This window comes from Micromonospora sp. CPCC 206060 (assembly GCF_036906895.1).
GTDB lineage: Bacteria > Actinomycetota > Actinomycetes > Mycobacteriales > Micromonosporaceae > Micromonospora.
In genome coordinates, this window is sequence record NZ_JBAKHU010000035.1 from 1 (window position 1) to 56,543 (window position 56,543).

At 70.0% G+C, this 56,543-nt stretch carries 56 protein-coding genes and 2 pseudogenes (1 of these 58 running past the window's edge); 24 read left to right on the plus strand and 34 right to left on the minus strand.

Annotated features, from left to right (window positions below; genetic code table 11):
• A pseudogene (locus V6U90_RS20835) lies at positions 1–535 on the plus strand (IS630 family transposase); the annotation flags it as partial.
• On the opposite strand, the gene V6U90_RS20840 reads toward V6U90_RS20835, so the two are convergent.
• The 3 genes from V6U90_RS20840 to V6U90_RS20850 form a co-directional block, all read right to left on the minus strand.
• Entirely contained in the window at positions 460–966 is a 507-nt protein-coding gene (locus tag V6U90_RS20840; RefSeq protein ID WP_334439188.1) for a hypothetical protein, read from the minus strand. The pseudogene V6U90_RS20835 and the gene V6U90_RS20840 overlap by 76 nt on opposite strands.
• Positions 967–1,223: 257 nt before the next feature.
• Positions 1,224–1,706: an SRPBCC family protein gene (locus tag V6U90_RS20845; protein WP_334439191.1), complete on the minus strand. Its 483-nt coding sequence runs from the start codon at positions 1,704–1,706 to the stop codon at positions 1,224–1,226.
• A 16-nt stretch (positions 1,707–1,722) separates the two neighbouring features.
• A complete protein-coding gene (locus tag V6U90_RS20850; RefSeq protein WP_334439194.1) occupies positions 1,723–2,556 on the minus strand; it encodes an enoyl-CoA hydratase-related protein in 834 nt (277 codons plus the stop codon).
• Between the two features lie 121 nt (positions 2,557–2,677).
• Here V6U90_RS20850 and V6U90_RS20855 point away from each other — a divergent pair, with 121 nt between their 5' ends.
• From V6U90_RS20855 to V6U90_RS20865, 3 genes are read left to right on the plus strand one after another with little or no spacing between them, the layout of a single operon-like run.
• The gene (locus V6U90_RS20855; RefSeq protein WP_334439197.1) at positions 2,678–3,922 is read left to right on the plus strand and encodes an aspartate aminotransferase family protein; all 1,245 of its coding nucleotides are present in this window, start codon (positions 2,678–2,680) and stop codon (positions 3,920–3,922) included.
• Complete coding sequence (locus tag V6U90_RS20860; protein WP_334439199.1) at positions 3,919–4,944, plus strand: SDR family oxidoreductase; 1,026 nt, start codon at positions 3,919–3,921, stop codon at positions 4,942–4,944. Before V6U90_RS20855 ends, V6U90_RS20860 begins: the two co-directional genes overlap by 4 nt.
• A gap of 27 nt (positions 4,945–4,971) precedes the next feature.
• On the plus strand, positions 4,972–5,442 hold the full coding sequence (locus V6U90_RS20865; protein WP_334439202.1) for a type II toxin-antitoxin system RatA family toxin: 471 nt from the start codon (positions 4,972–4,974) through the stop codon (positions 5,440–5,442).
• A 77-nt stretch (positions 5,443–5,519) separates the two neighbouring features.
• Here the strand turns inward: V6U90_RS20865 and V6U90_RS20870 are convergent, their stop codons facing one another.
• Together V6U90_RS20870 and V6U90_RS20875 are read right to left on the minus strand one after the other, a co-directional pair.
• Positions 5,520–8,126, minus strand: a complete 2,607-nt coding sequence (locus V6U90_RS20870; protein ID WP_334439205.1) for a type I polyketide synthase — start codon at positions 8,124–8,126, stop codon at positions 5,520–5,522.
• On the minus strand, positions 8,110–8,652 hold the full coding sequence (locus V6U90_RS20875) for a hypothetical protein (RefSeq protein ID WP_334439208.1): 543 nt from the start codon (positions 8,650–8,652) through the stop codon (positions 8,110–8,112). The genes V6U90_RS20870 and V6U90_RS20875 overlap by 17 nt, the downstream gene beginning before the upstream one ends.
• Positions 8,653–8,670: 18 nt before the next feature.
• Between V6U90_RS20875 and V6U90_RS20880 the strand changes: the two genes are divergently transcribed.
• Entirely contained in the window at positions 8,671–9,120 is a 450-nt protein-coding gene (locus V6U90_RS20880; RefSeq protein WP_334439210.1) for a hypothetical protein, read from the plus strand.
• A 24-nt stretch (positions 9,121–9,144) separates the two neighbouring features.
• Positions 9,145–11,514 carry an acyl-CoA dehydrogenase family protein gene (locus V6U90_RS20885; RefSeq protein ID WP_334439212.1) on the plus strand — a complete coding sequence of 790 codons (2,370 nt, stop codon included), beginning with the start codon at positions 9,145–9,147 and terminating at the stop codon, positions 11,512–11,514.
• Between the two features lie 162 nt (positions 11,515–11,676).
• Here the strand turns inward: V6U90_RS20885 and V6U90_RS20890 are convergent, their stop codons facing one another.
• From V6U90_RS20890 to V6U90_RS20935, 10 genes are all read right to left on the minus strand, one after another.
• Positions 11,677–13,827: an MMPL family transporter gene (locus tag V6U90_RS20890; protein ID WP_334439214.1), complete on the minus strand. Its 2,151-nt coding sequence runs from the start codon at positions 13,825–13,827 to the stop codon at positions 11,677–11,679.
• A 94-nt stretch (positions 13,828–13,921) separates the two neighbouring features.
• On the minus strand, positions 13,922–15,646 hold the full coding sequence (locus tag V6U90_RS20895) for a class I adenylate-forming enzyme family protein (RefSeq protein ID WP_334439216.1): 1,725 nt from the start codon (positions 15,644–15,646) through the stop codon (positions 13,922–13,924).
• Between the two features lie 412 nt (positions 15,647–16,058).
• Complete coding sequence (locus V6U90_RS20900; RefSeq protein ID WP_334439218.1) at positions 16,059–17,009, minus strand: ribokinase; 951 nt, start codon at positions 17,007–17,009, stop codon at positions 16,059–16,061.
• A complete protein-coding gene (locus tag V6U90_RS20905) occupies positions 17,003–17,944 on the minus strand; it encodes a nucleoside hydrolase (protein ID WP_334439220.1) in 942 nt (313 codons plus the stop codon). Before V6U90_RS20905 ends, V6U90_RS20900 begins: the two co-directional genes overlap by 7 nt.
• The gene (locus tag V6U90_RS20910) at positions 17,937–18,716 is read right to left on the minus strand and encodes an ABC transporter permease (RefSeq protein WP_334439222.1); all 780 of its coding nucleotides are present in this window, start codon (positions 18,714–18,716) and stop codon (positions 17,937–17,939) included. The genes V6U90_RS20905 and V6U90_RS20910 overlap by 8 nt, the downstream gene beginning before the upstream one ends.
• Entirely contained in the window at positions 18,713–19,744 is a 1,032-nt protein-coding gene (locus tag V6U90_RS20915; protein WP_334439224.1) for an ABC transporter substrate-binding protein, read from the minus strand. The genes V6U90_RS20910 and V6U90_RS20915 overlap by 4 nt, the downstream gene beginning before the upstream one ends.
• A 62-nt stretch (positions 19,745–19,806) precedes the next feature.
• The gene (locus tag V6U90_RS20920; protein ID WP_334439227.1) at positions 19,807–20,658 is read right to left on the minus strand and encodes an ABC transporter permease; all 852 of its coding nucleotides are present in this window, start codon (positions 20,656–20,658) and stop codon (positions 19,807–19,809) included.
• Positions 20,655–21,338, minus strand: coding sequence for an ABC transporter ATP-binding protein (locus V6U90_RS20925; RefSeq protein WP_334439230.1), 684 nt, complete (start codon positions 21,336–21,338; stop codon positions 20,655–20,657). Before V6U90_RS20925 ends, V6U90_RS20920 begins: the two co-directional genes overlap by 4 nt.
• Before the next feature lie 119 nt (positions 21,339–21,457).
• Entirely contained in the window at positions 21,458–22,465 is a 1,008-nt protein-coding gene (locus V6U90_RS20930; RefSeq protein WP_334439233.1) for a LacI family DNA-binding transcriptional regulator, read from the minus strand.
• Positions 22,466–22,767: 302 nt separating this feature from the next.
• Positions 22,768–23,058, minus strand: a complete 291-nt coding sequence (locus V6U90_RS20935) for a hypothetical protein (protein ID WP_334439236.1) — start codon at positions 23,056–23,058, stop codon at positions 22,768–22,770.
• On the opposite strand from V6U90_RS20935, the gene V6U90_RS20940 reads away from it, so the two are divergent.
• From V6U90_RS20940 to V6U90_RS20970, 7 genes are all read left to right on the plus strand, one after another.
• On the plus strand, positions 23,057–23,908 hold the full coding sequence (locus V6U90_RS20940) for a dihydroorotate dehydrogenase (RefSeq protein ID WP_334439238.1): 852 nt from the start codon (positions 23,057–23,059) through the stop codon (positions 23,906–23,908). The two genes, V6U90_RS20935 and V6U90_RS20940, sit on opposite strands and share 2 nt — an antisense overlap.
• Before the next feature lie 35 nt (positions 23,909–23,943).
• On the plus strand, positions 23,944–24,777 hold the full coding sequence (locus V6U90_RS20945; RefSeq protein WP_334439240.1) for an IclR family transcriptional regulator: 834 nt from the start codon (positions 23,944–23,946) through the stop codon (positions 24,775–24,777).
• Between the two features lie 17 nt (positions 24,778–24,794).
• A complete protein-coding gene (locus V6U90_RS20950; RefSeq protein WP_334439242.1) occupies positions 24,795–25,394 on the plus strand; it encodes an orotate phosphoribosyltransferase in 600 nt (199 codons plus the stop codon).
• Between the two features lie 69 nt (positions 25,395–25,463).
• Positions 25,464–25,937 carry a hypothetical protein gene (locus V6U90_RS20955; RefSeq protein WP_334439244.1) on the plus strand — a complete coding sequence of 158 codons (474 nt, stop codon included), beginning with the start codon at positions 25,464–25,466 and terminating at the stop codon, positions 25,935–25,937.
• Complete coding sequence (locus V6U90_RS20960; protein WP_334439247.1) at positions 25,934–27,229, plus strand: Zn-dependent hydrolase; 1,296 nt, start codon at positions 25,934–25,936, stop codon at positions 27,227–27,229. Before V6U90_RS20955 ends, V6U90_RS20960 begins: the two co-directional genes overlap by 4 nt.
• A complete protein-coding gene (locus tag V6U90_RS20965; RefSeq protein WP_334439250.1) occupies positions 27,223–28,074 on the plus strand; it encodes an iron-sulfur cluster-binding protein in 852 nt (283 codons plus the stop codon). The genes V6U90_RS20960 and V6U90_RS20965 overlap by 7 nt, the downstream gene beginning before the upstream one ends.
• A complete protein-coding gene (locus V6U90_RS20970) occupies positions 28,067–29,419 on the plus strand; it encodes a dihydroorotase (RefSeq protein WP_334439252.1) in 1,353 nt (450 codons plus the stop codon). Before V6U90_RS20965 ends, V6U90_RS20970 begins: the two co-directional genes overlap by 8 nt.
• A gap of 269 nt (positions 29,420–29,688) precedes the next feature.
• Here the strand turns inward: V6U90_RS20970 and V6U90_RS20975 are convergent.
• Positions 29,689–29,854, minus strand: a pseudogene (locus V6U90_RS20975) (IS630 family transposase); the annotation flags it as partial.
• A gap of 567 nt (positions 29,855–30,421) precedes the next feature.
• Between V6U90_RS20975 and V6U90_RS20980 the strand changes: the two are divergent.
• Positions 30,422–30,631: a hypothetical protein gene (locus V6U90_RS20980; RefSeq protein ID WP_334439254.1), complete on the plus strand. Its 210-nt coding sequence runs from the start codon at positions 30,422–30,424 to the stop codon at positions 30,629–30,631.
• A gap of 103 nt (positions 30,632–30,734) precedes the next feature.
• Here the strand turns inward: V6U90_RS20980 and V6U90_RS20985 are convergent, their stop codons facing one another.
• The 12 genes from V6U90_RS20985 to V6U90_RS21040 all read right to left on the minus strand — a co-directional run bounded on the left by V6U90_RS20985 (position 30,735) and on the right by V6U90_RS21040 (position 41,159).
• Entirely contained in the window at positions 30,735–31,691 is a 957-nt protein-coding gene (locus V6U90_RS20985) for an amidohydrolase family protein (protein ID WP_334439255.1), read from the minus strand.
• A 196-nt stretch (positions 31,692–31,887) separates the two neighbouring features.
• Positions 31,888–32,634, minus strand: coding sequence for a GntR family transcriptional regulator (locus V6U90_RS20990; protein WP_334439257.1), 747 nt, complete (start codon positions 32,632–32,634; stop codon positions 31,888–31,890).
• Between the two features lie 197 nt (positions 32,635–32,831).
• The gene (locus V6U90_RS20995; protein ID WP_334439259.1) at positions 32,832–33,713 is read right to left on the minus strand and encodes a fumarylacetoacetate hydrolase family protein; all 882 of its coding nucleotides are present in this window, start codon (positions 33,711–33,713) and stop codon (positions 32,832–32,834) included.
• Entirely contained in the window at positions 33,710–34,123 is a 414-nt protein-coding gene (locus V6U90_RS21000) for a RidA family protein (protein ID WP_334439261.1), read from the minus strand. Before V6U90_RS21000 ends, V6U90_RS20995 begins: the two co-directional genes overlap by 4 nt.
• Before the next feature lie 26 nt (positions 34,124–34,149).
• Positions 34,150–34,686, minus strand: coding sequence for a cupin domain-containing protein (locus V6U90_RS21005; RefSeq protein WP_334439263.1), 537 nt, complete (start codon positions 34,684–34,686; stop codon positions 34,150–34,152).
• Complete coding sequence (locus tag V6U90_RS21010) at positions 34,683–35,054, minus strand: cupin (protein WP_334439265.1); 372 nt, start codon at positions 35,052–35,054, stop codon at positions 34,683–34,685. Before V6U90_RS21010 ends, V6U90_RS21005 begins: the two co-directional genes overlap by 4 nt.
• Positions 35,055–35,083: 29 nt before the next feature.
• Complete coding sequence (locus V6U90_RS21015; protein ID WP_334439268.1) at positions 35,084–36,688, minus strand: FAD-dependent monooxygenase; 1,605 nt, start codon at positions 36,686–36,688, stop codon at positions 35,084–35,086.
• A complete protein-coding gene (locus tag V6U90_RS21020) occupies positions 36,685–37,419 on the minus strand; it encodes an SDR family NAD(P)-dependent oxidoreductase (protein ID WP_334439270.1) in 735 nt (244 codons plus the stop codon). The genes V6U90_RS21015 and V6U90_RS21020 overlap by 4 nt, the downstream gene beginning before the upstream one ends.
• A gap of 34 nt (positions 37,420–37,453) precedes the next feature.
• Positions 37,454–38,533 (minus strand): Ldh family oxidoreductase, encoded by a 1,080-nt coding sequence (locus V6U90_RS21025; protein ID WP_334439274.1) that lies wholly within the window; start codon positions 38,531–38,533, stop codon positions 37,454–37,456.
• Positions 38,530–39,330 carry an ABC transporter permease gene (locus tag V6U90_RS21030; protein WP_334439277.1) on the minus strand — a complete coding sequence of 267 codons (801 nt, stop codon included), beginning with the start codon at positions 39,328–39,330 and terminating at the stop codon, positions 38,530–38,532. The genes V6U90_RS21025 and V6U90_RS21030 overlap by 4 nt, the downstream gene beginning before the upstream one ends.
• The gene (locus V6U90_RS21035) at positions 39,327–40,094 is read right to left on the minus strand and encodes an ABC transporter ATP-binding protein (RefSeq protein WP_334439280.1); all 768 of its coding nucleotides are present in this window, start codon (positions 40,092–40,094) and stop codon (positions 39,327–39,329) included. The genes V6U90_RS21030 and V6U90_RS21035 overlap by 4 nt, the downstream gene beginning before the upstream one ends.
• Before the next feature lie 60 nt (positions 40,095–40,154).
• Complete coding sequence (locus V6U90_RS21040; protein WP_334439282.1) at positions 40,155–41,159, minus strand: ABC transporter substrate-binding protein; 1,005 nt, start codon at positions 41,157–41,159, stop codon at positions 40,155–40,157.
• A gap of 253 nt (positions 41,160–41,412) precedes the next feature.
• On the opposite strand from V6U90_RS21040, the gene V6U90_RS21045 reads away from it, so the two are divergent.
• Positions 41,413–41,787, plus strand: a complete 375-nt coding sequence (locus V6U90_RS21045) for a PadR family transcriptional regulator (RefSeq protein ID WP_334439285.1) — start codon at positions 41,413–41,415, stop codon at positions 41,785–41,787.
• Positions 41,784–43,154, plus strand: coding sequence for a permease prefix domain 1-containing protein (locus tag V6U90_RS21050; RefSeq protein WP_334439288.1), 1,371 nt, complete (start codon positions 41,784–41,786; stop codon positions 43,152–43,154). The genes V6U90_RS21045 and V6U90_RS21050 overlap by 4 nt, the downstream gene beginning before the upstream one ends.
• 271 nt (positions 43,155–43,425) lie before the next feature.
• Here the strand turns inward: V6U90_RS21050 and V6U90_RS21055 are convergent, their stop codons facing one another.
• Complete coding sequence (locus V6U90_RS21055) at positions 43,426–43,665, minus strand: hypothetical protein (protein WP_334439291.1); 240 nt, start codon at positions 43,663–43,665, stop codon at positions 43,426–43,428.
• A gap of 155 nt (positions 43,666–43,820) precedes the next feature.
• On the opposite strand from V6U90_RS21055, the gene V6U90_RS21060 reads away from it, so the two are divergent.
• The 8 genes from V6U90_RS21060 to V6U90_RS21095 all read left to right on the plus strand — a co-directional run bounded on the left by V6U90_RS21060 (position 43,821) and on the right by V6U90_RS21095 (position 50,756).
• The gene (locus V6U90_RS21060) at positions 43,821–44,390 is read left to right on the plus strand and encodes a GntR family transcriptional regulator (RefSeq protein WP_334439294.1); all 570 of its coding nucleotides are present in this window, start codon (positions 43,821–43,823) and stop codon (positions 44,388–44,390) included.
• 347 nt (positions 44,391–44,737) lie between these two features.
• Positions 44,738–45,661, plus strand: a complete 924-nt coding sequence (locus V6U90_RS21065; RefSeq protein WP_334439296.1) for an ABC transporter substrate-binding protein — start codon at positions 44,738–44,740, stop codon at positions 45,659–45,661.
• Complete coding sequence (locus tag V6U90_RS21070) at positions 45,662–45,811, plus strand: hypothetical protein (RefSeq protein ID WP_334439298.1); 150 nt, start codon at positions 45,662–45,664, stop codon at positions 45,809–45,811.
• Between the two features lie 70 nt (positions 45,812–45,881).
• Positions 45,882–46,790, plus strand: a complete 909-nt coding sequence (locus V6U90_RS21075; protein ID WP_334439300.1) for a carbohydrate ABC transporter permease — start codon at positions 45,882–45,884, stop codon at positions 46,788–46,790.
• On the plus strand, positions 46,787–47,677 hold the full coding sequence (locus V6U90_RS21080; protein ID WP_334439302.1) for a carbohydrate ABC transporter permease: 891 nt from the start codon (positions 46,787–46,789) through the stop codon (positions 47,675–47,677). The genes V6U90_RS21075 and V6U90_RS21080 overlap by 4 nt, the downstream gene beginning before the upstream one ends.
• The gene (locus V6U90_RS21085; protein WP_334439337.1) at positions 47,677–48,687 is read left to right on the plus strand and encodes an alcohol dehydrogenase catalytic domain-containing protein; all 1,011 of its coding nucleotides are present in this window, start codon (positions 47,677–47,679) and stop codon (positions 48,685–48,687) included. Before V6U90_RS21080 ends, V6U90_RS21085 begins: the two co-directional genes overlap by 1 nt.
• Before the next feature lie 14 nt (positions 48,688–48,701).
• Positions 48,702–49,472, plus strand: coding sequence for a class I fructose-bisphosphate aldolase (locus V6U90_RS21090; RefSeq protein ID WP_334439304.1), 771 nt, complete (start codon positions 48,702–48,704; stop codon positions 49,470–49,472).
• Between the two features lie 3 nt (positions 49,473–49,475).
• Complete coding sequence (locus tag V6U90_RS21095; RefSeq protein WP_334439306.1) at positions 49,476–50,756, plus strand: FGGY-family carbohydrate kinase; 1,281 nt, start codon at positions 49,476–49,478, stop codon at positions 50,754–50,756.
• A gap of 164 nt (positions 50,757–50,920) precedes the next feature.
• Here V6U90_RS21095 and V6U90_RS21100 read toward each other — a convergent pair whose 3' ends face one another.
• From V6U90_RS21100 to V6U90_RS21120, 5 genes are all read right to left on the minus strand, one after another.
• Positions 50,921–52,402 (minus strand): ABC transporter substrate-binding protein, encoded by a 1,482-nt coding sequence (locus V6U90_RS21100; protein WP_334439308.1) that lies wholly within the window; start codon positions 52,400–52,402, stop codon positions 50,921–50,923.
• Positions 52,403–52,470: 68 nt separating this feature from the next.
• Positions 52,471–53,367: an ATP-binding cassette domain-containing protein gene (locus V6U90_RS21105; protein ID WP_334439311.1), complete on the minus strand. Its 897-nt coding sequence runs from the start codon at positions 53,365–53,367 to the stop codon at positions 52,471–52,473.
• The gene (locus V6U90_RS21110) at positions 53,364–55,220 is read right to left on the minus strand and encodes a dipeptide/oligopeptide/nickel ABC transporter permease/ATP-binding protein (protein WP_334439314.1); all 1,857 of its coding nucleotides are present in this window, start codon (positions 55,218–55,220) and stop codon (positions 53,364–53,366) included. Before V6U90_RS21110 ends, V6U90_RS21105 begins: the two co-directional genes overlap by 4 nt.
• Positions 55,207–56,271: an ABC transporter permease gene (locus V6U90_RS21115; RefSeq protein WP_334439317.1), complete on the minus strand. Its 1,065-nt coding sequence runs from the start codon at positions 56,269–56,271 to the stop codon at positions 55,207–55,209. Before V6U90_RS21115 ends, V6U90_RS21110 begins: the two co-directional genes overlap by 14 nt.
• Positions 56,241–56,543 carry the 3' end of an ABC transporter substrate-binding protein gene (locus V6U90_RS21120; RefSeq protein ID WP_334439320.1) on the minus strand. 1,182 nt of this gene lie beyond the right edge of the window, so 303 of the gene's 1,485 nt are visible here — the last part of the coding sequence; the start codon falls outside the window, past its right edge — the gene reads right to left on this strand; its stop codon occupies positions 56,241–56,243. The genes V6U90_RS21115 and V6U90_RS21120 overlap by 31 nt, the downstream gene beginning before the upstream one ends.

Below are 56,543 nucleotides of genomic sequence, written 5' to 3' on the forward strand. Positions count from 1 at the left end.
GACTTGGACTCGCCGGGAGGGTACGCCCCCACGGCGCTCATCCACAGGTTTCGAGCATTGCTCACGCGATTGACCAACGTCCCCGATCAGTACACCAAGTGCGCTGTCCAGCTGTGGGGTGTGAACCGCCGCCGCAAGGGCGGCGATCACACCCTGTCCCGCGCTCAAGTCGATCCGCGCCGCTCGTCCAGACGGCGCACCGATCTACCTCATCCTGGGCAACCTGTCGGCGATCAAGACCCCGGCCATCCGGGCCTGGACGGCCCGGAACAGGGTCGAGTGGTGTTTCACCCCGACCAGCGCGTCGTGGGCCAACCCGATCGAGGCCCAGTTCGGGCCACTGCGGACCTTCACGGTGGCCGGCTCGAACCACCCGGACCACACGGTGCTGGCCCGCGAGCTTCAGAAACACCTGCGCTGGCGCAACGCCAACGCCCGTCAGCCCGACGTTCTGGCAGCTCAACCCCGCGAACCCGCCCGAGTCCGCAGCGAACGCCGACAGCCCTGGGGCCGACCTCGCACCAAAGCCGCCTGACCGATCAGACCCGATGAACGTTCATGGACAGCGCACTCGCCAGCGCGCCACGGCCGGTACAGCCAGGGCGCGACCCTGGGCGCCGCCGCGATCAGGGCGATCGCGAGTGCCGTGATCACCGCTTGCCCGATCCGGCCGGACGTGATCCCCGGGGCAGTGTCCAGCACGTAGTTGGCGTACCCGTTCGCCGCCGCGTCGCTGCCGAGCACGGCACAGCCGAGCAGCAGCCCTTCGATCCGGCGCAGCGCTAGCAACAGCGCCGCGAGCGGGTCGAACACGGTCAGCGAGGTGAAGTACAGCATCAGCCAGGTGGGGGTGGACGGGCCTGGACCACCCGGTCGGACACCGAGCAGGTCGCCCAGGTGGACGATCCCGCCGTACGCAAAGACGCAGACGGCGGCGATCACGACGACCCGAGCCCACCGGGGCATGCCGGCCCACCGCCGGAGCGATACCCGTCTCGCCGCGCCCACTGGCCCCCCATTCCGGTCGGGCAGTGGCCCGCCCGCGCCGCATCGATGTCGCCGGGGTGCAGGACCAGGGCACCGTCACCCGCGCCAGACTGCTCGCAGCACTGCCTCCACGTCCGCCGTCGATATGCTGCCTGGCTCGGCAAGCTCAGCGGCGTCTGCCGCTGCGAGGATCGCTCCGCGCGCCCTGATTCGGAAGCCGTACCGGACGCGTCACTTCAGGCCGCTTCCAGCTCCCGCTTCAACCGGCTCAGGGTCTGGCGCATGCCGTCCCGGTTGACCGTCGGGCGGTCGGCGGCGGCCTTGCCGGTGAAGATCCGGCCGAGGACCCGCGACACGCCGTTGCGGTGGTCCCGCCAGTACTCGGTCACCTCGGTGCCGCCGTCGGTTTCGGTGAACCGGTAGCCCCATCGGGCCACCGGCTGGCCGAAGGTGGTGACGTCGAAGGCGAACTCGCGCCCCGGCGTCGCGGTGACGACCCGGCAGGTGGTGAACCAGAGGAACGGGCCCCGGCGGTTCCAGCCGACGAAGTTCCGCGGCCGCCCGCCGTCGCGTCGGGTCACCCAGACCGCGAAGCACTCCGGGCTCCACCGGGCCATCCGACGCACGTCGGCGACGGCCGCGTAGACCTCGTCTGCCGGTGCCGCGATGATGGTCTGTTCAGCGATTTCCGGACCGTGCCCGGCTGCCTGCGGAGTCATGCGCAAACCATAGACGTCATTCGTTGCTCCAGGGGAGGTGGTCGGGCAGATCCGCACTGACCCGGCCAGGGAAGACCGGGGCGCGCCGCTGGCGGAAGGATTCGAATCCCTCCTGGGCGTCCGGGCTGGTCAGGGCGTCGGCGGAGAGTCGGGAGTCCAGCCGGTGCGCCGGATACGGCGAGTCCAGCGCGCTCATCCGGTAGAGCATCTGCCGGATCACCGCCACCGACACCGGCGCGGTGGTCTCGATGATGGTCCGGGCAAGCTGGTAGGCCTTGTCGAGCAGCTGCTCCGGCTCGTACACGCTGTGCACCAGGCCGGCGGTGAGCGCCTCGGCGGCGTCGAAGGCCCGTCCACTGATCATCCAGTCGAGGGCGCAGCCCATCCCGACCAGCCGGGGCAGGAACCACGCGGACGCTCCCTCGGCGTAGATGCCGCGGCGGCTGAAGACGTACCCGAATCGGGCGTCGGTGGCGGCGAGCCGGTAGTCGGCCGGGAGGATGATGGTGGCGCCCGCACCGACGGCCGCGCCCCGGATCGCGGCGATGACCGGCTTGTTCATCGCGAAGATCCGCATCGAGCAGCGGCCCGCCGGCTCCGCCCAGTGGGCCTCCGGGTCGTCGGGAGTGTCGAACTCCGTCACGGACATGTCCAGCCCGGCGCAGAAGTGCTCGCCCGTGCCGGTGAGGACGACGACCCGCACGTCGTCGTCGCGGTCGGCCCGGTCGAACGCGTGCGCAAGTTCGTCGGCCATCCGCAGGGTGTAGCCGTTGCGCTCCTCCGGGCGGTTGAGCGAGACCGTTGCGATCCGGTCGGAAACGGCATAGGTGATCTCGCTGTACGCGTCCACGCCGGCACCTTAGAGCAAGGTCAACGCGACCAGCAATCCTCAACGGGTCCGCTGTTCGGCCACCAAGGGTCATCCTGAGTGGACGCTTGATCCCTTGAAGCCGGTCCGGCAGACTTCCGCCGTGTCCTCCAGTGTCTTCGAGCTCTATCGCAGCCATCTCGGCGAGGGGCTCGGCCGTGTCGCGGCCATGCTCAACACTCCGCTGGAGGTCAGCGCCACGGGCGCTGTCGTGCACACCGCGGATGGTCGCCAACTGCTGAACTGCGCCGGCTACGGGGTGTTCTTCGTCGGCGCCGGCAATCCGACCGTGCTCGGAGCGGTGCGCGACCAGCTCGAACGGCAGGCGCTGTCCACCCGGGTGCTGCTGAACGAGCCCGCGGCCCGGGCCGCCGAGGCGCTCACCTCGGTGGCGCCGGAGGGCCTGGTCAAGGTGCACTTCTCCAACTCGGGTGCGGAGGCGGTGGAGACCGCGATCAAGATCGCCCGGGCGAACGGGCGGTACCGGCTGGTCTCCATGCACAGCGGATACCACGGCAAGACGGTCGGAGCGCTGTCGCTCACCGCGCGGTCGCTCTATCAGGACCCGTTCCGCCCGCTGCTGCCCGAGGTCACCCACGTCAGCTTCGGCGACCTGGACGAGCTGGCGGCCGTCGTCGACCGGGACGTCTGCGTGGTCGTCGAGCCGGTGCAGAGCGAGGGCGGGGTGATCATCCCCGAGTCCGGCTACCTCAAGGCGGTCGAGGCGCTCTGTCGCGAACGGGGCGCGATACTCGTCCTGGACGAGGTGATGACCGGACTGGGACGGCTCGGGACCTGGTGGGGCGCGGACCGCGACGGCGTACGGCCGGACCTCCTGCTGGTCGGCAAGGCGCTCAGCGGCGGGCTGGTGCCGGTCGCGGCGACCCTCGCTACCGAGGAGGCGTTCGCGCCGTTCGACAAGGACCCCTACCTGCACACCTCCACGTTCTCAGCGAACCCGCTCGCGATGGCCGCGGTCCGGGCCACGGTCGAGGTGATCAGCGGAGACGGTCTGGTCGACCGGGCGGCACAGGTGGGCGGCCGGCTGCTCGCGGCGATCCGCGAGGCTGTGCGGCCGATCGAACACCTGGTGGCCGAGGTACGCGGCGCCGGGCTGCTCATCGGCGTGGAGTTCCGCTCCGGGCACCACGCCGCGGAGTTCCTGATGGACCTGCTCGACAACGACGTGGTGGTCAACCACTCGATGAACGCGCACCCGGTGCTGCGGCTGACCCCGCCGGCCACGATGACTCCGGACGAGGAGATGCGGCTGGTCGCCTCGTTCACGCGGGCCGCCGCCGCACTGGCCGCGCGTTTCCCCGCCGCGCGAAGCGGCTCACCCGCATGACGCGGCGCACCGTCCTGGTCACCGGGGCCAGCGGCGTGGTGGGCACCGCCGTGCTGGCCGAACTCTCCGGGTACGACGTGATCGCCGCAGGCTACCGGCGCCTGCCGGCCGGCTCGGACCGGGTGGTCAAGCTCGACCTGCACGCCCCCTCGCTCGGCTTGGGCCGTCGCGCCTACCGCGACCTGTGCGCCCAAGTCGACGCGGTGATCCACTCGGCCGCGATCGTCAACTTCTCCGCCGACCAGGCCGAAGTGGACCGGCTCAACATCGAGGGCCTCGGCCGGGTCATGGAGTTGGCCGCCGAGGCGGACGCCACCCTGGTCCACGTCAGCACCGCCTACGTGTCCCGGTACGGCCAGGCCGGTGGCGGTGGCCGGTTGGGCACGGAGAAGGTGGCCGCCCGGACCGACGAGTACGTGACGTCGAAGTACCTCGGCGAGCAGATGGTCCGCGACAGCGGTCTGGACTCGGTGATCGTCCGACCGGCGATCGTCATCGGCGACTCCCGTACCGGCGTCATCCGGCAGAACCAGGCGGTGCACCTGCTCGCCGAATACCTGCTGACCGGGAAGCTGCCGTTCATCCCGGCGCACCCCGGGACGTTCTTCGACCTCGTGCCGCAGGACATGGTGGCCAGGGGCATCCGCGCGGTGCTCGACGCCGACCTGCGCAAGGGTGAGTACTGGTTGACCGCCGGGCCGGCCGGGATGCCGGTGGAACGCTACCTGGAGCTGGTGACGGAGATCGCCGGCGAGTGCGGGGTGGACATGCCGGCCGGTCGGCTGGCCGATCCATCCATCGTGGAGCGGCTGGTGCGGCCGGCGTTCGAGGACGTCCTGCCGCCCGAGGACCTGGCCCGGCTCGACGGCGTGGTGGCGGTCTGCGGGCTGGTCATCATCCCCGAACTGCTGCCGACGTCGTTCGGGGAGATCCCCGGTGGACCGGACGCGATGACCCGGGAGCAGCTGGAGGACGCGTGGCGGGTCTGCCTGCGACACCTGATCCGGGGCTTGAAGCTGTGACCGTCGACCCTAGTTGAGGAGGCCACCTTGGAGTGCTCCGTCATCGTGCACGCCCTGTTGCCCACGGCAGACGCCAAGGAGTCGTTCGACCGGTTGGCCGACTTCGCCGCGTACCCGGAGTTCACCGACACGGTACGGACGGTCGGGGTGACCCGGATCAGCCCGAACCAGGTGGAGTCGAAGTGGGAGGTGAACTTCCGCAAGGGCATCCTGATCTGGACCGAACGTGACACGATCGACCCGGTGAACCGCCGGATCGGCTTCGAGCAGACCAAGGGTGACTTCGCGACGTTCACCGGATCGTGGCTGGTGGTCGAGGCCGGCGAGAGCGTGCGGGTCGAGTTCGACAGCCGGTTCGACCTCGGCATCGCCTCGCTGGCAAGCCTGATCGACCCGGTGGCGTGCGCGGCGATGCGCGACTCGGTGCGGGACATCCTGGTCGGACTGTTCGGCGCCGACATCGAGGTGACCGTGGTACAGGCCGAACCGCTCGGCTGAGCTCATCTGCGGGGGAAGGTCCCCTTGCCACCGCCGAGGCGGTAGCAAGGGGACCTTCCCCCGCATCCGTTGCGCTGCTAGGCGATCAGGTCGTAGAAGTCGTCCCCCGCTGCGTCGATCTTGTCCGAGTTGGAGTCCACCAGCGACAGCAGCCGGTTGAGTGCGTCGGCGAGCCGCTTGCGCGCCACGTTGTCCATGGCGAGGTTGGCCAGGCCGGACTCCAGCCGGGTCAGCTCTTCCAGCACACCGAGCGGGGTGGACGCCTGCTCGGGGAGCAACTCGCCGCGCAGGTAGCCGACCAGTTCCCGCACGCTCGGGTAGTCGAAGGCCAACGTGGCCGGCAGGGTGAGTCCGGTCGCGGCGGCGAGGCGGTTGCGCAGTTCCACCGCGGTCAGCGAGTCGAAGCCGAGGTCGGGCAGGCTGCGGGTGGTGTCCAGGTCGGCGGTCGAGGTGTGGCCGAGGACCCGGGCGGCCTCGGCGAGCACCACGTCGCGCAGCATCCGGTCCTGCTCGTCCGGGGCGAGCCCGGGCAGCGTGCGGGCGAGGTCGTCCGGCCGGGTGCCGCCGGCCGTCGCCACCGCGCCACCGGCAGCGCCGCCGGGTGAAGCGACCGGGGTGACCGGATCCGCGTCGGGACGGCCGGTGGCCATCAGCTCGTGCAGTACGACCGGCACCGACCGTCGGTCGTGACCGGCCAGCAGTGCGGTGTCCACGTCGACCAGGACCGGGGTGACCGCGTCGGAGTCGAGGACCCGCTCCAACAGCTCCAGTCCCCGCGGCACCGGCAACGGTGCCAGGCCGATCCCGCGCATCCGCCGCAGGCCGGCGACGCTGACCTGTTCGGCCATCCCGTCCGGCAACTCCCACAGCCCCCAGGCCAGGGACTGCGCGGGCAGGCCGTGCGCACGCCGGTGCCGGGCGAGGGCGTCCAGGTAGGCGTTGGCCGCCGCGTAGCCCGACTGCCCGGGCGAACCGAACAGCCCGGCGGCGGAGGAGAAGAGGACGAACGCGGCCAGGTCGGCGTCGCGGGTCTGCTCGTGCAGCCGCCACGCGCCGTCCACCTTCGGCCGCAGCACCTCGGCCAACCGCTGCCGGGTCTGCGCCTCGACCACCCCGTCGTCGAGTACACCGGCCAGGTGCAGCACCGCGGTGAGCGGATGCTCGGCGGGCACGGACGCCAGCAACGCGACCAACGCCGCCGGGTCGGCGATGTCGCAGGCGACGACGCGGACCGACTCGGCGCCCAGGGTTTGGAGTTCGGCGACCAGGTCGGCGACGCCGGGGGCGTCGGGTCCACGGCGGGAGGTGAGCAGCAGGTGCCGGGCCCGCCCGCGCTCGACCAGGTGCCGGGCGACGAAGCGTCCCAGAGCGCCGGTCCCGCCGGTGACCAGGACCGTGCCGTGTGGGTTCCACGGTCGCGGCCCGGCTCCGTCCGGCACCCGGTCGGCCGCCGGACGGAGCCGGGGCACCAGCAGGGCGCCCGCGCTGATCGCGACCTGCGGTTCGCCGCTGGCTCCGGCCGCCGCGAGCGCCTGCCGCGACGCGGGGTCGTCGTCCAGGTCGACCAGGGTGAACCGGCCGGGATGTTCGGACTGCGCCGAACGCAGCAGGCCCCACGCCGCCGCCTGGGCCAGGTCGCGTGGCCGGTCACCCGTCGCGTTCCGGGTCACCACCACCAACCGGGTGGCGTGCGGGTCAGTCAGCCAGCGCCGCGCGAGGTCGAGCGCGGCGACCACGGTACGGTGCGGGTCGTCGTCGCCCGGGGGCAGTTCGGCGAAGACCAGGTCGGAAGCCTGGTCGCCGTCGGTCAGCTCGTCGAGCCAGACCACCGGCTGCCCGGACCGGGCCGGAGCGGCCGGTACCCAGCGCAGCTCGTAACCGCCGCCCGGCCCGCCGGCGGACGGCGCGGCGGCCAGCCGGTCCGGGGTGATCGGGCGGAGTGCGACGTGCCGAACGGTGGCGACCGGCGCGCCGGACGTGTCGGCCAGGACGACGTCGACGCCGTCGCCATCCCTTGTCAGCCGGGCCCGCAGCGCCGTCGCGCCACGGGCGTGCACCTGCAGGCCGGTCCAGGAGAACGGCAGGGCGATCCCGTCGTCGGCCCCGTCGGCGTCAGCGAGCAGGGCGAGGGCGTGCAGCGCGGCGTCGAGCAGCGCCGGGTGCAGCAGGAACCGGTCGGCCGTACCGGCGGTGTCGGCGGGCAGCCGTACGTCGGCGAAGATCTCGTCACCCCGCCGCCAGGCCCGGTGGACGCCCTGGAACACCGGGCCGTAGCCGTAGCCGCCCGCGCGCAGGCGGTCGTAGAACCCGTCGGTTTCCAGCGGGGTCGCGCCCGGTGGCGGCCAGAGCTTCAACCGGGTCGCGTCGCTGGTCGCCACCGGGGCGACGGTTCCCGTCGCGTGCACGGTCCACGACCCGCCAGGTGGGCACGCGTGGATCGTCAGGGCACGGGTCCCGTCGCCGTCCGGTGCGGCGAGGGCCACCCGGGTCTCGACGGCGCCGGCCTCCGGAAGCACCAGCGGTGCCCTCAGCAGGAGTTCGACCACCTCCGGACAGCCGGCGTGGTCACCTGCCCGGGCCGCCATCTCCGCCAGCAACGCGCCCGGCACGACGGCCGCGCCGCCGACCCGGTGGTCGGCGAGCCACGGTTGCGCGGCGATCGACAGCTCACCGGTCGGCAGCAACCCGGCCCGCCCGGACGCGTCGACCGGTCTCGACCGGCTGCCCCAACAGCGGCCGGGCCGGCGGGGTCAGCCAGTACCGCCTGCGCTGGAACGGATAGGTGGGCAACTCCACGTACGGGCCACCGTCACCGGCCACCGCGGCCCAGTCGATGTCCACGCCCCGGACGAAGAGGCGGGCCAACGCCTCCCGGGTCGAGTCCGCCTCGTCACGTCCGGTACGCAGCAGCGGCACGGCGACCGTCGTCTCACCGGTCGGGTCGGCACCGTCCAGGTCGGCGACGGAGTCGAGGACCATGGCCGTCAGTACGCCGTCGGGCCCGACCTCCAGGAACCGGGTCACCCCCTGCTCCCGTAGCCAGCGCACGCTCTGGGCGAACCGCACCGGTTGCCGTGCGTGCCGGCTCCAGTGCCCCGGTTCGAGCATGTCGACGGCCCGGCCTGTCTCGTTGCAGACCAGCGGGATCTCCGGCGGCCGGTGGGTGAGATCCGCCTCCACCTTGCTCAGGTCGGCGAGGACCGGCTCCATCAGCGGGGAGTGGAACGCGTGGCTGACCCGCAGCCGGGTGGTCCGGCCGCCTCCCTGGACGACGACGGCTGGCTGGACATCGGCGACGAGGGTTACCTGGTCGACGGCCAGATCGTGGTCTGCGGGCGGCGCAAGGACGTCATCATCATGGGCGGCCGCAACATCTACCCCACCGACATCGAGCGCGCGGCCGCCACGGTCGACGGCGTCCGGGACGGCAACGTCGCGGCGGTCCGGCTGATGGCCGGTGACGGCGTGGCGCGCGAGTCGTTCGCGGTGCTGGTCGAGTCGCGGCTGGTCGGTGGCCAGGCAGCCGAGCAGGCGCTCCGCGACGCCATCGTCAACCGGGTCGTGGCCGACGTCGACGCCCGTCCGGCGTCGGTCGTGGTGCTGCCGCCGGGAAGCCTTCCGAAGACACCGTCGGGCAAACTGCGTCGCACGGCCGCCCACGCGCTCATCCCCCGTTGACCGCTACCGCACTGGAGGAACGCCGTGCGATCGCTTGACCAGGCCCGCGCGCTGTGCGAGTCGTACCTGCCGGGGCTGCTCGACGGGTTGTCGAAGGTTCCGTTCGAGCAGCGGGAGTCCTCCGGCGGCGGCACACTGCCGGTGTTCCGCGCCAGCAACGGCCCCAGTCTGGTGATTCCGAAGGACTACGGCGGGCTCGGCGCCACCCCGTTGGACGCGGTACGGGTCACCCGCGCCATCGGCGCCCACGCGCCGTCGCTGGCGGTCGCGACCACGATGCACCACTTCTCGGTGGCGACGTTGTTCACCTTCGCCGAGAGCATCAAGAACTCCGGCATGGAGTGGGCCCTGCTGGAAGCGATCACCAGCCGTAACCTGCTGCTCTCGTCCGGGTTCGCCGAGGGTCGCCCGAGCCAGGGGATCCTCTCCCCCACGATGACGGCGACGCCGGTCACCGGCGGTTACCGGATCAACGGGTCGAAGAAGCCGTGCAGCCTGAGCCACTCCATGGACCTGCTCACGGCCAGCGTGGCGGTGCCGGCGTCGGACGGCGGCCTGCAGACGGCGTTCCTGCTCATGCCGGCCACGCTGCGCGGCGTGACGCGCCACCCGTTCTGGGCCAGCAGCGTGCTCGCCGGCGCGGAGAGCGACGAGGTCCGGCTGACCGACGTGTTCATCGAGGAGGAACTGGTCATCCCGACCGAGAACGGCCCGGACGGGATGCTCGACGATCTGCAGACCGTCGGGTTCATCTGGTTCGAGCTGCTCATCACCGCGTCGTACCTGGGCATGGCCAGCGCGCTCGTGGAACGCGCGTTGGCCGCCGGACGCGGCGCGACCACCGACCGCGCCGCGCTGGGCACCCGGCTGGAGACGGCGACACAGCTGGTGGAGGGCGCGGCCCGCGCCATGATGGCCGGCGACACGGACAACGACGCACTGGCCCGGGTGCTGATGGCCCGGTACGGCGCGCAGGACGCCATCACCGACGCCGCGCGGCAGGCGGTCGAGATGCTCGGAGGCATGTCGTTCATCGGCTCCCCCGACGTGGCCTACCTGATCGCGGCGTGCCAGTGCGTCGCGTTCCACCCGCCGTCGCGGGCCAGCGTCGCGGCGCCGATGGTCGACTACCTCGACGGCACCCACCCGTTCATCATGAACGACACCGCGCCGGCGGGCGCCACGCCGGCCCCGCGGTCGGTTGCCGCCCCGGCCGCCCCTGCCGCCGCGTTGGCAGCGGACGCGTCGGCACCGGCGACGAACGCTCCGCAGCCGCCGGGCGGCGCGGCGGTATCCGGTGGTTCACCGGTCGCCACACCCACGCCCGGCGTCGAATCCGTCGGTGCTGCCCCGGTCACCGCGCCCAGCCTGCACCAGCAGCCGGTGGTCACGTACCGCCCCCAGGCCGCCGTTCCCCGCACCGACGAGCGATCGGCGGTGACGGCGGCCGACGCCGCCGACTGGGACCAGGCATCGTCACTGTTCGACGGCGCGGAGGGCATCCGGCTCACCGCACGCGACTGCGACCTGCATTACTGGTTCACCAACGTCCCACAGCGGACGCTGCGCGGGAACATCGTCGGATACGCCCCGGAGCTGGTGACCCCGGACTTCCTCCACGAGCCGGGTCCACTGCGGGACGCGCTGATCCAGGAGGTCGCGTTCCGCGCGCTGGCCGAGGAGCGGGCGGCCCGCGCGATCGGTCACATCGTGGCCTGCGCGCCGGACTCGACGACGGCGGAGTTCTACGCCACCCAACTGGTCGACGAGACCCGGCACGCGATGATATTCCGCAACCACCTGCGGAACCTCGGCGTCGACGAGCGGGACGTCGCCGCCGTCATCGCCGAGCAGACCGCGGGCGACAAGGCTGGCATCCTCGACCCGCTGGAGGAACTCGGCATGCCGATCGTCCGCGACCAGCAGGACTTCATGGGCGGCGTGGTGTTGCTGACCATCCTGGTCGAGGGTTTCCTTGCCCCGTCGATCGAGCTGAGCGAACGCAAGTGGCGGCCGATCGACCCCCGGATGGCGGACATGGAGAAGGGCGCATCCATCGACGAGGTACGTCACCTGGCGGTCGGCACCTCGATCATCCGTGAGCACCTGCAGCAGCACCCGGAGGAGAAGGACCGCCTGGTCGAGCTCATCCGCGGCGGCATGCGGCTGTGGGAACAGTTGCCGGTGGCCGACCAGCTCACCCGCTGGGAGAACTGGTTCCAGGAGGGCATCACGCCGCACCTGGACATGATCGGCGACTACGAGATCTGGGACGGGCGCCGGCTGGTCGACACCACGCCGGAGGACCGCATCCAGAAGGCCGTGGAGGTCACCAGCATCGTGCACTCCACCCGTCTGACCGACATGGGCCTCGGCCGAGCCCTGATCTACTGACCCGTCCGGGCCACGGCGGGCCGCCACACCGTGGGCACGGCGGGCGCGGCCACCCCGTTCGCCGCCCCGCCGTGCCCGGCGAAGGGATCGCCTGACCGCCCTGAGCGGGCACGGCGGTGTCGACGGGTCACCGATGACGACCTGGGCGCGCGGCGCAAGCCCTCACCCGACGGCGCGTTCCGCGCCCACCTGGCCCTCGGTACGGATCCCCCACCGGCGGTAGAGCGGTCGCAGCGGCCCGGGCACCCACCAGTTGAGCCGGCCGAGCAGCCGCATGGTGGCCGGCATCAGCAGCGCCCGGACGATCGTGGCGTCGACGACGACGGCGAGGGCCAGCCCGACTCCGATGATCTTCACGACCAGCACGCTGGAGGTCGCGAACGACACGATCACCACCACCAGCAGCAGGGCCGCGCTGGTGATGATCCGCCCCGACCGCTGCAATCCGACCGCGACCGCCTCGGTGTTGTCACCGCTGGCGTCGTAGTGCTCGCGGATCCGGGAGAGCAGGAACACCTCGTAGTCCATCGACAGCCCGAACGCGACGGCGAAGATCAGGATCGGTTGCACCACGTCGATGTTGCCGGTGGAGGTGAACCGGAGCAGCCCGTCGAGGTGACCGTCCTGAAAGATCCACACCACCGCGCCGAACGCCGCGGTCAGGCTGAGCACGTTCATCAGGATCGCCTTGACCGGGAGCACCAACGAGCCGAAGGAGAAGAACAGCAGCACGAACGTGGTGGCGATGACCAGCAGCGCCATCCACGGCAGCCGTTCGGCGAGCATGTCCATCAGGTCGGCGAACCCGGCGGCGTCACCCCCGACCAGCACCGTGCCCGAGGGCGGCGGTTCGACGGCGCGCACCGCGTCGACCAGGTCCCGGCCCTGCTCGGAGATCGGCTCCACGTCGAACTGGACGGTGACCCGCACGGTGTCGCCGGAGGCACCGGTGACGTCGGCGTGCCGCACGTCCGGCAGCGCCGCCACCCGGTCCACGTAGGCGGCGAGTTCCTCCCGGCCGGGGGAAGCGCTCGCCGGACCGTCCAGGGTGACGATGGCTTCGATCGGCCGGGTGACGCTCTCCGGGAACGACTGATCGACGGTGTCCTGGACCTGCCGGCTCGCCGCCGAGGCGGGCAGTACCCGGGTGTCCAGCCAGCCGTAGGAGATGCGCAGGAACGGCAGACCGAGGACCACCAGCACGGCGATGACCGCGGCACCGACCAGCACGGGTCGGCGCATCACGGTACGGGCGATCCGCGCCCACGCGCCGGAGTCCGGGTCGGTGCCGGCCGGCGTCCTGCGGCGCTCCCGCAGACGCGTACCGAGCAGGGCCAGCATCGCCGCCATCACGGTCATCGCGAAGAACCCCGCCAGCAGCACCGCGGCGACCCCGCCGACGGCGATCGACCGGAGGAACACCTGCGGGAAGACGGCCAGGCTGGCCAACGCCAGCGCGACGGTCACCGCGGACACGACGATCGTCCGGCCCGCGGTGACCATGGTCCGCCGCAACGCCGCCGGAACCGGATGGCCCGCGCCGAGCTCCTCCCGGAACCGGCTGACCATGAACAGGCTGTAGTCGACGGCCAGCCCGAGGCCGAGCAGCGTGACCACGTTGACGGCGAAGATCGAGATGTCGGTGAACTGCGCGAGCAGCCGCAGGCCGGCCAACGAACCCACGATCGCCAGCACCCCGACCACGACCGGGAGCAGCGCCGCCAGCAGGTTACGGAAGATGAGGACCAGCAGCAGGAACAGGATCGGCAGCGCCAGCGCCTCGGCGCGGGTCAGGTCGGCCTTGCTCTGCGTGTTGACGTCGTCGATGAGCGCCAGCGGTCCCCCGACGGTGACGTCGAGGTCGGGGCTGGTCAGGTGATCGGTGATGGCCAGGTAGTTGGTGAGGCGCTCGTTCTCGGTGGCACCGGCGATCTGCACCGCCGCGAAGGTCTCGTGCCGGTCGGTGCTGACCAGGGCGGGCACTCTGGCCCGCCAGTAGTCGGTCACCCCCTCGACCCGGTCCGTCGGGAGCTTGTCGAGGACGCGCCGGGCGGCGTCGGCGTACGCGGGGTCGTCCACCGTCCAGCGGTCGCTGCCGAACAGCACGACGACGTCCGCGTCGTTGCGCCCGAGCTGCTCCCGTTCGACCTCGTCGGCGCGGGAACTCTCACTCGCCGCGTAGGTGAAGCCGCCGGCGGCCAGGTCGTCGAAGGCACCGGCTCCCCAGGCGCCGGCGGCGACCAGGAACACCGCGGCGCCGGCGATCACCCACCAGCGCACCTGGTGCACGAGCCGGCCGAGGAGGTCCAACATCGTAGTTACCCTTCGCTCGACCGCTGCGGTCCCGGAATGACCGCGGCGCCGGCATCCGGCGCCGCGGTCGATGTGGATCAGACGGTGACGATGGTCAGGTCCAGCGACCGATGCCGATCGCCTGGGCGCCGGAGAGCAGCTTCTCCCGAAGCGCTACCCGGCGGATCTTCCACGTGCCGGTTCGTGGGAACTCGTCCCACTTTATCTGGATCGGCGGGGCCATCGGGCTCAGGTCGGCGACCGCCCGTTCCCAGTCGGCCCGGTCCAGCGGCACGTCGTCCATCGTGCTGACCACCGGGACCGGCAGGTCACCGGCGACCGGAAGGACGACGACCTCGGTCGTATAGTCGATCCGGTCGAGGATCAGGTCCTCGAACTCGATCGCGCTGCCGCCGGGGATCCGGTCGATCTCCCGGTCCACGATCCGTACGGCGCCCCACTTGTTGATGATCCCGAGGTCGCCGGTGTTCCACCAGCTGCCGTTGCACTTCAGGTCGTGCCGGTCCTGCTCGCCGACGTAGGCGAGGCACCGTCCCGGCTGGTCGATCTCGATCAGGCCGACCTGGCCACGCGGAACCTCGTTGCCGGTCGCCGGGTCCACCGCCCGCATCTTCGCGTGGAACGGGATGGGCCAGCCGATCAGCTGGGTCGGCGGTGGCCGGTGCCCCTTGCGGCGTACCACGAACCGGAAGAACGGCCGGATGCACAGTGCACCGTTCTCGCTCTGGCTCCACGACTGGACCCAGATCGGGAACCGGCGCTTGGTGGCGGCCATGAACGTCCGGATGGTCCGGGTGTGGATGGCGTCGAAGGAGTTGACGTACTCCCGCACGTTGTCGAACAGGCCGGCCGGGTCGCGGGTCAGCGGCTCCCAGGCGAGGTAGATGTTCGGCAGCGCCTCGACCAGCGTCGGTTTGTGCTCGGCCAGCAACTCCCGGACCCGGGGCGAGAGCGGGTCGGACAGGTAGATCACCCGCGGACCGACGGCGGCCATCGCCAGTTGCATGGTGGTGAGCCGCTCGTGCGTGTACGGGTCGCAGAACGCCACGGTGTCGCTGCGCCGGAGCCCGAACCTGGGCCACCGCTCGGTCTCCACGATCGCCATCGCGTAGATGGACTCGGCGGAGTGCATGACCAGCTTCGGGACGCCCGTGGTGCCGGAGGTGTGCGTGATGACCACCGGCTCCTTGAACTCGCGCATGTTCGGCTGGACCGGCGGCGCGTCCTTGAAGTCGTCGAGGCGCAGTACGTCCGGCCGGTCCGGGACCGCGTCGACGCTGATCGTGCGTACGGTCAGCTCGGCCACCACCTCCGGGGTGATGCCGCACCTGTCGATGTGCTTCTGGTCGGTGAGCAGGAACGGCCGCTCCAGCCGCTCGAGCATGGGAATCATCGCCTCCGGCCCGTAGGAACCGGAGAACATGCAGGGGATCGCACCGATCCGGGCGATGGCACAACCGAGAACGACGATGTCCAGGTGGTTGGCCTTGAGGATCGCCACCCGGTCCCACGGCCGTACGCCGGCCTTGTGCAGCCAGGCCGCGGCGCGGTCGACGAGCTCCGCCCACTGCGTGTAGGTGCGGGACTCGGCCCCCTCGGGGTCGATGTCCGGCGGGCGGTCGACGATGACCAGCTCGTGCGGGGCGGTCTTCGCCGCCACGTGCCAGGTCTCGCCCATCTTGGAGTGCTTGGGTACGCGGGAGAAGGGACTGAGTCGACGGCGCCACCGGGTGGGCGTGAACTCGGTCAGGAAGCGCGGAATGGGCCGCTGCGGCTCGACATCGTCGCTGGTGACCGTCGGATCGGCGGGAGAAACCACGAGCGGGTCCTCCTGTTCTCGGGGCAGGGAAGGCGACCGACGACGAAGTGATCATCGGCAGCAATTAGCCGGTAGCCATATCGACATTGTTCTGCCCGGGCCAGATCTGGATGGATGACAATCTGATTTCGACGCACCCAACCTCCGGCCCGTTCAACCAGTGTGGACAGAGGTGTGGCCAGCAATAGTGCGCCGCCCGGCGGGCTCGAAGCGGTGACCTGGCACAGCGGTCCGATGAGGACGATGCCATGGCCTCCGCCGCCCCGTCGCGCCCGGCCCCGCGCCGAAGCCGCTCGGCGCAACCACGACCTTCCAAGGTACGCGCCGGGCTGGTCGACGGCCGGACAGTGCTCTGCGTGCTCACCCACGACGCGCGCTTCGACGTACCCGTCCCGGTAGCGCCGCAACGGTGTCAACCGCCCGTACCGACCGGCACCTCACGCAGCCCGCCCATCGCGTCGGACACCTCGGCTCTGACCGGCAGGGCGCCCTGGGCGCCTCTTCCCCGGGTCGACAACGCCGCCGCCACGACCGCCCAGCGGGCCGCTTCGATGACGGTCTCATTGGGTCGCGCCACCAGTGCCGTGGCGAGGGCTCCGCAGAAACAGTCCCCCGCGCCGGTGGTGTCCATCGCCTGCACCGGATGCGCCGGCACGTGTGTGGCCTGGCCGTCGGGCTCGACCACCAGGGCGCCCTGCGCCCCGAGGGTCACCACCACGGTGGCAGCGAGACCGAGACGTCCCACCGCGCCCGTAACATCGTCCAACCGTTCGGGGATGGACGTCCCGGCCAGGAGCGCCAGCTCGGTGCGGTTCGGCACCAGGATGTCCACCCGACGCGCGAGCGTCTCGGGTAGCGGGCACGCGGGTGCGGGATTGACGACCAGCACCCCGCCGGCCAGTTCGGCGGCTCGTTCCAGGGCGGGCATCCCGACCTCACACTGCATCAGGGTGAGCGCCGCCGCCCCGATCACGCCGCGTTGGCGGTCGATGCAGACCGGGTCGAGGGCGGCGTTGGCCCCGGGGCTCACCACGATGACGTTCTCTCCCTGACCATCCACTGTGATCAGGGCTGTTCCGGTAGGGGTTCCACCGACGACGATCATCCCGGACACGTCCACGCCCCGTTCCGCAAGCCGCTGCCGGACCAGGTCACCGGCGGCGTCGTCGCCCACGCAGCCGACGAAGGCGACGGATGCCCCCAGCGTGGCCGCCGTCATCGCCTGGTTCGTGCCCTTGCCGCCGACGCCTTCCCAGTACTCCCGCGCGGTCAGCGTCTCGCCGGGACGGGGCAGCCTGTCGGTCACCACCAACCGGTCCAGGTTGGCACTGCCGACCACAGCGATCATCGGCTCGTTCAGCATGCTGCCATCTCCCTGTTCAATGCCCATCCCTGCGCGACTGCCCGCCACCGGGCCTTGTGCAGACCGTGTACCACCCGCACCGCCGAGCCCGCTGCGGCGGTCATGCTTGATCTACCGTTCTCGTCGACGGTCACCGCAGCCGCGACCTCGGCCGTCACCAGGCCCGGGCAGACGGCGACAGCCGCAGCGACCAGGTCGTGGCAGTACCGGGCCGACCTCGCGGACCAGTAGTACGCCAGCAGTTGTGCCCGTAACCTGAGCCAGCCCTCCCCGCCAGCGAGCGCGTACCGCACAGCGTTGTCCGGGCACCTCGCCTGGGTGGTCACGTCGGTCGGCACGATCCGTACGCCCTTGCCGGGCGGGTTGGTGAACAGCAGCCGGGCCGCGTGGGGATCCCGCGCGAAGTTCGGTTCGGCCCCCTGCACCACGCCGGGCAGTGCGAACGCCCCGCCCATGACGGTCAGCCAGGCTTCCCCGGGTCGGTGGCCGCCTTGGTTGGCGATCCGCGCCGCCGTGGTGCACGGGCCGAGCACGAGGTAGTCGGTGTGTGGCGGTAACGCCTCGCCCTCCACCCCGCCGCCGAATTCGGGTCCGCACGGCGGCACGAGCGTTCCGAGCCCGTACTCACCGTGCAGGTGCACTCCGGACGGCACCGAGGTCCGTCTCGCCGGCGTCACCTCGGCGCCCCGCAGCAGCAGCGGTCGACGAACCGGGGCAAGCGTCTTCAGGACGTGGGTGACCGCGGCTCCGACGACGTCGACCGTGCGGGCTCCGCCGGTCGCGACGACCGCGGGAACATCCACCTCCGGCAGGCCGAGTAGCCAGGCGAGCGCCACCAGATCATCCACGCCGCCGTCGGTGTCGACCACGATCCGCCGGCGCGTCCCGGCCACGGCGCTGCTGTGGCCGGGACGCGGCGGTGCCTGCTCAGGCACCCGCGACACCGAAACGGGTACGCAACCAGCTGGCGGCCGTGCCGATGCCGGACCAGGCGAGCAGGCCCAGCATGCTCAGCAACAGCAGCCCGACCATGGACTGCGGGACGTTGTCGGTTTCCTGGCCCTGAGCGACCATGAAGCCGAGTCCGGCCTGGGCACCGATCAGCTCACCGATGACCGCAGCCGTCACGCCGGCCAGCGCACCCAGCCGCAGCCCGACGACGATGTGCGGAAGTGTCATCGGCAACTCGACGCGGAAGAACCGCTGCGTTCCCGACATGGCGAGCACCTGACACAGGTGCCGGTAGTTCGTGCCGATATCCCGCAGCCCGGCCAGCGTGTTGACCAGCACCGGGAAGAAGGTGACCAGGGCGACCAGTGTGATCTTGCTCGTCACGCCCAGGCCGAGCCACAGCACCAGCAGCGGCGCGATCGCGATCTTCGGTGTGATCTGGATCAGCACCAGTAGTGGCATTGCCAGTCGTTCCAGCCAACGCCAACGGGCCGTCATCACTCCGGCGAGTACGCCCACCGTCAGTCCGATGGCGACGCCCTGCACCAGCTCGGCAGCGGTCACCCTGATGTGGACGAGCAGTTGGTCGCCAGCGAGCAGCTGCCCGGCGTACCGCACGACCTCAACCGGCCCCGGCAGGGTGTACGCCGGAACGTCCGCGGCCTTGACGTAGCCCTGCCAGATCAGCAGGAACGCCACCACCGAGGTCGCACCGAGCAGGGTGCGGGGGAGCCGACCGAGTCGCCGTTCGGTCACGAGGACGCCTTCCGCACGAAGTCCGTCGCGCGTACGTCGCCCTTGATCAGGCCGTACTTCTTCTGGGCGTCCACCGCCTTCTGCCAGGCAGCCGGGTCACCGTAGCCGAGCCCGTTCGCCTTGGTCGCCTCGCTCTGCCACAGCTCCTTGACGAACACCTCCTGCATCACCTCGGTCACGGCCTGCTCCTGACCGGCGAAGCTGGGGGCGTACTTCTGGACCGACATCGTGACGGCAGCCGGCAGCTTGCCGTCGATGAGATCCTGCAGTGCCGTGTTCAGTGCGGTGGTGAATCCCTTGACCACCTGCGGATTCTCCTGGGCGTACTGCTGACCGGCGATCACCACGTTGCCGAACGAGGGCAGGTACTCGTTGGACAGGATCTGGTTCACCTGAACCCCCGCCGCCTTGAGGGTGTAGTAGCGCAGCCGGGAGAAGACGATCGCGTCGACTTCCTTGTTCTGCAGGGCGGAGACGATCGCCCCGGTGCCGGCCACCTTGACGGTCATGTCCTTCTTCACGTCCAGACCCGCTGATGCGGCCATCGCCGTCAGCTGCACGTAGTTCGGCGAGCCGAGACTGGTCACGGCGACGGTCTTGCCCTTCAGCTGTGCGGGGCTGGTGATACCGGAACCGGCGAGGGTGAGCAGGGCACCGATGCCCTGCTGGTATGTCGTGTGCACCACGACGTCGGGCACTCCGTTGGCCACGGCCTGGATGACGGTGTCCGCGTTCGGGAAGCCGAACTGCACGTTGCCCGCAGCGACGTTCTTGGTGATCGTCGCGGCATCGGCGTACAGGAACTCGACGTCAAGTTTCTGCTGGGCGAAGTACCCCTGCTCCTTCGCCCAGTACAGGGGTGCGTAGTAGGGCGCGGCGGCGCCGTCGATCTGGATGCTGACCTTTGTTGTGCCGCCGTCCGTGCCGCCTGTCGCGGGGGGCTCGACGTCACCGCAGGCAGCGGTGACCGTGATGACGGCGCCGGCAACGATACCGGCGAGGATGGATCTGCGGTTGATGCGACGCATGGCGCTACCTCGAATCAGTGTGGGGGAAATGGTGGACAGAGCCCGATTGCGTTGGCGTGGAATCAGGCCGAGACAGGGTCGCGCCAGGACAGGGCGCGGGTCTCCACGAAGGTGACCAGTTGGTAGAGGGCGACTCCGACGGCGACGATCACCACGATCGCGGCCATCAGGGTGGGCACCTGGTACGACGAGTTGGCCTCCACCAGGAGATAGCCGAGTCCCTGGCTTGACGAGATCCACTCGGCGACGACGGCGCCGGTCATGGCGTCGACCGCAGCAACCCGCGCGGCGGCGAAGATCGACGGTGACGCCGCCGGGATGTCGATCCGGAACAGCTTGGCGACCGGTTTCATCCCGATGATCGTGGCCAGGTCCTGGTACCCGGAGTTCACCTGCCGGAGCCCGGTCACGGTGCCGACCAGGATCGGGAAGAATGACAGGCTCACGATGAGAATGAGTTGGCTGGTCAGACCGAGGCCGAACCAGAGGACGAACATGGGGGCGAGTGCGATCTTCGGCATCGCCTGGAAGACGACCAGGAACGGGTAGATCATCGCGTCCACGACCTGTGATCGGGACACGAGCACTCCCAGCAGCACACCGACCAGGGCCCCGATGGCGAAGCCGAGCCCGATGTTGCGAACGGTGTAGCCCAGATGGGTCCAGAGCGTTCCGTCCCCTGCCAGGTCCACCAGTTGCCACCCGACCTCAGTGGGGCTGGCCAACAGGAATCGCGGGACATCCGCCGCCGTCTGGTACCCGGCCCAGACGGCCACGATGACGAGGACGTAGAGCAGCGCGACGAAGGGCTTGAGCACGATCGGCAGGCGGCGGGACCGTCGTCGCCCCGTACCCGCCGTCTGGGCCTGCGACGCGGCGACCATCGATTCGGGCGCCGAGGTGGGGGCCGTCACAGCTCCCCCCGTAGCAGGGCCTGGAACTCTGCGAACCGTGGGTCGAGCTTGGTCTCCGCGTTCCGTGGCCGGGGCAGGGGTACGTCGTGGACCGCGCGGACCCGGCCGGGATGCGGTGACAGCACGACCACCCGGTCGGCGAGGTACGCCGCCTCGTCGACGCTGTGCGTGACGAAGACGATGGTCTTGCCGGTTGCGGTCCAGATTCTGAGCAGGTCATCGTGCAGCTTCTCCCGCGTGATCTGGTCGAGCGCGCCGAAGGGCTCATCCATCAGCAGCAGCGCCGGATCGTGCGCGAGGGCCCGGACGATCGAGGTCCGCTGGCGCATGCCGCCGGACAGCTCGCGCGGCAGCGCATCGGCGAAGTCCGTCAGGCCGACCAGGCTCAACAGTTCGCGCACCCGCGGCTCGTACTGCTGGCGCGGGATCTTCAACGTCTCGGGGCCGATGGCGGCGTTGCGGAGGACGGTGCGCCATGGCAGCAGCACCGACTCCTGGAAGACGTAGCCGATGTCCCGCCCCGGCGTCGGCTGGCGCGACCAGATCGTTTTGCCGGAGGTGACAGAATCCAGGCCCGCCATGATCCGGAGCAGGGTGGACTTGCCGCATCCCGAGGCGCCGATGATCGCCAGGATTTCACCCTGCCGCACGTCGAGCGACACATCGTGCAGCGCGTGCACCACCTTGCCGCGCTCGGATCGATATTCCTTGTTGATGCCTGATATCTGTAGCAGCGTCCCGGTTGGTACCGTTGCCGCCGTGGTTGTCTGATTGTCGACGGAACTTCCGGTTGGCGCACTCATTTCTGTTCACATCCACAACTCGATCGGAAGATTGGCTCGGCGGGCAGGCTGACGTGCCTCGCCGGTCGGTACGGATCGCGTATGCGCTCCTCCATGAGGGTCAGCGCCTCGGCGGCGAGCAGGGACAGGGGCTGCCGCATGGTGGACAGCGGCGGTGTGGTGTAGGCGCTGACGTCGGTCCCGTCGAAGGAGACGATGGCGACGTCGCGGGGCACGTCGAGCCCTCGGTCGCGCACGGCGCGCAGCAGGCCCAGTGCCTGCCGATCCGAGGCGACGAAGACGGCGGCGGGCAGTGTCAACCGGTCGAGCAGTTGGGCACCGGCCAACCGTCCGCCGTCCGGCGTGAAGTCCGACGACACCTCCCACGCTTCGGCGGTGATGTCGTGGTCCCGTAGTGCCTGCCGCCAGCCGGCGGCCCGTTCCCGTCCCACGACGGTCTCGCTGGGGCCGGACAGGCACGACACCTGCCGGAAGCCATGCCCGAGTAGATGGCTGGTGGCCAGACGGGCACCCTCGTGGTGATCCACCGCGACCGAGTCGTGTCCGCTGGTGGCCTCCGGCGGCACGCGGTCGATTACGACCACCGGGCACGGGGCGTCAGCCAACGCGAGTGCGTTCGAAGGGCTCTCGTGACGGGGCACCCACAACACCCCCTCGGCCCGCACGTCGCCCATGGCGGCGAGCCGTTCCCCCTCCTCCCGTCCGTTGGAGTGCAACAGGAAGAGCAGCTTGCCGCGCCGCGCGGCTTCGGTCTCGATCGCATGCGCCAGTTCGGCGAAGAACGGGTTGCCGCCGTCCGGCATCAGCAGGCCGAGAAACCCGCTGCGGGTACGACGCAGTGCCTGGGCGACCCGGTTCGGGCGGTAGCCGAGTTCCTGGATGGCCGCCTCGACCCGGGCCCGGGTCGCTGGGGCCACGGGTTTGGGTCCGCCATTCAGCACATAGCTGACCACTGCGGCGGATGTCTGTGCCCGCTTGGCCACGTCGGCTCGGGTCACCTTCATCAGCACCTCCGGGGGAAGGAAGAACCGAAGATATGTCCATCACAACGTGTAGTCAACACGTGTAGATGATTTGGTGTCGCTGCGGCAACGTCTCAGGCGGCCGGGCGCGCCTCGCCGCTGCCTCTTCAAGCCGAAGGCCTGCTTCGCCTCAGCGGAAATCCGGAGCGTCTTTTGATCCAAGGTCGACGATGCGGCGAGCCCGTCCGGGGGGACACCCCACCCGGTGGGCGCCCCGACCACGCATGCCATCAGGTCCCGTCCGGAGCTGCCAAGCGGGGTCACCGCGGAGCCGCCTCAGCCCCTCAAGCTGGATAAATGATCGACCTGGCCCATCGCACCCCCGAGCCGGAAGCAAGCGGCGGCAGCCCTTGACGAACGTCGAGCCATGGCGCATAGTCGGCTCTTCCCAAGTGGAAGGCGTTCATCCGCGTGGAGGAAACAATGCTGTGCGCCTCATCCGGCACTCTGGGCGAGGCTGCCGTCACCCCGACGGCGGAGGCGGACTCAAGAGACCATTTCTGGGCCACCAGCGACCCAGTGGCGGTCGATTTGTCCGTCACGATGGGTGACATCAGGCTGAACAATCCCGTCATGCCGGCGTCCGGTTGCTTCGGCCCCGAACTCGGCGCTCTGCTGCCGGTGCACGAGTTGGGCGCCCTGGTGACCAAGACCGTCTTCGCCACGGTCCGGTCGGGCAACCCCGCACACCGGATCACGGAGGCTGCCGACGGGATGCTCAACAGCGTCGGTATCCCGAGTCCCGGCATCGCCGAGTTCCGGGCACAGGTGCTTCCGCAGTACCTGGCGACGAGCGTGCCCACCATCATCAGCATCGGCGGGCTCACCGTCGCGGAGTACTGGGCAGCGGCAGATCAACTGGCCGGACACGGCGCCACCGCGGTCGAGGTCAACGTCTCGTGCCCCAATCTGGAGCACGGCGGTCTGGCCATCGGCACCGATCCGACCACGGTGGAGCGGGTCGTGTCGGGCGTGGTCGCCCGTTCGGACGTACCGGTGTTCGTCAAGCTCACCCCGAACGTCACCTCGATCGCGGAGATCGCCCGCGCCGCGGAGCACGCCGGAGCCACCGCCATCACCGTGGCAAACACCTTCCCGGCGATGAGCGTGGACGTCACCCACCGCTCGGCCGTACTCGGCAACGGTGTCGGTGGGCTTTCCGGGCCGGCCGTGAAACCGATCGCGCTACGCCTGGTCTGGCAGGCCGCCCAGGCGGTCGACATCCCGGTCATCGGCTGTGGCGGCATCACCACCGCCCGGGACGCCCTGGAGTTCCTGCTCGCCGGGGCAACCGCCATCCAGGTCGGAACCGCCAACTTCACCCGGCCGTACGCCATGGCGCAGATCGTCCGGGGCCTCGGACCCCTGCTCGCCGCATCGGGCACGATGACCGTTTCGGACGTCATCGGCTCGTTACGAGTCTGAGCTTTCGCGCCCGAGCGCCTGTCGAAGGAGAGATCGTGCAGCCGGTTGTCAGAGCCCTGGAAATACTTCGCGCCATCGCCCGCCACGGCGACGGGATGACCATCGGGGATCTTCACTCGATGCTCGACATCCCGCTGGGCAGTGCCCACCGGTTGCTGGCCGTCCTGACCGAGCAGGAATTCGTCACCCGGTCACCGATCAACCGACGTTACTTCCTCGGACCTGCCGCCCGGCAGTTGACCGAGCAGAACAACCGGCGTACCTCGACCCTGACCGCGCCACACCCCGCAGTCGTCGCAGCCGCGGCCGAGTCCGGCGAGACGGTCTTCCTCTCCGAACTGGTCGGCAGCCAGGTGGTCTGCATCTCGCTCATCGAGAGCAAGCACCCGCTACGCCTGTTCGTGCGGATCGGCCAGGAGATGCCCCTTCACGCCGCCGCCTCCGCGCGGGCGCTCCTCGCCGACCTGGACACCAGCAAAGCCCGCGCCCTGCTCGCCGACCGCCCGCTCACTCCCTTCACCCCGGACACCCCGGCCACCCCCGATGCCGTGATCGAACACCTGGCGGTCGTCCGGGCACGCGGGTACGACGTGTGCGACGACGAGTTGGACCGCGGAGTGTGGGCCGTGGCAGCGCCGATCCGGACGTCCACCGGGACAACCTGTGCGAGCCTCACCCTGGCCGCAGCCGCCGACCGGATGCGCGACCCCGTGGCCCGGGCAGGAGCGATCCACCTCGTGCTCACCACGGCAGCTCGGCTCAGCGCTGAACTCGGCTACATCAGCCGGTTCCCGTCGTCACCGTCGGTCACACAACGATCAGCCGGACAAGCCACGACCGAACCGACCAGCCTCGGAGGAAGACCATGATCCGCGCTGACAGCGCTGTGGACACCGGCACCAACCGGCGGAACATGTTCCAGAGCCGCCACCAACGTTGGACGGAACTGGCGCGAGACCTCCGCGCCGCGGCGTGCCTACCGGGCGAGTTCATGCTCGACGCGAACGAGCCTGTCGACACGTACATCGACGTTGTTCTGTTCGAAACCCGGCCGACGATCCTCCGCCGGATGGCTGCCCTGCTGGCGGATCTGGTGGACGCGACCGCCGACAGGCTGGCCGCCCGGACGCAGGTGATGCCGCTCGTCACCGCGCTGTCCCTGGAGACCGGCCTGCCCTTCGCCATGATCCGCAGCCTCGAGGACGGGGGCGGGTCACGGGTCGAGGGCGAGCTGCACGCCGGCGAACGGGTCATCCTCGTCGAGGACGTGATCGTGTCGGGCGCGCACACTGCGGTCGCGGTGCGCGCACTGCGTGACCTCGGCGCGGTGGTGCCGGGCGTACTGGCCGCCGTCGACCGCAGCCGGGGCCGGAGCCATACCGCCGCCAACTGCCCCGTCCAGGCCCTGTACACCCCGCTCGACCTGCAGATACCCGACCAGGCGCGGTCGCGCGCCCGAACGGACGCCAGCCAGGCGACAGCCTGACAGACCGGGGGCGCACCGCGTCGCCGAACCCGCGCGTATACCACCTACCCAAATGGAGCTGAGACCGCGATGACGACTTACCCACCATCTCCGGACCGACTCGCCGCCGCCGTCGACGAACTGCGACGGGCAGCGGCAGACGGCGGTGTCGCAGACACCGCCGCAGTCGAAATCGTCGGCCGGATGCTCGCCGAGCGGCTGCGGCCGCAGAACCCCGATGTCATCGTCGGGCGGGACAACATCGACGACGGTGTGCTGACCCATGTGGTGTGCCGGGAACTGAACATCCCGGCGGTACGGGTCTACGAAGGATCCGGGCTGCTCTCGCTGAGTCGGCATCCCACCGCCGGATCGCGAGCCGCGCTTCTCGCCGTGGCCTGGTCCGACCCGGCACCGCTACGGACACTACAACGCCTCCTCGCCAACGATCAGGTGACCGTGGTGGCCGTCGCGGCAGCCCTGCCCATCCCCGAACCGGCACTGGCCGGTCCGGACGGGAACCCGGTCGCCACCGTCACCACAACGACGGACGCACCACAATGAGCCCGACGCTGGTGGAAACCGGCCTGCCACCGGCTGACACCGGCCGGCTGACCCACCTGCTGACGGAGTTCGCCGGACACAGCGAGACCACGCACGGGGTGACCCGGCTCGCGTACACCCCGCTGGAACGCGCGGCGCACCGCATGTTCACCGACGAGCTCAGTGCGCTCGGCCTACGTACCTGGACCGACGCGGCCGGCAACAGCTACGCCGAGATTGCGGGCGGCAGGCCAGCCCCCGCCATCGGTACGGGCTCCCACCTGGACTCCGTGCCGAATGCCGGCCGGTTCGACGGCATCGCCGGCGTGGTAGCGGCGATGGAGGTAGCCCGCATCCTGGTGGAGAGCGACACGCAACACACGCATCCGATCAGGTTCGTGGCGTTCGCCGGCGAAGAGGGCGCCCGGTTCGGCCAGGCCTGTACCGGCAGCCGGATCGCGGCAGGCCTACTCGACTCGCCGGACCTGGCCGACCTGCGGGACACGCGTGGTGTGTCCGTTGCTGACGCCATGCGGTCGGTGGGGCTCGACCCGGACCGTGTCGCGGAGGCGCGCTGGAGCACGGACGACTGGGCGGCATTCGTGGAACTCCACATCGAGCAGGGCAACGTGCTCGAGGCACAGGCCATCCCGGTGGGCATTGTCGACCTCATCTCCGGCAGTACCCGCCTTCGGATCGACCTGCATGGCCGCGCCTCGCACACCGGGGGCACCCCGATGCACCAACGTGCGGACGCCATGACCGCCGCAGCCGAGATAACGCTGCTCGCCGAGGACATCGCCACCGACGCTCGACATCACGGTACGCGAGCGACCGTCGGCCGGCTGGAGCTCGAACCAGGATCGATCACCACCATCCCTGGCACGGCCCGGCTGTACGTCGACATCCGTGACGTGGACAGCGATCGACAGCGATTGACCGCGGTCGAGTTGATGGACGGTGCCCGGAGCATCTGCGAGCGGCGCGGACTGACCCTCGAAATCGAGACGTTGGGCGACACTTCACCGGTCGTGCTGCCGGTCTGGTTACGTCGCAAGATCGCCGACGTCTGCACCACCACCGGCACCAGGTACCGGGTACTCCCCAGCGGCGCCAGCCACGACAGTCAGATGATCAACAAGGTCGTACCGGCTGGAATGATCTTCGTACCCAGCCGGAACGGTCTGAGCCACGTCCCGGACGAGTGGACCAGCGTGGAGGATCTCGCCGTCGGTACCGACCTGCTCGCCCGCAGCCTCCTCGCCCTGGACCGCGAGCTGGCCTCCGGAACCACGGTGGAGACGACGTGCTGAACACCGCAGGCCACCTCGTGCCGCTGGATCTGCCACCGACACACCGCCCCCGACCCACCTGGCACCACGCACCGGTGCTCCGCCATGAACCGGTCGGCGACGACCGGTACCGCTTTCTGCGCCTGCACGCCCCGACCATCGCCGCCCGGGCCCAGGCCGGCCAGTTCGTCATGCTCACCGCAGCGCGCACCGACGAGGTCGGCCCCGTCCTGCCCCGCCCGATGGCAATCTACGACGCGGCACCGGAAACGGGCACGATCGACGTGGTGTACGGGGTGCTCGGAGGGGGCACCCGAAAGCTCTCGACCTTCGCCGTTGGCGAGACCATGCTCGTGACCGGGCCGCTGGGCCAGGGATTCCACCTCACTGCCGGCAGCAACCACGTGCTGTTGCTCGGCCGGGGAATCGGCACCTGCTCGCTGACCATGGTCGCCGCAGCCAATACCGCCCGGGGCGGCGTGACGACGGCTGTCGTCAGTGCCCGCCACCCGGGGGCCCTGGTCGGCGTCGATGTGCTTCGCCGGGGCGGAACCGGGCAACTCCACCAGGTGACCGACATGGATGCCACCAGTGAGCCCGACTTCCTGGCCGCACTGCTCACCACAACGCTGGACAACAACCCCCCGGAACTCATCCTTACCTGCGGTTCACAGCGGTTGGTCGACCTGGCCGCCGAACTCGGCCGGCGTTGGGGCGCCGAGGTGCAGGTTTCGGTCGAAGCCCACATGGCGTGTGGCCTGGGGTACTGCCACGGATGTTCGTCCGGGCAACGGGGAGAGGGCAGGGAAGCTCCCCTGGTCTGCCTCGACGGGCCGGTCTTCCGGTGGAACGTCGACAATGGCTGAGCCGAGCTGGGACGTTCCGGTAGGGCCACTGTCCCGGCAGCCGCTTCTGCCATGCACGGTGCTCCGGGGCGTACGCCCCTACGGCGACCGCCCGATCGATCTGCTGATCGAAAACGGCAAGATCGCCGCACATGGCGACATCAGCACCGGACCGGATGTCCTCGACGTCGCCTGCCACGGTCTCATCCTCCTGCCCGCCCTCACGGATCTGCACACCCACCTACGGGAGCCGGGCACCGAGGACGCCGAGACGATTGCCACCGGCACGCTGGCGGCGGTCAGAGGTGGGTACGCCACCGTGTTCGCGATGGCGAACACTCTTCCGGTGGCCGACGGCCCGGAACAGGTGGAACACGTCGCCGACATCGCCGAGCACACCGGCCACTGCCGGGTACGACCCGTGGGCGCGGTCACCCTCGGTCTCGCCGGCGCCACCATCGCCCCGATCGAGGCGATGGCTGCCTCGCACGCCAAGACCCGGATGTTCTCCGACGACGGTCGGTGCGTGGAGGATCCCGCACTGATGAGGCAGGCGCTGCGCCGAGCGGCCGACGCAGGTGGATTCATCGCCCAGCACGCGCAGTCGTCACCGCTGACACCGGGCGCTCAGGCCAACGACGGGGCACCGGCCCGCGAGTTGGCGCTGGCCGGCTGGCCGAACGTGGCCGAAGAGGTGATCATCGCTCGGGACTGCGTTCTCGCTGGCGCGGACAACACACCCCTGCACATCTGCCACGTCTCGACCCGTGGCAGCGTGGAGATCATCCGCTGGGCCAAGTCCCGAGGTTGGCCGGTCACCGCAGAAGTCACCCCGCACCATCTCCTGCTCACCGACGAGCTGGTCCGTACCGGGGACACCCGTTACAAGGTCAACCCGCCGCTACGGAACATCCAGGACGTACTGGCCCTGCGCGACGCCCTCGCCGAGGGCATCATCGACGTGGTCGCCACCGATCACGCGCCACACACCCCGACAGCCAAGAACCGCCCATGGTCCGACGCCCCACCCGGCATGCTGGGCCTGGAGACCGCGCTGCCGGTCGTCGCGGAGACCATGGTGCGTACGGGACTCATGTCCTGGCGCGGGCTGGCCGAGGCGATGGCCATCCGGCCGGCGGCCATCGGGGGGACCGGCGTCGGCTCCGACCCGCTCCAACCAGGGATGCCGGCCAGCCTGCTTCTCATTGACGCCGGAGCCGACTGGACGGTCGATCCCACCCGACTGGCCAGTCCAGCACGCAACACGCCCTTCTCCGGTCACCGACTCGGATGCCGGGTGGTCGCCACCATGATCGACGGCAGGCTCGCCTGGTCCACCGGCGATGCAATGCTCAGCAAGGACTGAGCGCGACCGGCAATAGGGCGGTGGCTCTGATTGGATTTTCGTCCTTGACCTCGGTGTGGGTCCGTTGGACAGGGCGTGCCCCTGGCCGGAACGGGGCGCGCATCCGTCTCGAGCCGCAGAACGGCTAGGAGGTCAACAGGCGCTGTTGTGTTGGCGGATCGGTGGACGAGCTGAGCCGCTTTGCCGGTCCTGTTCAGATCGCTTGGGCCGGCTCGGCGAACCCTGCGTGGCATCCAGCAGGCGCGGACTTTGGCGAGTAGTACGAGTCAGGTTTCGTCTTCGGCGAGTAGGACGCTGCCGGTGGGTCAGGGCTTGTAGCCGGCGGCGGATGCTGGTGCGGGTGGTGCCGTGGTCGGGGTCGGTCTTGGCGATCAGACGGGGTCGGCGCCGGGTGGCGTGGTCGCGGATGCGTCGGTAGGTGGTGCGCAGGCTGATCACTGCGGCCTGACGCAAACATTGACGAGTCGCGTGGTCTAGTCCAGTATCTCCTTGAGCCGCTGCGCACCCACGCGCACCGGCTCCCATTCATAATCCTCAAGTTCCTAGGAGTACGTCCATGCGACACAGCTACTCTCGGGGACGCTGGCGCTTCCCGCGCTCAGTGGCCGGCTGCGCGCTGGTCTCTCTTGTCGGCGCGGGTGCGCTGGTGTGCCCACCGTCCACGGCCAGCGGCGCTGCCGCCACCCCGTCCCTCAATCCGCAGCCACAGGAATTGTCCGTTACCGGGACCCCGCTTGACCTGCCGGCCTCTGTGACACTTGTTCGTGGCGCGGTCGCGGACCAGCCAGCCGTTGACGCCGTGGTGGCCGCTTTCACCGCATACGACACGAGCGTCACCATCACCTCCACCGATCCGGGCACCGGAACAACCGTTTACGTCGGAGGAGCGAGTGAGACGCCCGCCAGCGCGGCGGCACTGAGCGCAATCGGTGTCACCGCTCCCAGCACGCTGCCGGACCAGGGTTATCTGCTGGCCACGTCAGTTTGGGACCCCGAGCTTCTGTGGGCGCGGGTTGGACCGCCAACACGCTGCCCTACCCGACCGATCTGAGCGGGGACGGCCGCGCCGACCTGGTCTCGATCAGCATCGATGAGAACGGCGTGGGCTGGCTCGTCACGAACATCAATGCGGGCCGTTTCGCGAGCGGCTTGATGTTCCCCACGTCGGTAAGACACGGCCCGGGATGGCAAGGAACGATGTTCCTTCGCTGACGGGACTGCCCAGTTTCACCAAGGCTGATGTCCGAGGGGACAACGTTCGGCAGGACTCTGGAGATCAGCAACTCCAGTGCCTACGCCGCTGCCTCGACCGACGTCACCGGCCGGCAGGCGCCCGTCCCAGGGCACGCGCCGCGTTGTCGGTGGCCACCTGCCGGGCGTAGTTCCCGCCCCGGTGGGTAACCGTGGCGGCCGGGTCGTCGGTGCCCATCGGGAACGGCCAGTCGCTACCGAGCACCAACCGGTCCGCGCCGAAGACCGACACCGCCAGGTCGATCACCGCCGGGTCGTGGGCCAGGTTGTCGACGTAGAGCGCGCGCACTGCTTCGGCGGGGGTGGGCGACAGTACCGGTACGCCCGGCCGGGTGGTGGTGTGCCCACGCTCCCAGCGCCCGACCACCGCCGGCACGCAACCGCCGCAGTGCACCAGCACGAACCGGATGCCCGGGTACCCGCCGAGCACCCCACCGAAGATGAGCTGGGCCACCGCCACCGCCGTCTCGACCGGGTTGCCCAGCAGGTTGGCCAGGTAGTAGGGCTCCAACCGGGGATCCGCCGAGTGCGCGGGGTGCAGTTGCAGGGTGCGTCGATCCGCGTCGAGACGCTGCCACAACGGGCGCAGCGCCGGGCCGTCCAGCGGTCCGGCGTCGCCACCGGCGGCGCCGACCACCCCGGCCCAGCGGTCGTCGGCAGCGATCCGGTCATACTCCGCGAGCGCCACCTCGGGGTGTTCGAACGGCAGGTACGCCAGCGGGGTGAGCCGGGGCCGGTCGGCGACCACGGCGAGCAGGCCGTCGTTGGCCACCCGGACCCACGCCGCCGCCTCCGGCCTGGACAACCGCTGGCGGTAGAAGGGCGGCGGCACGCTGACGATCGCCTCGTCCAGCCCAGTCTGGTCCAGGTGGTTCTCGAGCCGGTCCGGGTGGTACAGGTCAGCCGGTCCGACCCGTTTGCCGCCGAGCAGGGCCGCGCCGTCACCGTCGACCGCGACCCCTGGGAGGTCGGCCGGGCGCAGGTCGGGGGCGAGGTGGGCGTGCATGTCGATGCCGGGCACTGGGGGTTCCTTAACGGTTCGGCCCGACCGGCGGTCACGACGGCACGCGCCGACGGTACGGGATGGTGACTGGCGTGGCCGCCCACCCGGGCGGCGGGCTGCCCGTCGGGAAGGTGTTTCCGCCGGATGGAGGGCGGTGTCAGCGGCGTACCGGCCCTGACACCGGTGGTCATCTGCCGGTACGCGAGCGCTTCGGTTATTCCCGGGCCGTGGGCACCGCTGCCGCGTCGGTGTTCATCTTGCCGATCACGCGGTCGGCCGCGTGCTGGATGTGGACCCGCACGGCGGCCACCGCCATCGCCACGTCCCCCGCCACGCACGCGTCGAGGATGGCCCGATGCTCCCGGACCCGTTCCTCGTGCTGCGCGGTCGGGGTGACCATGGCGAACCGGTACCGCTCGCTGTTCTCCCAGACCGGCTCCAGACCGCGCAGCAGCCAACGCGATCCGGCCGCCCGGTAGATGGTGAAGTGGAACTCGGTGTGCGCCCGGCGGGCAGCCGTGGCGTCGCCGCGCGCGGACGCGGCGATATGCTCGTCGAGTGCCGCCTCGGCGCGCCGGGCGTCCTCGGCGGTGAACCGGGTTGCCGCCCGCTCGACCAGCGCGGTCTCCATGGCGATCCGGGCCTCGTGGGTGTCGACCGCGTCCTCGACGGTCAGCGGCACCACCCAGGCGCCCTTGTGTTGGACCACCTCGACGAGGCCGATCGCGGCCAACCGCCGGATCGACTCCCGGACCGGGCTCATGCTCATGCCGAGCAGGTCGGCCATCTCGTTGAGCCGCAGCGGGGTGCCGGCCGGCAGTCGACCGGTGAGGATCGCCTCGTGCAGGATCGCGGTCGCCGAGTCGGCGAGGGTGCGGTGCTGCCCGTCGGCTCCACCGGCACTGACCCGGCCGTCATCGCTGGCGTCACTCAGGACGGTTCTACGATGTGCTGTTGCCACGGTGTGCCTCCGGATAGAGCCGCTGGTGGATGCCGTCCGCGTCCCGTCTTCGGGGACATGCGAGACATGATCCTGGTCCGTAGGGTTTTGGGTGATCCCACAAACGCACCGGCGCGCCCTGGAAATGGTACCAATTTCGTCGTTGTGGAATGGTGCGGGGCGGCGCCACGATGCGTCCGCCCCGCATCTGTCAGGGATCAGTGCAGCTTCGTGAGCCGCACCTGGTTACGCAGCTCACCGAGCCCTTCCACCCGGGTCACCACCAGGTCGCCGTCGGTCAGGAACACCTGCGGTTCGCGGGCGTTCCCGATGCCGCTCGGCGTTCCGGTGAGCACCACGTCGCCGGCCCGCAGGGTCATCCCCCAACTCAGTTCGGCGATGATACGGGCGAATGGGAAAGCCATCTGCGCGGTCGAGGCGTCCTGGAGCAGCACGCCGTTCACCTCGCACTGGATGCGCAGGTTCGCCGGGTCCGGCACCTCGTCCACGGTGGTCAGCCACGGCCCGAGCGGCATGGTGGCGTCGATGCTCTTGCCCTTGAGCCACTGACCGCCATGCGCGCGTTGCAGGTCGCGCTGCGACACGTCGTTGGCGACGCAGAACGCCGCCACGTACGACATCGCATCCGCCTCGCTCACCGAACGGCAGTCCGCCCCGACAACCAGCGCTACCTCCGCCTCGTAGTCCCACTTCGCGGAGAGCTGCGGGTCGTAGGCGATGTCGTCGAACGGGCCGACGACGGTGTCCGGGCCCTTGGTGAAAAAGGTCGGATGCTTGGGGCGTTCCGCGGGATCCTGCCCCTCCCGCTTACCGCGCGACTCCTCGAAGTGGTCCCAGTAGTTCCAGCCCGTGCAGAGGATGTCCCGGTTGAACCGGCGCAGCGGCGCGTCGAGCCGGACCTCGGCCAACGGCACCGCCGCGACCTGCCGCGCGGCGGCGCGGACCGCGTCCAACGCGTCCGCGCCACCACGGAACGCCTCGTCGAGTCCGCCCAGCTCAGCGGGGAGCACGGCGACGGTGTCGCCGTCCACCACCCCGATCCGCCGGCCGGTCACGGTACGAACGCTGGCGAGCTTCATCGGGCATCCTGCTCGTCGTCGATCACGCCAATCGCGTTGATCTCGATCAGGTAGTCCTTGTTCACGAACTTGGAGACCTCCACCATCGTAGAGGCCGGTGGCTCACCGGTGAAGTACTGCCGGCGCACCTCGTGGATGGCGTTGAAGTCCTCCATGTTGCGGACGTAGACGTCCACCCGCACGATGTCCTCCAGTGACCCGCCGGCGGCCTTCATCGCGGCGCGCAGGTTCTGGCAGACCTGGTGCGTCTGGGCGGTGATGTCACCGACGCCGGTGACCCCGCCCTCGCGGTTGCGAGCGGTCATGCCGGACACGAACACCATCCGGCCCCGCGCCCTGATCTGCGTGGCCTGGGCGAAGTGACCGTTCGGGACGGCCAGCTCGGGGGAAACAATCTGCTGCTTGGGCATGGTCGCTTTCTCTTTCCGAGGTGGAGCTAGCGGGCGTCCGCCGGATCGGTGTACCACTCCGGCTGGGTCGGGTAGTGCGGCCCGTCGTAGATTTCCAGCAGGACGCTGTCCTCTTCGGCGAGCGTGGGCCCGTGCAGGCTGCCCTTCGGGTTCCAGTAGAAGGAGCCCGGGGTGAGGGTCAGCCCGGTGGGCAGGTAGGTGTACCGGCCGCTGAGGCAGAACATGAACTGGTTGGACGCGTGCGAGTGGCGCAGCGGGATGCCGGCGCCACTGCGGAACCGGATCAGCGAGATGGACGCCTCGGTCTTCTCGTCGCGCCACAGCGCCTTGTGCGAGAGACCGGCCAGCGTCTTGTCCGCCCAGTCCAGCTCATCGGTCTGGAGCAGGATCTCGCGGAACCGGGCCAGCACCAGGCCGTCCGGGCCGGGTACCAGTTCCTCCCGTGACCGGTCGGCCGCCTCGCCGCCGTAGTTCGACGGCTCGGAGAGGTTGTTGGCCCATTCCTGCGGGTCGACCCCGGCCGGCAGCGGCGGAGCCGGTACGAGCAGCGGCTGGTCAGTCATCGGTCGCCCTGACCGGCCACGAGGTTCTCCCCCAGGCACTTCAGTTCGACCAGCCGGCTGCGGTAACGGGTGGTGCCGTTGTTGGTGAGCATGTGGACCTCCCCCGGCTCGCGGTAGACCACGCCGCCGATGGCCTCGTGCACCAGGCGCGGGTCGCCACCGACGAGCGCGTCGATCCGGTTGTCGGCGGCCTCCAGCGCGATCACCAGGTACGGGTTGAGGTGGTGGTGCCAGGGCTGCTGCTCGCCGGGCTCCAGGGTGATCTCCCAGACCCGCACCTGGTCGTTCTCGAAGACCACCTGCTGGCCGACGGCACCGAGTTCGACCTGGCTTCCGTCCGGGGCGGTCGCGTGACCGTAGTTACTCATTGTCATCCCTTTCGCAGACGAGGGTGTGGTCAGGCCGGGTCACGGGGCGGTGGGCACCCGGTGACCCGGGCGTAGAGGTGGGCGGCCGTGTCGACGCCGGAGACCGGGTCGAACGGGACGATCGCCGCCACGTGCCCGTCCGGGCGGACCAGCACCAGTGTGTCGTTCTCGACGCCGAACCGGCGCCGTACCCGGTCCCCCGGGTCGAACAGCGCCCGGTCCCGCAGCCCGGAGTCGTGCGGCGCGTCCCACCGGCTCACCACGTAGTGCCGCAGCGCGGGCGATTCCTGCGGCGGCAGCGCCGGCACCCGGCGCGGGTCGGTGAAGTAGAGCGCCACGAAGGCGTCGGCGGCCAGGTCGTGCAGGTGCACCGTGCCGGACTGGCCGAACAGCGGCAGGTCGGGGCTGCGCGCCCCGGCCAGCACCGGCAGCGGCTCGTCACCGGCGGCGACCATCGACCAGTCACCCGTGCCGTCCACGTCGAGGCGTACCCCGAGCATGGCGCGGGTGAACGCGTTGCCCCAGTTGCCGGCGGTCATCACCCCCGGGTCGTCCGCCCGCCGGGCCATGTAGGCCCGCGCCGCGGCGGCCATCGACGCGGAGCCCTTGGTGGCGACCGGCTCCTGCTCGACCTGGTAACCGTCGAGCAGGCTCGGGTCGGCCCAGCCGCGCAGCACCCAGGCCATTCGCCAGGGCAGGTTGGAGGCGTCCAGGACCCCGGTGTTCAGGCCCAGCGCCCACATCGGCGTGATCAGGTGCGCGGCGTCGCCGAGCAGGAAGACCCGCCCGTCCTGCCACCGGTCGGCCACCCGCTGGTGGACGTGGTAGATGTTGGTGCCGACGATCTCCAGGGTCTTGGTGTCCCCGATGAACCGGCGCGCCTTGTCGACCAACTCCTCCCGGCTCGGCTCGGCCTGCCCGGCCGGCAGCGGGTAGAGGAAGCGCCAGCAGTGCGGCTGGCGGACCAGGATCATCCACTCCTGTGGGTCACCGAAGTAGGCCAGGTACGGGTAGTCGCGCGGGTTCTCCACGTCTAGGTCGACCCTCAGGTCGACCAGCATGTACCGCTCCTGGTACGTCTCGCCCTCGACCACCGCGCCGATCTGGTCCCGAACGGCGGACCGGCCACCGTCGCAGGCCAGCAGGTAACGCACCGGTACGGTCCGCTCCCCCTCGGCGGTACGCAGCCGCAGGTCCACCCGGTCGGGGTGCTGGACGAAGTCGAGCAGCCGGTGCCCCATGTGCAGCGCGCCGGGGGCGGTGGCGTCGAGCCGCTGTCGCAGGATCGGCTCCAGCTCGTGCTGCGGGATGTTGATGACGAACGGGAACCGGGTGTCCTCGGTCAGGTCGCCGGTCCGGACGCTGAGCGTCTGGGTGTTGGTGGCCCGGTCCAGCTCGCCGATCTCGTCGATGCGCAGCGACCCGGCCAGCACGTCGTCCAGGGCGCCGTACCGGTGCAGCACCTCCAGGGTGCGGGTGAGGACGGTGCCGGCCTTGGTGTCCAGCGACAGCCGCTCGTCCTCTTCGAAGACGACCACCGGCACGCCGTAGTGGGCCAGACCCAACGCGGTGACCAGGCCGACCGGCCCGGCACCGACGACACCCACCGGCAACTGCTCGGTCGTGCTGCTCATTTCGCCTCGCTCCTCGGGTACGCCCGGTCTCGGGTGAGGGTGGATCCGGTCATGGTCGCGGCGGGTGAGAGCAGGAACATCAGCGGGCCGACCACGTCGGCCGGCGTGCCGATGCCGGTGGCCCGCTCCCAGTGTTCCCGTTCGCCGCCGGTCGGGTTTGCCTGCTGGAACTGCGGGGTGTCCACCACACCGGGGAAGACGGTGTTCACCCGGATCCGGTGCTCGGCGACCTCGGCGGCGAGCGACTTGGCGAAGGCGATCAACGCCCCCTTGCTCGCCGCGTAAGCCGACGCCTGCGCCCGGCCGGCGGTGGCCAGGCCCGAGGCGAAGACCAGGACCACGCCCGAGCGGCGGGCGATCATGTCCGGCAGGACCGCCTGCGCGCACCAGACCACCCCGTCCAGGTTCACCGCCAGCGTGCGGCGCCACTGCTCGGGGTCCATGTCGACCACGTTGCACCGGGGCTGCACCGCAGCGCCGGCCACCAGGGCGTCGATCCGGCCGTGCTCGGTGAGCACCCGGGCCACCGCAGCGTGCACCGCGTCCCGGTCGGACACGTCCACCCGGTGCTCGTGCACCCGCCCGCCGGGATGCGGCCGCCCGGGTGCCACGTCGAACACCACGGCCGTACCGCCCGCGTCGGCGTAGGCGTGGGCGAGGGCGGCGCCGATGCCGTTGGCGCCCCCGGTGACCACGAGCACCTCGCCGGTGGCGTCGAAACTGGCCTGCATGACTTCCTTCCTCCTTGTTCGGACCTGGGCGCGGTCAGCCGGCGCTGTCCGGCGCCGGCAGCGACACGGCCAGCCCGGCGGCGACCTCCACCAGCCCGGCGAAGACCGACGGCTGGAGCGCGACACCGTCGCGCAGGGCCCGTTCGTACCGGCCGGCTTCGATGTCACCGGGCAGGTGGACCTGCTTCGTACCGGGTGCCAGCGCAGAGCCGAGCACCTGACCGGCCAGGTCGTCCACCCGGCGGCCGATTTCCTCCGCGTCCTCGGCGAACGCCTCGGCGTCCAGTGCGAGGAAGAAGTGCGCGCAGTCGTTGGGCACCGACACGTCGGCGTAGAGGCCCTGGACTCCCCGGCCGTACGCCCCGCCGGACAGCACCCCGGTGAGCACGTCGATCATGAGGGCGAGACCGTACCCCTTGTGGGCGCCGGACGGCAGCAGGAGCCCCTTGATCGCGGCGGCCGGATCGGTGGTGGGCCGCCCCTGCGCGTCGGTCGCCCAGGTCGCGGGGATCGCGCGGCCCTCACCGGCGGCCAGCCGGATCTTGCCGAGCGCGGCCTCGGAGAGCGCCACATCGAGGATCACCGGCCGGCCACCCGCGCGGGGTACGCCCACCGCGAGCGGGTTGTTGCCGACCACCGCCGAAGCGCCACCCGGGGCGGGCATCAGCGGACGGGTGTTGGCCGCCGCGATGCCGACGCAGCCGTTGTTCGCGGCGAGGTCCACGTAGCGGAACGCCCCACCGAAGTGGAACGCCCGGCGGACCGTGACCACGCCGACGCCGTACGCCTGCGCCTTCTCCACCGCCAGCCGCATCGCCTGGTCACCGGTGAGCTGCCCCAGCGCGTGGCCGGCGTCGAGCACCGCGATGGCGCCCTTGTCCCGGACCACCTCGGCCCGCTCGGCCAGGCTGACCGAGCCGGCCCTGATCCGGTCGACGTACATCGGCAGCAGCATCACCCCGTGTGAGGGGATCCCGCGCATGTCGGCGTCCACCAGGGAGCCGGCGACCAGACCGGCCGCGTGCGCGGAGAAGCCCAGTGCGCCGAAGACCGAGGCGACGGCGTCGGTGAGCCACCGGACCGGGACCGTCGGCGGGAGGTCCGGCGCGCTCATGACCGGTCCGCCCAGGGCACGAAGAACCGCTCGATCGCGGCGAGCAGGTAGAACAGCACGACGCTCAGCACGCCGAGCAGGATCATCGCGGCGAAGGCCAACGCGGTGTCGGCGCTCGCGCCGGAGGCGACGATCGCGTAGCCCAGCCCTTCGGTGGCGCCGACGAACTCGGCGATCACCGCGCCGATGACGGCGAGGGTGATGGCGAGCTTGAGACCGACGAAGAGCTGCGGAACGGCGGCCGGCATCCGGATCATGCGGAACGTCTGCCACCAGTTGGTCTTCAGCGATCGGCCCAGCTCCACCAGGTCGGCCGGGGTGGAGCTGAGCCCGGCGGCGGTGGAGATGACGATCGGGAAGAAGCAGACCAAAAAGACCAGGAAGACCTTGGGGAACTGGCCGAAGCCCATCCACACCACCAGCAGCGGCGCGACGGCCACCTTCGGTACGGCGTTGAGCATCAGCAGCAGCGGGTAGACGGTCCGCTCCAGCATCCGCGACGCGGTGACGATCAGCGCCAGCGGCACCCCGACCGCGATGGCCAGCAGGAAGCCCAGCACCGTCTCCCCGAGGGTGACCAGGGTGTTGTCCCACAGGTAGCCGGACTGGTCGGCCATGGCCTGCGCCACCTGTAGCGGGGACGGCAGGATGAAGCTCTCCACGTCGAAGACGACCGTGATCGCCCACCACAGGGCGGTGGCGGCCACGACGCCGAGCACGGGTGGGAGCTGCTGGGCCCAGTGGCCGCCGGTACGCGGTGTGTCGCGGCGGGTGCGGCGGGACTCGGTGACCGTCACCGTGCCACCTCCTCGGGGGTCATGAGCAGGTCGTGCAGTCGGGCGCGCAGGTCGCCGAGCTCGGCCGAGTGGCCGTCGTGTCCCAGCGAACGCGGACGGGCGATGTCGACCGCCACGATCTGTCGCAGCCGGCCCGGTCGCGGGCTGAGCACGACGACCCGGTCGGCGAGCAGCACGGCCTCGTCGACCGAGTGCGTCACGAAGAGCACCGTCGAGGCGTGCTTCATCTGGAGGCGCTGGAGTTCCACCGTCAGGTCGGCGCGGGTGAGCGCGTCGAGCGCAGAGAACGGCTCATCCATCAGCAGCACCCGCGGCTGCTGGATGAGGGCCCGGCACAGCGAGACCCGCTGCTGCATCCCGCCGGACAGCTCGTGCGGCAGGCGCTTCTCGAAGCCGTTCAACCCGACCAGGTCGAGCAGCTCGTGCGCGCGGGTCCGGGCGTCCCGCCGGTCCAGTTTGAACACCTCGGTCGGCAGCAGCACGTTGTCGATGACCGACCGCCACGGCAGTAGCGCCGGGCGCTGGAACATGAAGCCGACGTCCCGCCGTGGCCCCCGGATCGGGGTACCGGCGACGGTTATCTCGCCCGAGGTGGCCGACTGGAGGCCCGCCACCAGCCGCAGCAGGCTGGATTTACCGCACCCGGACCGCCCGACGATCGCCACGAACTCGCCGTCGGCGACCTCCAACGACACATCGCGCAGGGCCTCCACGTCACCGGCCCGGGTGCGGTAGATCTGCGAAACGTTACGAATTCCGATCATGGTTTCGCCCCTCGCGGTGCGCGCGACAACCGGCCGTGCGCACCGCCGTCGAAGAGGAAGTTATGGCTTTGCGATGTCGTAGACGCCGAGGTCATCGGCGCTCGGCGTCGACTTGAGGGTGCCGGTGCCGGCGAGCAGCGTGATCATGCGCGCCACCCGCTCCCGGTCGAGTTCTCCGGCCGGCCCGCCGTCGCCCATGACGTACGGCCGCATCTCGGTGAGTTCGGCGGCGGCGACCGTCTCGTCGGCCGTCCGGTCGTGCTTCTTGAGCAACTGGGCGGCTTCCTCGGGGTGGTCCACCGCGTAGATCAGGCCCTTGACCAGCGCTGCCGTGAACTTCTCGACCTGTTCGCGGTCGCTGTCCAGCTTCGCGGCGGAGACCAGCAGGCCGTTGCCGTACAGGTCGGGCAGCTTGTCGGCGTACGGCAGCATGGTCACGGTCTTGCCGCCGGCCGCCTTTTCCAGCAGTGGCTTGCCGGCGGCGAACTGGCCGATCGCGTCCACCGAGCCGGCGGCGAGCAGCTGCGGCAGCGCCTGGGGCGAGGACGGAACGAACTTCACCGACTTCGGGTCGATGCCGGCCACCTTGGCGTACGCCGGGAAGATGATCATGTTGGTGGAGCCGGCGCTGTCCGCGATGCTGGCGCCGGCCAGCTTCTCCGGCGAGTCGATCGCCTTGTCGAGCGAGGCGATACCGGCCATCGACCGCTGGTGGATGGCGGCCACCGCGCGCACCGGGAACTTCTCGTTGGCCATCGTGGTGATGACCCCGGAGAGGTCACCGGTGCCGTAGTCGGCCTGCCCCGACCCGATCAGCTTCATGACATCGACGGTGCCGGTGCCGGTGCCGGGTTTGATGGTGACCTTGAGCCCGGCCTCCTCGAAGTAGCCCTTCTCCAGGGCGACGTAGGCGTACGAGTCCCGACCGAACGTCCCGAAGGAGGTCAGGTAGGTGACGGAGGCGGCATCGGGGGAATCGGTCTTCTCCGAACCACCACAGCCGGAGACGGTGAGTGCGAGAGCCGCTGCGGCGACAGCCGCGACGAGACGGTTACGACCTGACATGGGACCTCCTGCATGAGCAGGTTTTATCAAATGTCAAACTTCCGGCCCGGTCAAGACCTCGATTTGACAACGCCCCCCAGCCGCCGACCCACCCCGGCCAACCTCGCCGACCTGGCAATGCGCCCCCACCGACCAGCCCATGGCGCGCAACCGCATGCGCGCGCCGCAGCGCGGCGCGCTGATGGTGGCCGGGATTGCCCGATAGGTATACCTAGAACTACTATGCATTGCAGTTCTAGGGTTAGGCGGTCACATGCATATCACCAAAGACCTCGTCGCGGCCTCGGCGACGCCACTCGTGCTGGGGATCCTCGCCGAAGGCGAGAGCTACGGCTACGCGATCCTCAAGCAGGTCAACGAACTGTCAGGCGGACAGCTGGAGTGGACCGACGGCCTGCTCTATCCGCTGCTGCACCGCTTGGAGCGGCTCGGGCACGTCGAGTCGGCCTGGGAGACCCCGCCCGGGGGCCGCCGCCGCAAGTACTACCGCATCACCGACCAGGGCCGGGCCGAGCTCGCCGAGCAGCGCCGCCAGTGGGCCGCAGTCGTCGACGCCCTGCGGGGCGTCTGGAACACAACACAGTCCATCAAGCCGATCATGGCACCGGCATGGGAGGCGGGACGATGACCGTCGACGGCAACAACGATCTGGAAGGCCAGATCGCCGAGTGGCGGGCCTACATGCGCCGCCGCCGGGAGCTACACCACACCGACGCCGAGGAGCTGGAAGACCATCTCCGCAGCCGGATCACCGACCTGACCGAGTCGGGCCTGCGAGCCGACGAGGCGTTCCTCATCGCTGTCAAACGCATGGGCAGCCTCGATGAGCTGTCGCGGGAGTTCGCTCGCGAGCATTCCGAGCGGCTGTGGAAGCAGCTCGTGCTACCCGGAGATCCGGACGCGCCCGCCGCCGCCCGTTCCCGTCGCGAACTGCCTGTCATGGTGCTCTGTGCGGCTGCCGCGGCACTGGCGATCAAGGTGCCGGGCTGGTTCGGGCTCGACATCTCAGGAGACGACGCCGACTTCTACGCGCGAAACATCAGCCTTTTCGCGCTCCCGGCGCTGGCCGCCTACTTCGCTTGGCAACGCCGGATCGATCCTCGCGTCATCGGGGTACTCGCGTCGCTGTTCATTCTCGGCGCGGTCGCCGCGAACGCGTATCCGCTGGCCGGTGACTCGCAGACCATCGTGCTCACGGCGATCCACCTGCCGATCGCGCTGTGGCTGGTTGTCGGCGTCGCCTACGTGGGCGGTGATTGGCGTTCAGACCGACGGCGGATGGACTTCATCCGGTTCACCGGGGAGTGGCTGATCTACTTCACCCTCATCGGACTGGGCGGTGGCGTGCTCACGGCCTTCACGATAAACACCTTCAACGCCATCGGCCTCGACGTCGAGGGATTCGTCGAGTCATGGCTGCTGCCGTGCGGCGCCATGGCCGCGGTCATCGTGTCGGCATGGCTGGTGGAGGCCAAGCAGAGCGTCATCGAGAACATGGCGCCGGTACTGACCCGCGTCTTCACACCGCTTTTCACGGCCACCCTGCTGGCCCTCCTGGTCGCCATCATCTGGACCAACAACGGCATCGACGTCGAGCGCGATGTGCTCATCCTCTTCAACCTGCTGCTCGTCATCGTGCTGGGCCTGCTGTTGTATGCCATCTCCGCCCGTGACCTCACGGCCCGGTCCGGTCTTTTCGACCGCCTGCAGCTCGCGCTCGTCGTCAGCGCTCTGATCATCGACGTCATGGTGCTGCTGGCGATCACCGGACGGATCACCGAATGGGGCTTCAGCCCCAACAAGACCGCTGCGCTGGGCGAGAACGTCATCCTGCTCACCAACCTGGCATGGTCGGCATGGCTGTTCCTCGGCTTCGTGCGTGGCCGCATGCCCTTCGCCCGCCTGGAACACTGGCAGACCCGTTACATGATCGTGTATGCCGTCTGGGCCTGGATCGTCGTCCTCGCCTTCCCGCTCGTGTTCAACTTCGCCTGAGCCAGACCCGGCCCGCTCACCGGCCCACTCGACCTGCCCGGTACCGGGCAGGTCGAGTGGGCCGTCCGGCACGCGCCGGCCGGTGCGTTCAAGAGCCACATCCCCCGACTCCCGGCAGGATCTCGGAATCGCCGCGGTCGTACCGCACACTCGCGTGCTGCGTCGGCCAGTTGCCCGACGATGCCATCGCCGGCCGACACCCCAAGGTGGGACTCGACGACGTGGCCACCGATGGGCGGCGGCGACCCTGCTCTCCTCGTGTGCCTGGCAGTCACCGAAGTTGAAGATTCTCCACGTCGGTGAAGTCGTACCAGGACAGTCGGAACGACGAGCCGACCTCCGGTACCGCCGGGAACAGCGCCCAACTGTCCAACTGCGCGCCCGGCGCGACGGTGAAGGACTGCCCGGGCCGGGTCGTGGCGCACCAGGTGCTCTCCGGACGCACGGTCCGGCCGTCAGCCAGGGTGATCTCGGAGGACGTCCGGTCGACCTCAACGCTCGGGCAGGTCAACGGCCACGCGATCAGCGAGTCATCAGACGCCTTCCGTGGATACCCCCGCCTTCAGTCGGGGGAGAAACGGATCGCCTGCGGAGCTGGACAGGGAAAGCCGGTTCGCCGCCAAGGCGAACAGGCGTCAGGTGTCTGCGGTGCGCGACTGAACAGGTGTGCTACAGCGCGGCTGGCTGCTGCAGGGCCGCGAGAGCTTCTTCGAGGACGAGGTGGAGGGCCGCCGGCGCCTGGTCACCACCGAGGTGCTCCGGGCCGAGCAGGTACCGCTGCCAGCCTCGGCGGTCGAGGCGCTGGGCCTGCCGCCGGGCAGCCACGGCTACGTCCTCGAACGGCTCCGACAGCTCGACGGCAAGGTCGCGCTGTTCTCGATCAACTACCTTCCCCCGCACATCGGGGCCCTGGTGGCGCGCAGCGACGTGCCGACCGGCGAGGGCTCCCTGAACAGCACCCTGCGTCGCGCCGGGTACGCCGTCGCTGGCGCCACCCGGACGGTCGAGGCAGTGGCCGCCCACGGCCCCATCGCCGACCGGCTCCGGGTACCTGCCGGCTCACCCCTACTGAAGATCAAGTCGACGTCCTGGGACAGCAACCTCGCTGCGTTCGACCACCACGAGGTGTGGGTCCTCAGCGACGTCGTCCACGTCGAGATCCAGGTCGGTGCTCCCGCCGCACCGGCACACACCGTCTCGCAATCCCCCGAGATCGGCCGGCTCGCCAGCCCCTGATCGAACACCGCGCCGCCCACCACCGGGCCGATGTGCGCCTGACTGCAGGAGAAACCTGATGTCAATCCAGACAAGACGCGCCATAACCGCTGTCCTCGCCGTAGGTGCGCTCGCCGCTGCCTCTGCCTGTTCGGACCCCACCGCCGGGCAGGACGCCTCCGGCAACGTCACGATCACCGTGCCGCTCGCGGCCAACCCCCAGATGAAGACCGCGGAGAGCCTGATCGCCGACTTCCAGCAGAAGAACCCGGGCATCACCGTGAAGTTCACGACGCTGCCCGAGAACGACCTGCGGCCGGCGGTCACCAAGGACGTCGCCACGAAGGCCGGCCCAGTACGACGTCGCCATGATCGGCAGCTACGAGGTGCCGATCTGGGCCAAGAAGGGCTGGCTCGTGCCGCTCGACGACTACGTGGCCAAGGACGCCGCCTGGGACTCGGCCGACGTGCTCCAGCCGATCAAGGACATCGTGTCCGCCGACGGCAAGCTCTACGGCGCGCCGTTCTACGGCTCCAGCTCGTTCCTGTTCTACCGCAAGGACCTCGCCGCGAAGGCCGGCGTGACGATCCCGGAGAAGCCGACCTGGGACCAGGTCGCCGCCGCCGCAGCCAAGATGGATGACAAGAGCAACGGCGTCTCGGGCATCTGCCTGCGCGGCCTGCCCGGCTGGGGCCAGAACCTGGCGTCGCTGACCACCGTCATCAACACCTTCGGCGGCCGGTGGTTCGACGAGAGCTGGCAGCCGCAGCTCACCTCCGCCGAGACCATCAAGGCCGTGAAGTTCTACGTGGACCTGCTGCGCGCGCACGGCCAGCCGGACGCCGCCAAGGACGGCTGGGAGGGCTGCCTGCAGCAGATCACCCAGGGCAAGACCGCAATGTGGTACGACGACACGGTCTTCGCCGGCTCCGCGCTGGACCAGGCGACGCCGGAGGTCAAGGAGAACCTGGCGTTCGCGCTCGCCCCGGTGGACAAGACCGATGCCTCCGGCTGGCTGTGGTCCTGGGGCCTGGGCATCACCGAGTCGAGCAAGAACAAGGACGCCGCGTGGAAGTTCATCTCCTGGGCCACGAGCAAGGACTACATCAAGCTCGCCGGTGAGAAGGCCGGTTGGGACGCCATCCCGCCCGGATCCCGGACATCGACGTACTCCATCCCCGAGTACCAGAAGGCGGCCAGTTCCTACGCGGCCCTCACGCTGAAGTCCATCGACGCGGCCGACCCGAACAAGCCGACCGTCCAGCCGGTCCCCTACACCGGCGTGCAGTAGGTGCAGATCCCCGAGTTCACCGACATCGGCGACTACGTCTCCCAGCAGGTCGCCAGCGCGATCAGCGGCACGCAGACCGTCGAGGAGGCGCTGCGCAAGAGCCAGACCTACACCGAGGGCGTGGTGAAGAAGGCCGGCTACCTGAAGTAGCCGACCGGGCCGGCGCCGCGGCCACCGCCCGCGGCGCCGGCTCCCCCAAGTTTCGAGGACGAGGTTCACCATGACCACCGCAGTCCAGTCCGCGACACCGCGGTCCTCCCACGCGTGGAGCCGCCGCGCTCCCCTGCTACCGGCGCTGATCGTCACGCTGGTGCTCACGCAGGTGCCGTTCCTGATGACGATCTGGTACTCGCTGCGCAACTGGAACCTGCTCGCCGGTGGGGACTCCACGTTCGCCGGCGCGGCGAACTTCCGGGCCACGTTCACCGACGGCACCTTCTGGAAGTCCATCCTCAACACGGGTGCGCTCACCGCCGGCGCCACCGTCGCCGCCATCGTCGTCGGACTGGTGCTCGCGCTGGCGCTGCAGAAGAAGTTCCCCGGCCGCGGCATCGCCCGGACACTGGCCGTCACGCCGTTCTTCGTGATGCCGGTGGCCGTCGCCCTGTTCTGGCGTAGCGCCATGTTCGACCCGTCGTTCGGGCTGCTCGGCTGGATCACCGACCTGGTCGGGCTCCCGCGCGTGAACTGGCTCAGCGAGCAGTCGATGCTCTCCGTCGTCATGATCACGTCTTGGCGTTGGACGCCGTTCGCCATGCTCGTGCTGTTGGCCGGGCTGCAGGCGCTGCCCGACGAGCAGCTCGAGGCGGCCCGGGTCGACGGCGCCAGCTGGTGGCAGCAGATGCGCAAGGTGGTGCTGCCGCACCTGCGACCGTTCCTGGAGCTCACCGCGCTGCTGCTGTCGATGAACATCATCCAGACGTTCGGCGAGATCGCGCTGCTGACCGCGGGCGGGCCGGCGTACGGCACCACGAACATCACCTACTACATCTACCTGCGGGCGTTCAACTCGTTCGACTTCGGCACGGCGTCGGCGTACGGACTGGTGGCCCTGGCGCTCACCATCGCCCTGGCGCTGCCCGCGCTGCGCCTGTTGTCCGGCATCTTCACTCAGGAGGGACGCCGATGACCACCCAGGCCACGCGACCCGTCGAGGCCACCCGGGCCGGCCCGGCCACCGGGCCGAAGCCACGCCGACGCAGGCGGGGCAACGACACCGCGAGCGGGCCGGTGGCCGTGCTCGGCTGGCTCGGCTCGCTGGTGCTGTTCTCGCCGGTGGCGTACATGCTGTTGAAGAGCTTCCAGACCGAGACCGTCGCCGCCTCGTCGACGCCGAAGCTGTTCTTCACCCCGACGCTGGAGCACTACCGCAACGCGTTTGGCGCGGGATTCTGGGCGTACGCGGGCAACTCCGTCACGGTAGCCGTCGTGTCGACGGTCGTCGTGCTCGCCCTCGCGCTGCCCGCCGCGTACGCCCTCTCGGTGCGGCCGGTCCGCAAGTCCCAGGACGCGCTGTTCTTCTTCATCAGCACCAAGATGATGCCGGTCGCGGCGGGCATCATCCCGATCTACATCGTCGCCCAGCACCTCAACCTGCTCAACACGGTCACCCTGCTGATCGTCATGCATCTCGGCATGAACCTGCCCCTGGCGGTGTGGATGATCCGCTCGTTCCTTCAGGAGGTGCCGCCGGAGGTGCTGGAGGCGGCGAGCATGGACGGGGCGGGCCGGCTGCGCACCATGCGGACCGTCGTCCTCCCGCTGATCAAGCCGGGCATCTGGTCGACGGCGCTGCTGTGCTGCGTCTTCTCCTGGAACGAGTACTTCTTCGCGGTCAACCTGACCACCACCACCTCGACCCTGCCGCTGTTCATGCAGAAGTTCCTGTCCTTCGGCGAGCTCTACACCGCCCAGGTCGCCGCGGTGGCGACCGTGGTGAGCATCCCGGTCGTCGTCCTCGGCTGGATCTGCCAGCGCAGCCTGGTCCGCGGCCTGCTGTTCGGAGCCGTGAAGTGATGCAAGCGGTCGTCCTGGACGGCGCGGGCGGCGTCTCGTGGCAGGAGCTACCGGAGCCGGTGCCCGGCCCCGGAGACGTGCTCATCGCGCCGGCTGCGGTCGGCATCTGCGGCACGGACCTGCACCTGGTCGAGGGCAGCTACGCCACCGGCCGCTATCCGGTGGTCCCCGGCCACGAGTTCGCCGGCACGGTGGTGGAAATCGGCGCCGACGTACGCGGCATCGCAGCCGGCGACCTGGTCGGCGTCGACCCGAACGTCAACTGCGGCGCGTGCCGCTGGTGCCGGGCCGGGGCACCGAACCTCTGCGAACGGCTGGAAGCGGTCGGCGTCACCCGCAACGGCGCCTGCGCCGACCGGGTCGTGGTGCCACGGCACGTCGTGCACCGGCTGCCGGCCGGCGTCGACACCACCGTCGGCGCGCTCGTCGAGCCCCTCGCCTGCGTCCTGCACGCGCTGGACCGTGCCCCGTCGCTGCGCGACAGGGACGTGCTCGTATACGGCGCCGGCTCGATCGGCCTGCTGATGTGCGCCGTGGCAAGGCAGCGCGGCGCGGGGCGGATCCAGGTCGTCGAGCCGCACGCCGTACGACGGCAGGCCGCCCTGCGCCTGGGCGCGGACGCCGCAGCGCCGGCCTCGACCGCCCTCGACCTGCCCGACGGCGCGGAGGTCGTCATCGAGGCGAGCGGGCACCCGGCCGCGGTGACCGACGCCCTGGACCGCATCGCCGTACGCGGAACGCTGGTGCAGATGGGCGTCACGGCGGCGCAGACCATCGTGCCCCTGCATCCCTTCGCGGTCTTCGAAAAGGAACTCACGGTGCTGGGCTCGAACAGCCTCGCCGACTGCTACCCCGCCGCCGTCGAGGCGGTACCCGACCTGGCTGCGGCGATCCGCCCGTTGGTCACCCACACACTCCCGCTCGCGTCGTACGCCGACGCGCTCGCGGTCGCCGCCTCACCCGAGGCACTCAAGGTTCACGTCGACCCCTCCGAAAGGCAAACACCATGAGCATGGCCTACCGCATGACCCGAACCCTGCCGCAGGACCGGGTGGCCATCATCATGCCCGTCGACCACGGGCTGATCTTCGACCGCCTGCCCGGACTGGAGAACCCGGCGACCGTCGTCGAGGAGTTCGGCAAGGACGACATCACCGGCTTCATGATGAGCCCGGGCCTGGTGATGCGCACCGAGCAGTACTTCGCCCAGCGGCCCCACCTGTCGCGTGTGATGGCGATCGACGCCTTCTACCACTACACCGAGGCCGAGGTGGGGGTGGGCGCGCTGCAGCACAGCGTCGAGGACGCGGTCCGCCTCGGCGTGGACTGCGTCAAGATGCTGATGCCGTGGAACACCACGAAGGCCGAGCAGGCCGCGCTGGTGACCCGCATCGGCACGGTGGTCGCCGCCTGCGAGCGCTGGCAGATCCCGCTGATGCTGGAGCCGGTGATGCTGGGCGCGCCGCGCACCGCCGAGGTGGTGGCGGCCGAGGAGAAGGCGGCGCGGATCGCGTTCGACCTCGGCGCCCACATCATCAAGATCGCGTTCCCCGGTGCGGACGGCACCCGCCGCCTCGTCGAGGAGTTGGGCCTGCCGGTGGTCATCGCCGGCGGTCCGCGTACGGGCGACGCCGCTGACACCGTCGAGGCGGTCCGGCAGACCGTGGCCGCCGGCGCTCGCGGCATCATCGTGGGCCGCAACGTCTGGCAGCGCGACCTGTCGGAGGCGCACGCCATCGTCGACCAGTTGGCCGCCCTCTCGCGCTCCGGCTCGGGCGCGCTCCAGGCCGTCTGACCCATGCGGGACGTCTGGGCCGGCGCCGATCTGGGCAGCACCAACATCAAGGTGCTGCTCACCGACGGCGCCGGCACGGTGCTGGCGCGCGCGTCGCGGCCCACCCCCCGCATCGGCGTGCACAGCGATCCGGACGCGCTCGTCGACGCCTTGGAGGAGCTGCTGCTCACCGCGGCGCACGACCTCGGTCCGGTCCGGCTGCGGGCGGTCTGCGTCGCGGGGGTCGGTGAGGACGGGGTGCTGCACGCCTCGGGCCGGCCTCTCGGCCCCGCGCTGCCGTGGTTCGCCCCGCAACGGCAGGCGGCCCTCGACGCCCTACGGTCACTGCGGGGCGAGGACGACCGACGGCGCTACGGCGTCGAACTCGACGCGGCGCGGACCGTCGCGGCGTGGGCGCTGCTGCCGGCCACGGACGTCTGTGCCGCGACCGGTTGGGTGTCCTGCACCGACTATCCGGCGCTGCGCTGGACCGGCCGCGCCGTGATGTCCGCCAGCCTGGCCCCCCGGACCGGCGCCTGGCTGCTCGACGAGGAGCGGTGGGACGCGGACCGGGTGGAGCCCTTCCTGCCGGTGGAGCTACTGCCCGAGGTGGTGCCCGCCGGCACGGTGCTCGGCCCGCTGCGCGCCCCGCGACTCGTGGCGGCGGGCGTGCTCGCCCACGACGCGGTCGTGGTCGCGGGCGGACACGACCATCCGGTCGGCGGGGCCGTCGTGCACCGCCAGGACCCCGGCGCCCCGCTCGACTCGATGGGCACGGCCGAGGTGCTGGTCCGCACGATCCCGGGGGACCGTCCGGCGCCGACCGGCGTCGACCTTTCCCCCGCCGTCATCGACGACGGGTGGACCGCGCTGACGGTGATCGAGCTGGACCGCAACGTGTCCTGGCTTCGCCGGCACGGTCTCGGCCCGGCGGTCGACGCCGTCGTCGCCGGAAAGGTGACGCCTGCCGACGCCGGTCTCTTCCTGCCCGGCGACGAAGGCGGCGGCGAACCCCGGTGGGCACCCGCCGCCCATGGGCTGTCGGACGCCGAACGCGCCTTCGCGGCGATCCACCGGCTGGCCCTGGTGGGAGCCGAGGCGTTGGGGAGACTGGCACCGGAGGCGGAGGCCGTCTACGCCGCCGGCGGCTGGACCCGGGCGCCCGGGTGGATGCGGCTGAAGGCGTCCGCGACCGGGATGCCGTACTGGGTGCTGGCCGAACCGGAACTGACCGCGTTGGGTGCGGCCCAGCTCTGCCTCGGCGACGCGGCCGAGCCAGTGCCGGTACGCGCAATCGAACCCTGACGCTCCGGCGGCGGCTGCGGATCATGGTCCGACGGGAAAGGGTTCCGGGGCCGTCCGGCGTGAAGCGGAGCAGGGCCTCGTGCGCCGCTGCCCAAGGAGCGGGCGAAGGGGCGGGCCCTGTGCGGCCCGCCCCCTTCGCCGCGCCGGGGCCTGCGGCGTCGGCCTCAGCCGACCGGGCGGATGCGTCCCCAGTGCCACCAGGGGACCGAGTAGCCGAGCTGGTCCGCCCAGCCGAAGAACTTCTGGCTGCGCGGGTAGTACATCCCGTACCAGAAGAGGGGCACCCACTCGATGTCCCTGGCCCAGACCGCCTGCAGGCGCTGGTAGTGCTCACGGCGCTCACCGCGCGTGGCGGCCTGGCGTGCGGCCAGGTAGGCCGCGTCCACATCTGGGTTGCGATGCAGGCCCATGTTGTTGCGCCCGCCGGAGGAGTACTTCGTCGCCGTGATCTCCGGGTCCGGTGCCATCGAACCACCGACGATGATCACGTCGAAGTCGTGCTCCTTTCGGACCCGGCGGGACCAGTCCATCGAGGCCAGGCCGTCGAAGGTCACCTCGAACCCGACCTCGCCCAGTTGGCGTGCCACCAGCTCCGCCAGTGGCTTGTGGCCGTGGAACATGTCCATGTAGAACAGGGACAGCCGGCCCCGTACGCCCGACGCGTCGGCCGTGACGCCCGCCTGGTCGAGCAGCGCCCGCGCCCGGTCCGGGTCGTAACCGGGAGCCTTGGCCTCCGGGTTGACGGCCCACGACGAGCCGAGCAGGTACTGGTCCCATGCCTGTGAGACGCCTGGATCGCCCAGTTCGGCGATCTCGCTCCGGTTCACCGCGTGGGCGACCGCCTCCCGGACCCGCCGGTCCTGCCACAGCTTCCGGCCGTGGTTGAAGTCCAGCAGCGCCATGCCGGGGCCCTCCCTCGTCATGATCTCCACTCCGGGCACCCCCTGCACGAGGTGCAACCGGTCACGGGTGAGCGTGTCCTGCGGGACGATGTGGGCCTCTCCGCGGGCTACCATCCGAACGCACTCGTCCCGGTCGGGGACGATCTTCAGGATCAGCCGGTCGATCTCCGGCTGCGGCCCCCAGTGGTTCTTCACCGCCTCCATGATGATGTGCTCGCCCGGAATCCACTCGGCCAGCCGGAACGGCCCGGAACCGACCGGCTTCAGGTTGTGCGGGTTCGTCGCCCAGTCCGTGCCTTCGTAAAGGTGCCGGGGCAGGATGTGGGCGAAGATGAAGTTCCCCAGCAGGACGAGGAAACCCGCGTTCGGGGTGTGCAGGTGGTAGTCGACGGTGTGGTCGTTGACCGCGACGATCGTCTCCACGTCGTTGAGGAACATCGCCCCCTGGTAGCCCATCTCCTTCGCGTGCAGATGGGTGTAGACGACGTCGTGCGCGGTCAGCGGGGTGCCGTCCTGCCAGCGGGCCGCCTGGTTCAGGTGGAATCGCCACCGCCGCGACCCGTCCAACTGCTCCCAGTGCGTGGCCAGATCCGGGTACGGGTTGACGTCGTACCACTCGTTGAGCACCACGCGGTTGTAGATGTTGTTGCAGGCGAGATAACCGGCGCTGCCGGTGACGTTGCGGTATACGTCGTTGAACTCGACCGCGTCGTGGGGGGTGGCCACCACAAAATCGACAGGCATGCACTCCTCTTTCTGTCTCTGACAGGTTCGGCTTCTGGCAGGCTCGGCAGGACTCGGTCCGCGGTGCGCTAGAGGACGTCTCCATGCGGACACGGCGGGAGGCCGTCGGTTTCGGTCGGCCACTGCCGCTGGAGCATCCGCGGCTTGGCCCGTTCGACCTGTGGATCCGGCACCGGTACGGCGGCCAGGAGTTCCCGGGTGTACGGATGCCGGGCCTCGGTGATCACCTGCCCGGTCGGACCCAGCTCGACCATCTGCCCGCCGTACATCACCCCGACGCGGTGCGAGATGTCGGCGACGACGGCCAGATCATGCGCCACGAACAGGTAGGACACCTGCCGCTCCCGCTGCAGCTCATTGAGCAGCGCCAGGATCTCCGCCTGGACCGAGACGTCCAGTGCGGACACCGGCTCGTCGAGCACGATCAGTTTCGGGTCCAGCGCCAGCGCACGGGCGATCGCGATGCGCTGGCGTTGGCCCCCGGAGAACTCGTGCGGGAACTTCCGCAGGCTGGCCGCCGGCAGGCGTACCTGGTCGAGCAGGGTGACTGCCGTCCGGCTGCCCGCCGTCAGGCGGTGTATTTGCGCCGGCTCGGCGAGAATGTCCGCCACCGTCATCCGGGGGTCCAGGGACGTGTACGGGTCCTGGAAGACGACCGAGATCTCCCGCTGCAACGCGCGGGCGCGCTTGCCCCGGCGCTGGGCGACATCCTCGCCGAGGAAGAGGACCTGGCCCGAGCTGGGCTTCTGCAAACCGAGGATGGTACGCAGCAGGGTGGTCTTGCCCGATCCCGATTCGCCGACGATGCCGAGCGTCTCCGCCGGGCCCACCGAGAAGGACACCGAGCACAGGGCGTGCACCACGGACGGTCCGTCCCGCCGCGCCCCCCGGGGTGGCCGGAAGTGCTTCACCAGGTCCGTGACCCGCAGCAGCTCGGCCCCTTCGGCGTGCGTCTGACCGCTCACTGCCGCTCCACCGCCTTTCCATCGATCCGCGGCGCCAACGACAGCAACTTCCTCGTGTAATCGGATCGTGGCGCCTCGAAGAGGGAGAACACGTCCTGGTCCTCGACGATTTTTCCCTGGTACATGACGGCGACCCGGTCGGCGATACCGGCGACGAGGGCCAGGTCGTGGGTGATGAAGAGCATCGCCGCGCCCGTACGCTCCCGGGCGACCGCGAGGGTGGCCATCACCTGGGCCTGCACGGTGACGTCCAGGGCGGTGGTCGGCTCGTCGGCGATGATGAGATCCGGGTCGTGCACCATCGCCAGGGCGATCGCGATACGTTGCCGCATGCCGCCCGAGAGCTGGTGCGGATACTGATCGAGCCGTGCTGGCGCGTCCTTGATGGCCACGCTCGCCATCAACTCGATCGTGCGCCGCCGGGCCTCGGTCCGGCTGACCGGGGCGGAGAGCCGCATCGAGTCCTCGAACTGGGCGCCGATGGTGAGCACCGGGTTGAGCGTGGTCGACGGATCCTGCAGGATCATCGCGATCCGCCGGCCCCGGTATCGCCGCCACTGGCCGAACGTCAGGTCGCTGAGCTCGTCACCGTTGAAGACGACCGATCCGCTGCCCACCGCGTTGTTGGGCAGCAACCCCACCAGGGAAAGTCCGGTGAGTGACTTGCCCGACCCGGACTCGCCGACGAGTGCGACCACCTCGCCCGGCTGGATCTCCAGACTGATCGAATCCACCGCCGCCTGGCTGCCGAACCGGACGGACAGGTCCGTGACCTTGATCAGGGCCTTGGCGGGCGCCTGCGGATCGGTGTCTACTGTGCTGCCGTCCACCGCGTTGGCGTTCGTCGACGGTTTCCGATCGGTCACGGACCGCTGCCCGGTCACGGGCCTCCGGTCGGCCCGCTGCTTCCCGCCGCGCCCGCGACGCGGTGTTGCCAGCGGGTTGGTGGGCGAGGACCTGGGGTTGAACGCGTCGCGCAGCCCCTCCCCGACATAGTTGACCGACAGCACGATCGTGATGATCAGCAGGCCGGGGAAGTAGAACAGCCACGGGCGGGTCAGCACCGCCGACTGTGCGTTGGCCACCAGCAGACCCAGGGAGGTGTCCGGTGGCTGCACACCGAAACCGAGGAAGGACAGGCTGCTCTCGGCGAGGATGGCCACGCCGAACATGAGCGTGCCCGCCACCACGATGTGGTCCGACACGTTGGGCACCAGGTGCCGGAACATGATCCGGACCGGGCCGGCCCCCATCACCCGCGCCGCGTCGACGAACGGCAACTCGCGCAGGCTCAACACGACACCGCGGACCAGCCGGGCGACCGATGTCCACATCAACGAGCCCAGCACCATGGCGAGTCCCAGCCAGGAAACCCCGCCGCCGGCGACGAGCGACCCCAGGAACGCGGCGAGCGCCAAGGTGGGCAGGGTGAGCACCAGGTCGACAGCGCGCATCACGGTGGCGTCGACAAAACTCCCGAAGTAGCCCGCCACGACACCCAGCACCACGCCGATGACGCAGGCGATGACCGTGACCGAGAAGGCGATCAGCAACGACTGCTGCATGCCCCGCAGGACCAACGCCAACAGGTCCCGGCCCAGGGTGTCGGTCCCCATCGGATGTTCCAGGGACGGGGACTGCGACAGGTCCGGGGTGATCTCGGAGTAGCCGTACGGCCACAGCAGCGGCATGATGATCGCGGCAAGGATGACGAGGATCAGCACCGCGAGGGCGATCATCCCCACCCTGTGCCGGATGAACCTGCCGAAGGTGACGACCAGCTTCGACGACCCGGCCTCGGGCACCGCATCGGTCAGCAGCGCCGGGTCTTTGACCAGTTCAGGATTTGGCATAGCGCACCCGCGGATCCACGACGCCGTACAGGATGTCGGCAAGCAGGTTGAAGATGACCACGGCGGTTGCGGCGATGAGCAACCACGCGAGTACGGCGTTGGTGTCGCGCAGTGCGATCGACTCCAGCAGGAAGCCGCCCATCCCACGCCACTGGAAGACTGTTTCGGTGATCACCGCGCCGGAGAAGACGACCGGGAGGTCCAACGCCACGATGGTCACGATGGGGATCAACGCCGGGCGCACCACGTACGACCCGATGATGCGGCGGCGGGAGAGCCCCTTGAGTACGGCGAACCGGACATGGTCTCCGGCCAGCCCTTCCGCTACCGCAGTCCGTTGATAGCGGCTCCACGTCGCGAAGTGCACCAGGGCCAACACGATCGTCGGCAGTACCAGGTGTCCGCCGATGTCCGCCACCAGTGCGAATCCCTCCGGTCGGGGCACCGACGCCTCCCCCACCGTGTAGAAAAGCTGGTATCCGGTGAGGTTGTTGAGCCCTATCCCCCACTGCTTCAACAACACCGCCAGCCAGAACGACGGCAGCGCGAGGAGCACGAAGGCGCTGGGGGTCAACACCAGATCGGGCCAGCGTCGCTGGTACAGCGCGGAGACGGTGCCCGCGAGCAGCGACAGGACGAGCGCGATGATGATCGCGATCAGGACGAGGCGCAGGGTGACACCGACCCGGGTGCCCAACTCCGCCCCGATATCCCGGGTGGCGATCGTCGACGGGCCGAAATCACCGGTGACCACGCCGCTGAGCCAGGTCAGATAGCGCATCGGTAGCGGATCGTGCAGACCCAGTCGGGCTTCCTCGGCGGCGATGACCGACTCCGGGACCGGCGGCTGCCGGTCCCGGAGCTCGGCCAGCGGGTCTCCCGAGACCGAGATCACCGTGAAGATGACGACGGAAGCGAGCAGCAACACCAGGACGGCGCTGGCCAGGCGTCGAAGGATCAGCCGAAGCATGTCTTCGCTCCTCCTCTCCTCGGGAGAATCTGCATCTGGATGCCGTGGTTCTAGACCGGACGGATCCGGCCCCAGTGCCACCAGGGCACGGAGTAGCCGAGTTGGTCGGACCAGCCGTAGAACTTGCTGCTGCGAGCGAAGTAGGTGCCGTACCAGAACAGGGGCACCCATTCGGTGTCCCGGGCCCAGACCTCCTGCAGGCGCCGGTAGTGGGCGCCCCGTTCGGCGCGGGTGCCTGCCGTCCGGGCGGCGAGGTAGGCGGCGTCCACGTCCGGGTTGTGGTGCTGGGCCATGTTGCCCTGCCCGTCGGTGGTGTACTTCGGAGCCGTGATCTCCGGGTCCGGCGCCATCGA

What these genes read in the sequence shown, in the direction of transcription:
- V6U90_RS21025 (WP_334439274.1), bottom strand. Translation starts at nt 38,533, where the DNA reads ATGAGCGCGCCGGACCTCCCGCCGACGGTCCCGGTCCGGTGGCTCACC.
- V6U90_RS20860 (WP_334439199.1), top strand. Translation starts at nt 3,919, where the DNA reads ATGACGCGGCGCACCGTCCTGGTCACCGGGGCCAGCGGCGTGGTGGGC.
- V6U90_RS21065 (WP_334439296.1), top strand. Translation starts at nt 44,738, where the DNA reads ATGATCGGCAGCTACGAGGTGCCGATCTGGGCCAAGAAGGGCTGGCTC.
- V6U90_RS20935 (WP_334439236.1), bottom strand. Translation starts at nt 23,058, where the DNA reads ATGACGGGATTGTTCAGCCTGATGTCACCCATCGTGACGGACAAATCG.
- V6U90_RS21000 (WP_334439261.1), bottom strand. Translation starts at nt 34,123, where the DNA reads ATGCCCAAGCAGCAGATTGTTTCCCCCGAGCTGGCCGTCCCGAACGGT.
- V6U90_RS20845 (WP_334439191.1), bottom strand. Translation starts at nt 1,706, where the DNA reads ATGACTCCGCAGGCAGCCGGGCACGGTCCGGAAATCGCTGAACAGACC.
- V6U90_RS21020 (WP_334439270.1), bottom strand. Translation starts at nt 37,419, where the DNA reads ATGCAGGCCAGTTTCGACGCCACCGGCGAGGTGCTCGTGGTCACCGGG.
- V6U90_RS20955 (WP_334439244.1), top strand. Translation starts at nt 25,464, where the DNA reads ATGACGACTTACCCACCATCTCCGGACCGACTCGCCGCCGCCGTCGAC.
- V6U90_RS20900 (WP_334439218.1), bottom strand. Translation starts at nt 17,009, where the DNA reads ATGCTGAACGAGCCGATGATCGCTGTGGTCGGCAGTGCCAACCTGGAC.
- V6U90_RS20940 (WP_334439238.1), top strand. Translation starts at nt 23,057, where the DNA reads ATGCCGGCGTCCGGTTGCTTCGGCCCCGAACTCGGCGCTCTGCTGCCG.
- V6U90_RS21010 (WP_334439265.1), bottom strand. Translation starts at nt 35,054, where the DNA reads ATGAGTAACTACGGTCACGCGACCGCCCCGGACGGAAGCCAGGTCGAA.
- V6U90_RS20915 (WP_334439224.1), bottom strand. Translation starts at nt 19,744, where the DNA reads ATGCGTCGCATCAACCGCAGATCCATCCTCGCCGGTATCGTTGCCGGC.
- V6U90_RS20995 (WP_334439259.1), bottom strand. Translation starts at nt 33,713, where the DNA reads ATGAAGCTCGCCAGCGTTCGTACCGTGACCGGCCGGCGGATCGGGGTG.
- V6U90_RS21095 (WP_334439306.1), top strand. Translation starts at nt 49,476, where the DNA reads ATGCGGGACGTCTGGGCCGGCGCCGATCTGGGCAGCACCAACATCAAG.
- V6U90_RS20875 (WP_334439208.1), bottom strand. Translation starts at nt 8,652, where the DNA reads ATGGAGCCGGTCCTCGCCGACCTGAGCAAGGTGGAGGCGGATCTCACC.
- V6U90_RS21035 (WP_334439280.1), bottom strand. Translation starts at nt 40,094, where the DNA reads ATGATCGGAATTCGTAACGTTTCGCAGATCTACCGCACCCGGGCCGGT.
- V6U90_RS20930 (WP_334439233.1), bottom strand. Translation starts at nt 22,465, where the DNA reads ATGAAGGTGACCCGAGCCGACGTGGCCAAGCGGGCACAGACATCCGCC.
- V6U90_RS21085 (WP_334439337.1), top strand. Translation starts at nt 47,677, where the DNA reads ATGCAAGCGGTCGTCCTGGACGGCGCGGGCGGCGTCTCGTGGCAGGAG.
- V6U90_RS21075 (WP_334439300.1), top strand. Translation starts at nt 45,882, where the DNA reads ATGACCACCGCAGTCCAGTCCGCGACACCGCGGTCCTCCCACGCGTGG.
- V6U90_RS21050 (WP_334439288.1), top strand. Translation starts at nt 41,784, where the DNA reads ATGACCGTCGACGGCAACAACGATCTGGAAGGCCAGATCGCCGAGTGG.
- V6U90_RS21090 (WP_334439304.1), top strand. Translation starts at nt 48,702, where the DNA reads ATGACCCGAACCCTGCCGCAGGACCGGGTGGCCATCATCATGCCCGTC.
- V6U90_RS20970 (WP_334439252.1), top strand. Translation starts at nt 28,067, where the DNA reads ATGGCTGAGCCGAGCTGGGACGTTCCGGTAGGGCCACTGTCCCGGCAG.
- V6U90_RS21045 (WP_334439285.1), top strand. Translation starts at nt 41,413, where the DNA reads ATGCATATCACCAAAGACCTCGTCGCGGCCTCGGCGACGCCACTCGTG.
- V6U90_RS21080 (WP_334439302.1), top strand. Translation starts at nt 46,787, where the DNA reads ATGACCACCCAGGCCACGCGACCCGTCGAGGCCACCCGGGCCGGCCCG.
- V6U90_RS20890 (WP_334439214.1), bottom strand. Translation starts at nt 13,827, where the DNA reads ATGTTGGACCTCCTCGGCCGGCTCGTGCACCAGGTGCGCTGGTGGGTG.
- V6U90_RS21005 (WP_334439263.1), bottom strand. Translation starts at nt 34,686, where the DNA reads ATGACTGACCAGCCGCTGCTCGTACCGGCTCCGCCGCTGCCGGCCGGG.
- V6U90_RS20960 (WP_334439247.1), top strand. Translation starts at nt 25,934, where the DNA reads ATGAGCCCGACGCTGGTGGAAACCGGCCTGCCACCGGCTGACACCGGC.
- V6U90_RS21015 (WP_334439268.1), bottom strand. Translation starts at nt 36,688, where the DNA reads ATGAGCAGCACGACCGAGCAGTTGCCGGTGGGTGTCGTCGGTGCCGGG.
- V6U90_RS21100 (WP_334439308.1), bottom strand. Translation starts at nt 52,402, where the DNA reads ATGCCTGTCGATTTTGTGGTGGCCACCCCCCACGACGCGGTCGAGTTC.
- V6U90_RS20840 (WP_334439188.1), bottom strand. Translation starts at nt 966, where the DNA reads ATGCCCCGGTGGGCTCGGGTCGTCGTGATCGCCGCCGTCTGCGTCTTT.
- V6U90_RS21040 (WP_334439282.1), bottom strand. Translation starts at nt 41,159, where the DNA reads ATGTCAGGTCGTAACCGTCTCGTCGCGGCTGTCGCCGCAGCGGCTCTC.
- V6U90_RS21110 (WP_334439314.1), bottom strand. Translation starts at nt 55,220, where the DNA reads ATGCCAAATCCTGAACTGGTCAAAGACCCGGCGCTGCTGACCGATGCG.